54 protein-coding genes and 1 tRNA gene (2 of these 55 cut by a window edge) are annotated in these 55,780 nt (G+C 72.6%); 38 read left to right on the forward strand and 17 right to left on the reverse strand.

What is annotated here, in order from left to right; all coding sequences use genetic code 11:
- The 5 genes from LCN96_RS13730 to LCN96_RS13750 all read right to left on the reverse strand — a co-directional run.
- Nucleotides 1-775: the beginning of a phosphoketolase family protein gene (locus LCN96_RS13730; RefSeq protein ID WP_225272990.1), read on the reverse strand. It extends 1,655 nt beyond the left edge of the window; only the first 775 of its 2,430 coding nucleotides appear in the window; its start codon is at nucleotides 773-775; its stop codon lies beyond the left edge, outside the window.
- Between the two features lie 102 nt (nucleotides 776-877).
- Nucleotides 878-2,233 carry a dipeptidase gene (locus tag LCN96_RS13735; RefSeq protein WP_225272991.1) on the reverse strand — a complete coding sequence of 452 codons (1,356 nt, stop codon included), beginning with the start codon at nucleotides 2,231-2,233 and terminating at the stop codon, nucleotides 878-880.
- 3 nt (nucleotides 2,234-2,236) lie between these two features.
- Entirely contained in the window at nucleotides 2,237-2,686 is a 450-nt protein-coding gene (locus tag LCN96_RS13740) for a hypothetical protein (RefSeq protein WP_225272992.1), read from the reverse strand.
- Entirely contained in the window at nucleotides 2,683-4,125 is a 1,443-nt protein-coding gene (locus LCN96_RS13745; protein ID WP_225272993.1) for an APC family permease, read from the reverse strand. Before LCN96_RS13745 ends, LCN96_RS13740 begins: the two co-directional genes overlap by 4 nt.
- Before the next feature lie 123 nt (nucleotides 4,126-4,248).
- Nucleotides 4,249-5,004 carry a SpoIIE family protein phosphatase gene (locus LCN96_RS13750; protein ID WP_225272994.1) on the reverse strand — a complete coding sequence of 252 codons (756 nt, stop codon included), beginning with the start codon at nucleotides 5,002-5,004 and terminating at the stop codon, nucleotides 4,249-4,251.
- A 313-nt stretch (nucleotides 5,005-5,317) separates the two neighbouring features.
- Between LCN96_RS13750 and LCN96_RS13755 the strand changes: the two genes are divergently transcribed.
- The 3 genes from LCN96_RS13755 to LCN96_RS13765 are packed head-to-tail and all read left to right on the forward strand — an operon-like array spanning nucleotide 5,318 to nucleotide 8,294.
- Nucleotides 5,318-6,508, forward strand: coding sequence for a sensor histidine kinase (locus tag LCN96_RS13755; RefSeq protein ID WP_225272995.1), 1,191 nt, complete (start codon nucleotides 5,318-5,320; stop codon nucleotides 6,506-6,508).
- On the forward strand, nucleotides 6,505-7,623 hold the full coding sequence (locus tag LCN96_RS13760) for a hypothetical protein (RefSeq protein WP_225272996.1): 1,119 nt from the start codon (nucleotides 6,505-6,507) through the stop codon (nucleotides 7,621-7,623). Before LCN96_RS13755 ends, LCN96_RS13760 begins: the two co-directional genes overlap by 4 nt.
- Nucleotides 7,620-8,294 carry a response regulator gene (locus LCN96_RS13765; RefSeq protein ID WP_225272997.1) on the forward strand — a complete coding sequence of 225 codons (675 nt, stop codon included), beginning with the start codon at nucleotides 7,620-7,622 and terminating at the stop codon, nucleotides 8,292-8,294. Before LCN96_RS13760 ends, LCN96_RS13765 begins: the two co-directional genes overlap by 4 nt.
- 57 nt (nucleotides 8,295-8,351) lie before the next feature.
- On the opposite strand, the gene LCN96_RS13770 is transcribed toward LCN96_RS13765, so the two are convergent.
- Nucleotides 8,352-8,927, reverse strand: a complete 576-nt coding sequence (locus LCN96_RS13770) for a Uma2 family endonuclease (RefSeq protein ID WP_225272998.1) — start codon at nucleotides 8,925-8,927, stop codon at nucleotides 8,352-8,354.
- Nucleotides 8,928-9,229: 302 nt separating this feature from the next.
- On the opposite strand from LCN96_RS13770, the gene LCN96_RS13775 reads away from it, so the two are divergent.
- Nucleotides 9,230-9,892, forward strand: coding sequence for a lytic polysaccharide monooxygenase auxiliary activity family 9 protein (locus LCN96_RS13775; protein WP_225272999.1), 663 nt, complete (start codon nucleotides 9,230-9,232; stop codon nucleotides 9,890-9,892).
- Between the two features lie 66 nt (nucleotides 9,893-9,958).
- On the opposite strand, the gene sigJ is transcribed toward LCN96_RS13775, so the two are convergent.
- Nucleotides 9,959-10,864, reverse strand: a complete 906-nt coding sequence (gene sigJ, locus LCN96_RS13780) for an RNA polymerase sigma factor SigJ (RefSeq protein ID WP_225273000.1) — start codon at nucleotides 10,862-10,864, stop codon at nucleotides 9,959-9,961.
- A 162-nt stretch (nucleotides 10,865-11,026) separates the two neighbouring features.
- On the opposite strand from sigJ, the gene LCN96_RS13785 reads away from it, so the two are divergent.
- A complete protein-coding gene (locus LCN96_RS13785; RefSeq protein WP_225273001.1) occupies nucleotides 11,027-11,404 on the forward strand; it encodes a hypothetical protein in 378 nt (125 codons plus the stop codon).
- 21 nt (nucleotides 11,405-11,425) lie between these two features.
- The gene (locus LCN96_RS13790) at nucleotides 11,426-12,685 is read left to right on the forward strand and encodes an NAD(P)/FAD-dependent oxidoreductase (RefSeq protein WP_225273002.1); all 1,260 of its coding nucleotides are present in this window, start codon (nucleotides 11,426-11,428) and stop codon (nucleotides 12,683-12,685) included.
- Nucleotides 12,686-12,731: 46 nt separating this feature from the next.
- On the opposite strand, the gene LCN96_RS13795 is transcribed toward LCN96_RS13790, so the two are convergent.
- Complete coding sequence (locus tag LCN96_RS13795; protein ID WP_225273003.1) at nucleotides 12,732-13,784, reverse strand: LacI family DNA-binding transcriptional regulator; 1,053 nt, start codon at nucleotides 13,782-13,784, stop codon at nucleotides 12,732-12,734.
- Between the two features lie 156 nt (nucleotides 13,785-13,940).
- Between LCN96_RS13795 and LCN96_RS13800 the strand changes: the two genes are divergently transcribed.
- From LCN96_RS13800 to LCN96_RS13840, 9 genes are read left to right on the forward strand one after another with little or no spacing between them, the layout of a single operon-like run.
- A complete protein-coding gene (locus tag LCN96_RS13800) occupies nucleotides 13,941-15,845 on the forward strand; it encodes a primary-amine oxidase (RefSeq protein ID WP_225273004.1) in 1,905 nt (634 codons plus the stop codon).
- A gap of 14 nt (nucleotides 15,846-15,859) precedes the next feature.
- Nucleotides 15,860-17,476, forward strand: coding sequence for an ABC transporter substrate-binding protein (locus tag LCN96_RS13805; protein WP_225273005.1), 1,617 nt, complete (start codon nucleotides 15,860-15,862; stop codon nucleotides 17,474-17,476).
- 2 nt (nucleotides 17,477-17,478) lie between these two features.
- Nucleotides 17,479-18,447 carry an ABC transporter permease gene (locus LCN96_RS13810; protein ID WP_225273006.1) on the forward strand — a complete coding sequence of 323 codons (969 nt, stop codon included), beginning with the start codon at nucleotides 17,479-17,481 and terminating at the stop codon, nucleotides 18,445-18,447.
- Complete coding sequence (locus LCN96_RS13815; RefSeq protein WP_225273007.1) at nucleotides 18,444-19,262, forward strand: ABC transporter permease; 819 nt, start codon at nucleotides 18,444-18,446, stop codon at nucleotides 19,260-19,262. Before LCN96_RS13810 ends, LCN96_RS13815 begins: the two co-directional genes overlap by 4 nt.
- Complete coding sequence (locus LCN96_RS13820) at nucleotides 19,259-20,215, forward strand: ABC transporter ATP-binding protein (protein WP_225273008.1); 957 nt, start codon at nucleotides 19,259-19,261, stop codon at nucleotides 20,213-20,215. The genes LCN96_RS13815 and LCN96_RS13820 overlap by 4 nt, the downstream gene beginning before the upstream one ends.
- Nucleotides 20,212-20,949 (forward strand): ABC transporter ATP-binding protein, encoded by a 738-nt coding sequence (locus LCN96_RS13825; RefSeq protein ID WP_225273009.1) that lies wholly within the window; start codon nucleotides 20,212-20,214, stop codon nucleotides 20,947-20,949. Before LCN96_RS13820 ends, LCN96_RS13825 begins: the two co-directional genes overlap by 4 nt.
- On the forward strand, nucleotides 20,946-21,926 hold the full coding sequence (locus LCN96_RS13830) for a P1 family peptidase (RefSeq protein WP_225273010.1): 981 nt from the start codon (nucleotides 20,946-20,948) through the stop codon (nucleotides 21,924-21,926). The genes LCN96_RS13825 and LCN96_RS13830 overlap by 4 nt, the downstream gene beginning before the upstream one ends.
- 4 nt (nucleotides 21,927-21,930) lie before the next feature.
- Nucleotides 21,931-22,515 (forward strand): FMN-binding negative transcriptional regulator, encoded by a 585-nt coding sequence (locus LCN96_RS13835; protein ID WP_225273011.1) that lies wholly within the window; start codon nucleotides 21,931-21,933, stop codon nucleotides 22,513-22,515.
- Entirely contained in the window at nucleotides 22,512-23,576 is a 1,065-nt protein-coding gene (locus LCN96_RS13840; RefSeq protein WP_225273012.1) for a C45 family autoproteolytic acyltransferase/hydolase, read from the forward strand. Before LCN96_RS13835 ends, LCN96_RS13840 begins: the two co-directional genes overlap by 4 nt.
- Nucleotides 23,577-23,579: 3 nt before the next feature.
- Here LCN96_RS13840 and LCN96_RS13845 read toward each other — a convergent pair whose 3' ends face one another.
- Nucleotides 23,580-24,743, reverse strand: coding sequence for an acyl-CoA dehydrogenase family protein (locus LCN96_RS13845; RefSeq protein WP_225273013.1), 1,164 nt, complete (start codon nucleotides 24,741-24,743; stop codon nucleotides 23,580-23,582).
- Between the two features lie 66 nt (nucleotides 24,744-24,809).
- Here LCN96_RS13845 and LCN96_RS13850 point away from each other — a divergent pair, with 66 nt between their 5' ends.
- The 4 genes from LCN96_RS13850 to LCN96_RS13865 are packed head-to-tail and all read left to right on the forward strand — an operon-like array spanning nucleotide 24,810 to nucleotide 28,597.
- Entirely contained in the window at nucleotides 24,810-26,243 is a 1,434-nt protein-coding gene (locus LCN96_RS13850) for an aldehyde dehydrogenase family protein (RefSeq protein WP_225273014.1), read from the forward strand.
- Entirely contained in the window at nucleotides 26,240-27,364 is a 1,125-nt protein-coding gene (locus LCN96_RS13855; RefSeq protein ID WP_225273015.1) for a CaiB/BaiF CoA transferase family protein, read from the forward strand. Before LCN96_RS13850 ends, LCN96_RS13855 begins: the two co-directional genes overlap by 4 nt.
- Complete coding sequence (locus LCN96_RS13860; RefSeq protein ID WP_225273016.1) at nucleotides 27,361-28,023, forward strand: GntR family transcriptional regulator; 663 nt, start codon at nucleotides 27,361-27,363, stop codon at nucleotides 28,021-28,023. Before LCN96_RS13855 ends, LCN96_RS13860 begins: the two co-directional genes overlap by 4 nt.
- Nucleotides 28,016-28,597, forward strand: coding sequence for a TetR/AcrR family transcriptional regulator (locus LCN96_RS13865; RefSeq protein ID WP_225273017.1), 582 nt, complete (start codon nucleotides 28,016-28,018; stop codon nucleotides 28,595-28,597). Before LCN96_RS13860 ends, LCN96_RS13865 begins: the two co-directional genes overlap by 8 nt.
- A 10-nt stretch (nucleotides 28,598-28,607) precedes the next feature.
- On the opposite strand, the gene LCN96_RS13870 is transcribed toward LCN96_RS13865, so the two are convergent.
- Both LCN96_RS13870 and LCN96_RS13875 read right to left on the reverse strand, forming a co-directional pair.
- Entirely contained in the window at nucleotides 28,608-29,186 is a 579-nt protein-coding gene (locus LCN96_RS13870; protein WP_225273018.1) for a hypothetical protein, read from the reverse strand.
- 19 nt (nucleotides 29,187-29,205) lie between these two features.
- Nucleotides 29,206-29,487 carry a hypothetical protein gene (locus tag LCN96_RS13875; protein WP_225273019.1) on the reverse strand — a complete coding sequence of 94 codons (282 nt, stop codon included), beginning with the start codon at nucleotides 29,485-29,487 and terminating at the stop codon, nucleotides 29,206-29,208.
- A gap of 94 nt (nucleotides 29,488-29,581) precedes the next feature.
- Here LCN96_RS13875 and LCN96_RS13880 point away from each other — a divergent pair, with 94 nt between their 5' ends.
- Nucleotides 29,582-30,292 (forward strand): thioesterase II family protein, encoded by a 711-nt coding sequence (locus LCN96_RS13880; RefSeq protein ID WP_225273020.1) that lies wholly within the window; start codon nucleotides 29,582-29,584, stop codon nucleotides 30,290-30,292.
- On the opposite strand, the gene LCN96_RS13885 is transcribed toward LCN96_RS13880, so the two are convergent.
- On the reverse strand, nucleotides 30,293-31,168 hold the full coding sequence (locus tag LCN96_RS13885) for a MurR/RpiR family transcriptional regulator (RefSeq protein WP_225273021.1): 876 nt from the start codon (nucleotides 31,166-31,168) through the stop codon (nucleotides 30,293-30,295).
- Between the two features lie 145 nt (nucleotides 31,169-31,313).
- Between LCN96_RS13885 and LCN96_RS13890 the strand changes: the two genes are divergently transcribed.
- The 4 genes from LCN96_RS13890 (at nucleotide 31,314) to LCN96_RS13905 (ending at nucleotide 35,229) form a co-directional block, all read left to right on the forward strand.
- Nucleotides 31,314-32,690 carry an MFS transporter gene (locus LCN96_RS13890; protein ID WP_225273022.1) on the forward strand — a complete coding sequence of 459 codons (1,377 nt, stop codon included), beginning with the start codon at nucleotides 31,314-31,316 and terminating at the stop codon, nucleotides 32,688-32,690.
- Nucleotides 32,687-33,109, forward strand: coding sequence for a GAF domain-containing protein (locus tag LCN96_RS13895; protein ID WP_225273023.1), 423 nt, complete (start codon nucleotides 32,687-32,689; stop codon nucleotides 33,107-33,109). The genes LCN96_RS13890 and LCN96_RS13895 overlap by 4 nt, the downstream gene beginning before the upstream one ends.
- A complete protein-coding gene (locus LCN96_RS13900) occupies nucleotides 33,106-34,311 on the forward strand; it encodes a metal-dependent hydrolase family protein (RefSeq protein ID WP_225273024.1) in 1,206 nt (401 codons plus the stop codon). The genes LCN96_RS13895 and LCN96_RS13900 overlap by 4 nt, the downstream gene beginning before the upstream one ends.
- A 111-nt stretch (nucleotides 34,312-34,422) precedes the next feature.
- Nucleotides 34,423-35,229, forward strand: a complete 807-nt coding sequence (locus LCN96_RS13905) for an alpha/beta hydrolase (protein ID WP_225273025.1) — start codon at nucleotides 34,423-34,425, stop codon at nucleotides 35,227-35,229.
- Nucleotides 35,230-35,281: 52 nt separating this feature from the next.
- Here LCN96_RS13905 and LCN96_RS13910 read toward each other — a convergent pair whose 3' ends face one another.
- The gene (locus LCN96_RS13910) at nucleotides 35,282-35,854 is read right to left on the reverse strand and encodes a hypothetical protein (RefSeq protein WP_225273026.1); all 573 of its coding nucleotides are present in this window, start codon (nucleotides 35,852-35,854) and stop codon (nucleotides 35,282-35,284) included.
- Nucleotides 35,855-35,990: 136 nt separating this feature from the next.
- Between LCN96_RS13910 and LCN96_RS13915 the strand changes: the two genes are divergently transcribed.
- The 7 genes from LCN96_RS13915 (at nucleotide 35,991) to nrfD (ending at nucleotide 44,377) form a co-directional block, all read left to right on the forward strand.
- Nucleotides 35,991-36,084: transfer RNA gene (locus LCN96_RS13915), tRNA-Sec, on the forward strand.
- Nucleotides 36,085-36,140: 56 nt separating this feature from the next.
- Nucleotides 36,141-38,663, forward strand: a complete 2,523-nt coding sequence (locus LCN96_RS56545; protein ID WP_263657479.1) for a SelB domain-containing protein — start codon at nucleotides 36,141-36,143, stop codon at nucleotides 38,661-38,663.
- Nucleotides 38,664-38,732: 69 nt separating this feature from the next.
- Nucleotides 38,733-39,308, forward strand: coding sequence for a dehydrogenase (locus tag LCN96_RS13930; RefSeq protein WP_225273027.1), 576 nt, complete (start codon nucleotides 38,733-38,735; stop codon nucleotides 39,306-39,308).
- Between the two features lie 12 nt (nucleotides 39,309-39,320).
- Entirely contained in the window at nucleotides 39,321-41,744 is a 2,424-nt protein-coding gene (gene fdnG, locus LCN96_RS13935) for a formate dehydrogenase-N subunit alpha (protein ID WP_225273028.1), read from the forward strand.
- On the forward strand, nucleotides 41,744-42,661 hold the full coding sequence (locus tag LCN96_RS13940) for a formate dehydrogenase accessory protein FdhE domain-containing protein (RefSeq protein WP_225273029.1): 918 nt from the start codon (nucleotides 41,744-41,746) through the stop codon (nucleotides 42,659-42,661). Before fdnG ends, LCN96_RS13940 begins: the two co-directional genes overlap by 1 nt.
- A 2-nt stretch (nucleotides 42,662-42,663) precedes the next feature.
- A complete protein-coding gene (locus LCN96_RS13945) occupies nucleotides 42,664-43,482 on the forward strand; it encodes a 4Fe-4S dicluster domain-containing protein (protein ID WP_225273030.1) in 819 nt (272 codons plus the stop codon).
- Complete coding sequence (gene nrfD, locus LCN96_RS13950) at nucleotides 43,475-44,377, forward strand: NrfD/PsrC family molybdoenzyme membrane anchor subunit (RefSeq protein ID WP_225273031.1); 903 nt, start codon at nucleotides 43,475-43,477, stop codon at nucleotides 44,375-44,377. Before LCN96_RS13945 ends, nrfD begins: the two co-directional genes overlap by 8 nt.
- Before the next feature lie 68 nt (nucleotides 44,378-44,445).
- On the opposite strand, the gene LCN96_RS13955 is transcribed toward nrfD, so the two are convergent.
- Together LCN96_RS13955 and LCN96_RS13960 are read right to left on the reverse strand one after the other, a co-directional pair.
- Nucleotides 44,446-45,096 (reverse strand): response regulator, encoded by a 651-nt coding sequence (locus LCN96_RS13955; RefSeq protein WP_225273032.1) that lies wholly within the window; start codon nucleotides 45,094-45,096, stop codon nucleotides 44,446-44,448.
- Complete coding sequence (locus LCN96_RS13960; RefSeq protein ID WP_225273033.1) at nucleotides 45,093-46,139, reverse strand: sensor histidine kinase; 1,047 nt, start codon at nucleotides 46,137-46,139, stop codon at nucleotides 45,093-45,095. Before LCN96_RS13960 ends, LCN96_RS13955 begins: the two co-directional genes overlap by 4 nt.
- Nucleotides 46,140-46,305: 166 nt before the next feature.
- Here LCN96_RS13960 and LCN96_RS13965 point away from each other — a divergent pair, with 166 nt between their 5' ends.
- From LCN96_RS13965 to LCN96_RS13975, 3 genes are all read left to right on the forward strand, one after another.
- Nucleotides 46,306-46,764, forward strand: coding sequence for a CBS domain-containing protein (locus tag LCN96_RS13965; RefSeq protein ID WP_225273034.1), 459 nt, complete (start codon nucleotides 46,306-46,308; stop codon nucleotides 46,762-46,764).
- A 173-nt stretch (nucleotides 46,765-46,937) separates the two neighbouring features.
- Nucleotides 46,938-48,224 carry an ArsB/NhaD family transporter gene (locus LCN96_RS13970; RefSeq protein ID WP_225275980.1) on the forward strand — a complete coding sequence of 429 codons (1,287 nt, stop codon included), beginning with the start codon at nucleotides 46,938-46,940 and terminating at the stop codon, nucleotides 48,222-48,224.
- 83 nt (nucleotides 48,225-48,307) lie between these two features.
- Nucleotides 48,308-48,964, forward strand: a complete 657-nt coding sequence (locus LCN96_RS13975) for a hypothetical protein (protein WP_225273035.1) — start codon at nucleotides 48,308-48,310, stop codon at nucleotides 48,962-48,964.
- Nucleotides 48,965-48,970: 6 nt separating this feature from the next.
- Here the strand turns inward: LCN96_RS13975 and LCN96_RS13980 are convergent, their stop codons facing one another.
- Nucleotides 48,971-52,531, reverse strand: coding sequence for a WD40 repeat domain-containing serine/threonine protein kinase (locus tag LCN96_RS13980; RefSeq protein WP_225273036.1), 3,561 nt, complete (start codon nucleotides 52,529-52,531; stop codon nucleotides 48,971-48,973).
- A gap of 89 nt (nucleotides 52,532-52,620) precedes the next feature.
- Here LCN96_RS13980 and LCN96_RS13985 point away from each other — a divergent pair, with 89 nt between their 5' ends.
- The 4 genes from LCN96_RS13985 to LCN96_RS14000 all read left to right on the forward strand — a co-directional run bounded on the left by LCN96_RS13985 (nucleotide 52,621) and on the right by LCN96_RS14000 (nucleotide 55,258).
- Entirely contained in the window at nucleotides 52,621-52,803 is a 183-nt protein-coding gene (locus LCN96_RS13985; protein WP_225273037.1) for a hypothetical protein, read from the forward strand.
- A gap of 104 nt (nucleotides 52,804-52,907) precedes the next feature.
- Complete coding sequence (locus LCN96_RS13990) at nucleotides 52,908-53,567, forward strand: DUF998 domain-containing protein (RefSeq protein ID WP_225273038.1); 660 nt, start codon at nucleotides 52,908-52,910, stop codon at nucleotides 53,565-53,567.
- A 41-nt stretch (nucleotides 53,568-53,608) separates the two neighbouring features.
- Nucleotides 53,609-53,983 (forward strand): YciI family protein, encoded by a 375-nt coding sequence (locus LCN96_RS13995; protein ID WP_225273039.1) that lies wholly within the window; start codon nucleotides 53,609-53,611, stop codon nucleotides 53,981-53,983.
- Nucleotides 53,984-54,001: 18 nt separating this feature from the next.
- Nucleotides 54,002-55,258, forward strand: a complete 1,257-nt coding sequence (locus LCN96_RS14000; RefSeq protein ID WP_225273040.1) for an RNA polymerase sigma factor — start codon at nucleotides 54,002-54,004, stop codon at nucleotides 55,256-55,258.
- A gap of 30 nt (nucleotides 55,259-55,288) precedes the next feature.
- On the opposite strand, the gene LCN96_RS14005 is transcribed toward LCN96_RS14000, so the two are convergent.
- Nucleotides 55,289-55,780 carry the 3' portion of an RpnC/YadD family protein gene (locus tag LCN96_RS14005; protein ID WP_225273041.1) on the reverse strand. It continues 339 nt past the right edge of the window, so the window shows 492 of its 831 coding nt (coding positions 340-831); the start codon falls outside the window, past its right edge; the stop codon is at nucleotides 55,289-55,291.

The raw sequence follows: 55,780 nt of genomic DNA on the forward strand, positions 1-55,780 counted from the left end.
CGCCCTCGACGAAGTGGGCCTGGTAGCCGTTGCCGCGCAGGAACGCCTCGATGTCGGCGTCGCTGTCGCGGCTGATCACGGCCGGTCCGCTGATCTTGTAGCCGTTCAGGTGCAGGATGGGCAGCACCGCGCCGTCCCTGGCCGGGTTGAGGAAGGCCGTGCTGCGCCAGGCGCCCGCCAGCGGGCCCGACTCGGCCTCGCCGTCGCCCACCACGGCCGCGACGATCAGGTCCGGGTTGTCGAAGGCCGCGCCGAACGCGTGCGACAACACGTACCCCAGCTCGCCGCCCTCGTGGACGGAGCCCGGCGTGGGCACGCTGACGTGGCTGGGGACACCGTCCGGCGTGGAGAACCGGCGGCACAGCAGGCGCAGCCCCGCCGTGTCCGGCGTCACCGCCGGGTAGAACTCCGAGTAGGTGCCCTCCAGGTAGGCCTGGCCGACCAGGGCGGGGCCGCCGTGCCCCGGCCCGGCGAGATAGATGACGTCGGCGTCCCGCTCGGTGATGAGCCGGTTCAGATGGAGGTAGATCAGGTTGAGGCCGGGGGACGTGCCCCAGTGGCCGAGCAGCCGCGGCTTCACGTGCTCGTGCCGGAGCGGCTCCCTGAGCAGGGGGTTGTCCTGCAGGTAGATCTGGGCCACGGTGACGTAGTTGGCGGCTTGCCAGTAGCGCTGCATCCGGTCGAGCAGCTCGGGTGACAGCGGTCCCGCCGTCGCCTTCCGCCGCTGCTCCCGCGCGCTCACCGCGCTGGATATGGTGACATCGAACCCGTACATGGGCGGGCGCCTCCTCGGGACGTGCCGTCATGCCGCTGCACTCGACTGTCGGCCCCCGCCCGGGGCGGGGGCATCACCCGTGACGGGTGACGGGGGCCGCGTTCACCGCGACAGGGCCGCGTACCTGCACAGGAACAGGGCCTCCGTCAGCGCCATCGAGGCGATCTCGGTGGGGTCCACGCTCTCGTTGGGCGCGTGCATCAGCGTCGCCGGCTCCTCGACCCCCATGAGGATCAGCTCCGCGGCGGGATAGGTCTCGGCCAGCACGTTGCACAGCGGGATCGAGCCGCCCTGGCCGAGCAGCGCCATGGGCCTGCCGTACGCCTCCTCCATGGCCCACCCGATCGCCTTGTACGCGGGCCCGTCGAGCCCCGCCCTGAACGGCCGGCCCATCCCCTCGAACCTGGTCGTGACCCGCACCCCCCAGGGGGCGGCGGCGTGCAGGTGGGCGACGAGGGCGTCCCCGGCCTCCTGGGAGTCCATGCCGGGGGGCACCCGGAGGTTGAGGCGCGCGGCGGCCCTGGGCACGATGGCCGACGCGGAGCCCACCACCGGAGGGCAGTCGATGCCGAGCACCGTCACCGCCGGGCGCGCCCACACCATGTCCGCGACGCTGCCGTCACCCAGCAGCGCGACGTCGCCCAGCACGCCCGCGTCGCCGCGGAACTGCTCGGCCGGGTACGGCTCCCCGGTCCACAGCTGCGTCGCGTCCAGCCCCGCGATCGTGGTGTTGCCCCGCTCGTCCCGCAGGCTCGCCAGCATGGCCACCAGCGCGGCCAGGGCGTCCGGTGCGGCGCCGCCGAACATGCCGGAGTGCACCTCCGAGGCCAGCGTCTCGGTCGTCACCACGACGCTGACCAGGCCGCGCAGGGTGACCGTGGTCGCGGGGCGGCCGACCGCCGCGTTGCCGGTGTCGCAGATCAGGATCGCGTCGGCGCGCAGCAGGTCGGGATGGCTCCCGACGAACGCCTCCAGCCCGCCGGTGCCCTGCTCCTCCGACCCCTCGACGACCAGCTTCAGGTTGACGGGCACGTCGTCGCCCAGCGCCCGCAGGGCCAGGAGGTGCATGACGATGTTGCCCTTGCAGTCGGCGGCGCCGCGGCCGTACCAGCGGCCGTCCACCTCGGTGAGCACGAACGGCGGCGTCCGCCACTCCGACTCGGCCAGCGGCGGCTGCACGTCGTAGTGGGCGTAGAGCAGCACGGTCGGCGCGTACGGGTCGGCGCACGGCCGGGACCCGACCACCGCCTGGCTCCCGTCGGCCGTCTCGGCGAGGAACGCGTCGGCGAAGCCGAGCGCCGCGAACCTGCTGAGGACCCAGCGCGCCGCCCGCTCGCACTCCTGCGGCGGGAACTGGCGCGGGTCGGCCACCGACCTGATGGCGACCAGCTCGGCCAGCTCGTCACGCGCGTCCGGCATCAGCTCCGCGACGCGCGCTCGCAGCTTGGACAGGTCCATGGCTCACCCTCCCGCCACGTCGGCCGTCAGCAGGCCCTCGATGAACTCCTGGTAGGCGGCGAGCTGGTCCGGGCAGTAGATCTGCACGATCAGCCTGCCGCCCTGGAGCACCTTGCTGTCGGCGATGACGGGCCGCGTGCCGGGCCCGCCGGAGCCGTTGGAGAGCTGGGCCTGCAACTGCGCCTGGTTCAGCGCCTCGTTGGGGCCCGCGCAGACCGCGCCGCCGTCCTCGCCGAGCACGCCCACGACCTGCTCCTGCGACGGCACGTGCACCGCCCCCGCCTGCTGCAGCGCCGCGATGAACTCATCGGCCTTCTGCTCGGCCTCGTCGGTGGGCGCGGGCGTGGGGACGACGAGCAGGGCGGCGACCATGGAGATGACCAGGACGACGCAGATGACGACGTAGACGGTGGTGCGCTGCCCCCTGGTGGCGGTGCCCATGGTCGTGGTCATGACGCGTCCACCTGCTTCCACGACGGCTTGCGCAGCCGGTGGAACAGGTACGGCACGAGCAGGCCCAGCCCGAGCGCGCCGACCGCCACGAAGACGATGTAGAGCCCCGTGTCGCCCGACTCGAACTGCGACGGCGGCACGAACCCGACCAGCAGCGCCGCCAGCGACGCGGCGAAGCCGACGCCGCAGAGCCCGGTCAGCATGGGGGCGCGGTAGCCGCGCGGATGGTCGGGATGGCTGCGGCGCAGCCGGACCGCGGCCACGAACAGCAGCAGGTACATGATCAGGTAGACCTGCGTGGTGATCACCGAGAAGATCCAGTACGCGCTGGAGACGTCGGGGATGAACGCGTACAGCAACGCGATCACCGTGGTGACCAGGCCCTGCACGACCAGGATGTTCTGCTGGACGCCGTGCTTGTTCAGCCGCTGCAGGTACGGCGGCAGGTACCCCTCCTGCCGCGCGATGAGCAGCAGCCCCTTCGACGGCCCGGCCAGCCAGGTCAGCATGCCGCCGAGCGAGGCGGTGACCAGCATGATGCCGATGACCGGGGTCAGCCACTGCGAGCCGAACTCGGCGAACACCGCGTCGAACGCCTGCATCACGCCCGCCGTCAGCGAGAGCTGCTCGGCCGGGACGACCCAGCTGATGGCCAGCGCGGGCAGGATGAAGATCGCCAGCACCATGGCCATGGCCAGGAAGATCGCCTTCGGGAACTCCTTGCCGGGCTCGCGCAGCGACGACACGTGCACCGCGTTCATCTCCATGCCCGAGTAGGACAGGAAGTTGTTCACGATCAGCACCAGGCTCGCCAGCCCGGCCCAGGCCGGCAGCAGGTTGTCCGTCGTCATCGGCGCGGCCGAGGAGTTGCCCTGCCCGAGGAAGACCACGCCGAGCGCGACCAGCAGGACGCCCGGCACGAGCGTGCCGATGACCAGGCCGCCGCTGGCCAGGCCCGCCACGCCCTTGGTGCCGCGCGCGGAGATCCACACGCCGCTCCAGTAGCAGATCATGATGACCAGGGCGGTCCACACGCCGCTCGCGGCCAGGTCCGGGTTGAAGACGTAGGCGAGCGTGCTGGCCACGTACCCCAGCAGGCTCGGGTAATAGAAGATCGTCATCGCGAACTGGCACCAGACCGCGAGGAAGCCCATCGGCTTGGAGATGCCGAGGCTGACCCAGTTGTAGACGCCGCCCTCCCAGCCGGAGGCCAGCTCCGCCGACACCAGCGAGGTCGGCAGCAGGAACACCAGGGCCGGGATGAGGTACAGGAAGATGCAGGCCAGGCCGTAGACGGCCATGGTGGGTGCGGGGCGCAGGCTGGCCACGGAGCTCGTGGTCATCATCGCCAGGGCCACCCAGGAGATCCACACCATGGCGGGGACCCGGGGCTTGGCCGTCGTCTCCCGCGGGTCGATCGGCAGGTCGGCGGCGCTCACGGCGCGCCCGTTCGCAGCGGAACCGTCATCCTGATTCCCCCTGACATAGTGACAAAGGTGGATTCAGGGTGGGTGATGGTGAGGTGGCCGGATTCACCTCTTACGGGTGAGACCGGCCGCCCGTCACGCCGTCACGTACTCGGCGATGATGACGGTGGCGTCGCCCTTCGGCTCCACCGCGGCCATCTCGTCGTACATCCGGTCCAGGCAGGCCGCCGGCGACGAGCCCCCCGCGAACAGCTCCTTCACCCGCGCCGCTCCCAGCGCCTTGATCGCCCCGTTGGTGACGATCGCCACCCGGTCGCCCGGCCGCAGCACCACCGCGCCGACCTCCGGGTTCAGCCCCGGCGGCAGTCCGATCCCGCGCAGCGGCGGGCCCTCCCCGAACATGTGCGGCGTCGTCAGCCTGCGCGGCTCCCCGCCCTTCGGGCAGTGCCAGATCTCGCCGTCGCCGACGTGCGCGAAGCGCAGCCGCGGGCTCTCCGCCCGCTCCAGCACGACCAGGTCCAGGGTGCTGACCAGCTCCGGCGTGGCCGGGTCGCGCAGCGCCGCGTTCCGCACGGCCCGGTGCGCCGCCTGCGCGCACTCGTCCAGTCCGTCCTCGCTGTGCTGCGGGCGCGCCGCCACCACCGCGCCGAGCGCCAGCGCGGCGGCCGCCTGGGCCGGCTCCCCGCCGCCCACCCCGCGGGCCGCCGCGATCAACCGCTCCTGGACGACGTACGCGTCTGACGGCCGCCCCTGGCCGCCCTCGTACGTGCCCCCCACCGCCACCAGCCGCGGCCGGGCCACCGGCATGCCCGTCGGCCAGTTCCCGTGCCGGCCCCTGACCGTCATCACGGACAGGCAGCCCAGCAGGAATGTGATCACGAAAACTGTCATGAGGTCCCCTCCCACCGCGATCTCCGCGGCACATCGCGTCCTAGTACACGCTCTTGTGAAGGGACGCGGCTGACGGCCGTTCGGCCGTCGTGGCGCTCTGACGGTCGTTCAGCCGTCATGCCGCCGGGCGGCGCGCGGGGAAGGGTTCGGTTGGGGCGGGACCACCGCGACAGACCCGAGGAAGACCACATGAGGCCCACGACGCCACGCGTCACCGCAAAAACCCCGAAATGCGCGGGAGAAACCCTTTCGCGTGCTCAATCAGCCGTTATCGTAAGATCCGTTCGGTGCCCAGATCGCGTGCGGACGGCTCATGGCTCTCACCGGCTCCACGAGACACGACACGAGGTACGACACAAGGTACGACACAAGGTACGACTCGGCCACCGGTCAGCTGACCAAGGCCGTCGCGCGGACCGGAGCCGGCGCGCGCAGTGCGGTGGGCTCGGTGGCGGTCGTGGCCGCGTTGTTCGGCGCGGTGCCGCCGGTGTCCGTCGCGTGGCTGGCGCCCATGCTGCTGGTCCACCTCGTGGTGACGCTGCTGTACGTACGCGTCTTCTGGCGCAAGGACCTGCTGCCGCGCTGGCTGGTGGCCGGTGATGTGGCGATCACTGTCGCGCTCTGCCTCGCGCAGGTCCACCTCGTACCGCCCGAGGCGCTCGTCACGGGGTCGAGCTGGGTCCACGGGCTGGTCACGATGACCATCGTGATGGCAGGGGTGACCTGGCTGCCCAGGGCGGCGATCCCCGTCGGGCTCGCCGTGGCCGCGGGGTTCGCGGCCGGCGTGCGCCTGGCCTCGCCCGCCCACGACGTCTACGGACCCCTCGGGATCCACCTCGTGCAGCTCCTCGCGATCGTGCTGCTCATGACGCTGCTGCGCCGCTCGGCCGCCTCGGCCGACGCCTTCCTGCGCGAGAGCGCCCGCGCCGAGATCTCGCTCATGGTCGAACGGCTGCGCCGCGAGGACGAGCTGCGCCAGGTCGGCAGCATCCACGAGACCTCGCTGCACACGCTCACCATGGTCGGCCTCGGCACGTACGCCGAGCCGTCGCCCACGCTGCGCGACCAGGTGGCCACCGACCTGGCGGCACTGGAGCAGCTGCGCGACCAGCCGCACGCCGGCTCCGTCCCCATCGCACTGGACGCGCTGCTCGACGAGGTGGCCGGGCGGGCCACCGGCCTCGACGTGCGCCGCCGCCTGACCCCCGAGACCGTCCCGGGAGACGTCGCGGAGCGCTTCGCCAGAGCCGTCACCGAGGCTCTGGCGAACATCGCCCTGCACGCCGGCGTCCGCGAGGCCGAGCTGGTCTCCGGCAGGCGCGACGGCGAGATCCGCGTCGAAGTCGCCGACGCCGGCCGCGGCTTCGACCAGCACCGCCTGCCGCCCGACCGGTTCGGCGTGCGCGGCTCCATCCTCGACACGATGCGCTCCCTGCCGAACGGCGGCGCCGAGATCTCCTCCGGCGACCGGGGCACCCGGGTGAGCCTGTGGTGGCGGCCATGACCGAGGAGATCGAGCAGATCGCCCGCCGCTACGCCCGCTACACCGCGCTCGGCGCCGTCGTCATCGCCGGCGTCTGGCACCTGGGCTACGACCTCACCGTCACCGTCACCGGCTGGAGCTCCTTCCGCTGGCCCTGGATCGCCCTCGCCGGCTGGGTGCTCTACTCCGCGATCTTCGTCGTCGGCGCGATCTCGCTGTCGAACACCTCCCGCGGGCCGGACCGCATCCTCGGCCTCGCCCTGGCCACGCTGGCCGTGGACATCGCGGTGATCGCGGCCTCCCGCCCCGAGGAACTGCTCGGCATCAGCGACTGGGGCTGGGGCTCCATCGGCTGGATCGGCGTCATGCTGACCTGGGGGCGGCCGCGCTGGCGTACTGAGATCATCGCCTTCCTGGCCGCGAACGCCGCCATCATGCTGGCCGCCATGGCCCTGCTGGGCTCCTTCGACCGGGTGTCCATCGCCAAGTACCTGGTCGTCATCGCCGGCGGCGTCACCATGCAGCTCGGCTACATGGCGGGCTGCCACCTGCTGCGCACCCGCGCCGAGGAGACCGTGCTGCTGGCCCGCAAGCTCGCCGCCGACGACGCCTGGCGCGAGTCCGCCCAGCGCATCCACGCCGACCGGCTGCGCCGCTACGAGGCCATCCGCGACGTCGCCGAGTCGCTGCTCACCCAGCTCGCCAACGGCGCCGACCCCGGCGACCCGCGCGTCCGCGAGGACTGCACGGCCGGCGCGATGCGCCTGCGGCGGCTCATCACCGAGCGCGAGGACGTCCCGGACGAGCTGGTGTCCGTGCTGCGCGAGCGCATCGACGCCGCCGAACGGCGCCAGGTCCTCGTCACGGCCCCGCCGTTCGGCGAGCACCTGCCCGCCCTGCCGGACGGCGTGCGCGAGGACCTCCTCAGAGCGCCCGTCAGAGCACTGGACGGCGCCAGGACCCGCGCCAGGGTCACCGTGTCCGCCATGTCCACCATGGTGAGCGTCGCGGTCGTGGCCGACAACGACGACCTGCCCATCAGCCCCACGCCCGTCCAGGAGGCGAGCGGGGTCGTCGTCAGCTATCAGCGGCTGGGAGGTGAGGTATGGGTCAACAGCATCTGGCAGGGCCAGTGACGGTCGCCCTGGTCGAGGACCATCAGGTCGTGGTGGACGGCGTACGGTCGTGGTTCGGGCCGCCCAGCCCGATCGAGCTGGTCGCGCAGGGCCCCACCATCGAGTCCGTCCGCGGCCAGGCCGCCGACGTGCTGCTCCTCGACCTCAACCTCAACGGCACCATGGTCGTGGACCGCGTGGCCGAGCTGTGCGCGGGCGGCCAGCGCGTGATCGTCTTCTCCGAGCACGAGGAGCCCGAGATCGTACGCAAGGTCCTGGACGCCGGAGCCTCCGCCTTCATCGGCAAGGGCCGCGCGACCCGGGAGTCCTGTGTGGAGACCATCCTGGAGGTGGCCGCCGACCGGCCCTCCGTCACGCCGCCGATGGCCCAGGCCATCGCGACCGACGAGGGCCCGCACCGGCCACAGCTGTCCGACAAGGAGCGGGCGGCGCTGCTGTACTGGTTCCAGTCCATGTCCAAGGCGTCGGTGGCGGCGCGCATGGGGATCAAGGAACGGACGGTGCGGCAGTACATCGACCGGGCGCGGGTCAAATACGCGGCGGCCGGACGGCCCGCGCCCACCAAGGAGAAGCTGCTCATCTGCGCCATCCAGGACGGGCTGGTCCGGCCCGACGAGGTGACCGTCTACACTTCGTTGGCCGCTCAGGCACCTGCTGACCAGCAGGAATGAGGCTCCTGGGCCTCGGCACTCCCGGCAGGAGGGGGCCGGCAGAGCCGGGGTCCAGGGTTATTCGAGGAGTTGGGCGGGGTCGAGGGCGAGGGGGAACGGCTTCGACAGGGTCGTCTGGGTGCCGGCCTTGTAGGCGGTCGGTGGGCCGTAGGTGTCGCCGTTGAGCTCGTAGACGTACAGGGTCGGGCCTTCGTCCGGCTCGACTCGCCAGTAGAAGGGGATGCCCGCCTTCGCATACGCCTTGACCTTGACGTCCTCGTCACGCAACTTCGTGCTCGGACTGCCCACCTCCACCGCGAGCAGCATGTCCTTCGGGGAGAACATGAGACCATCGCTGTCCGGCAGATCCTTGGGCAGGATGACGAGGTCGGGAATGTAGTAATCCTTCTTGCTCACCAGCATGTTGACGGTCTGCACAGGCTCCATTTCAGGCGGCAGCGCGTCATCGAGAAGACGCTGCAGCCGGTAGATGACGCGCTGGTGCACGCGAGTGGGGGCAGGGCCCACCAGTAGGCTCCCGTTGAAGAGCTCGTATCGATTCCCGTCGTCAGGGAGCTCGAGCAGATCGTCGATCGTGAACGGTCGGCCGCTTGGCAGAAACGGGTCCGTCCTGTGCGGTTCGATCGTTGCCATCGTTGTCACCCACTCAGTATCGGGAGCCTCGCCCTCGCCCTCGCCCACATGCTACTTCCCCGAATTCCGTGACTTTGAGTTTCCGCGCCATCACATAACCGACATGGCACTCGGCAGGCTGAAACTTTCAACTCTGTGAATCATCCACGGAAAGCCCTTTCCGCTGTTCACCGCCCCCTCGCCCGCCCGTACCGCCCGCTGACAGCCACTCCTCACTTGGCCCCGCCGAAACGGTCAGATACCGTCCCCCACCGGGAGCGCTCCCCACCACCGGAACCCCGACCGGAACACGGAGACCGCACATGCCCCACGTAGCACCCCGCCGGGCCAAGCGCGCCCTGATCCTGCTGATGTCCCTGGCGATGATCTTCACCGTCCCGCTGACCGGCACCGCCTCGGCGCACGGCTCGGTCGTCGACCCGGCCTCCCGCAACTACGGTTGCTGGCTGCGCTGGGGCAGCGACTTCCAGAACCCCACCATGCAGCAGTCGGACCCGATGTGCTGGCAGGCGTGGCAGGACAACACCAACGCCATGTGGAACTGGAACGGCCTCTACCGTGACGGCGTCGGCGGCAACCACCAGGGCGTCATCCCCAACGGCCAGCTCTGCAGCGCCGGCCGCACCCAGGACGGCCGCTACCGCTCCATGGACAACCCCGGCGCCTGGAAGACGACGAACCTCGGCAGCACGTTCGACATCCGCCTGACCGACCAGGCCTACCACGGCGCCGACTACATCCTGGTCTACATCACCCGCCAGGGGTACGACGCCCTGACCACGCCGCTCGGCTGGAACCACCTGGAGCTGGTCCGCACCACGCCCAGGTACGCGCCCGCCAACACCTACCCGATCACGGGGCTGAGCAAGGGCTCGCGCACCGGCCGGCACGTGGTCTTCACGGTGTGGAAGGCCTCGCACATGGACCAGACGTACTACTTCTGCAGCGACGTCAACTTCAGCTAGCCGCCCCGCCCACGACCCCGCCCACGACCCCGCCCGGCACCTGCCCGGCGGGGTCGTCCGGTCCTGTCAGGACGTGGTCCACAGACGGAGCTTGTCGGGGTTGCGGACGGCCCAGATGCGCTTGATGCGATCGTCCGCGATCTCGAACGCGCACACCGTCACGGTGACGCCCTCGCGCTGGACGATCAGGCCGGGCAGCCCGTTGACCGTCCGCTCCAGGATGGTCACGTCCCCCAGCACGCCGGCGAGCCTGGTGAACCCGCGGACGATCTGCTCGGCGCCCTCCACCGGCCGGATCAGGGTGCTGACGGCGCCGCCGCCGTCGGCGACCACCGTGGCGCCCGGGTCGAGGAGCGCGAGGAGGGCGTTGATGTCCTTGGCCTCCCAGGCCCGCTTGAAGTCCCGCACGATGTCGGACTGCCGGGCCTGCCTGACCGTGGGCGCCTGCGCGTCGCGGATGCGGCGGCGGGCCGAGGTGGCGAGCTGGCGGCAGGCCGCCGGGCTGCGGCCGACGATCTCGGCGACCTCGGCGAAGGGGTAGCGGAAGACGTCGTGCAGGATGAACGCCACGCGCTCGGCCGGGGTCATCGACTCCAGCACGACGAGGAAGGCCATGTTGACCGACTCGTCGAGGGTCACCCGGTCGGCGGGGTCGCCGTTCGCGCCCTGCGGCAGGTCGGGGAGCGGCTCGGGGATCCACTCGCCGACGTAGGTCTCGCGCCGGACCCGGGCCGAGGAGAGCACGTTCAGGCAGAGGCGGCCGGCCACCTTCGTCAGCCAGGCGCCCGGCGACTCGATGGCCTCCTGCTCCTCGCGGGACATCGCGTACCAGCGCGCGTAGGTCTCCTGGACGACGTCCTCGGCGTCGGCGAGTGAGCCGAGCAGGCGGTAGCCGAGGTTGATCAGGTGCCGCCGCTCGCTCATGATCGCGCTCAGCGTGGGATCGTCGGCCGGCTCGGTTCGCGTGCCCATCGTGTCGCTGACTCCCTTGGTGAGGTCCGGGTTCACCTATTCGACCGGACGGCGCGGCGAACTGTGAGGCCGGCCCCCACCTCACATTGCCGGCCGCAGCCTTGTCGGAGGTTGCGGAGACACCGGTACCAAGGCGCGAGCCGGAGAAGAGCAGACCATCTCATGTCCACACCTACGACGATCAAGCCGGGCAACCGCACGTTCCTGCGGGTCGCGATCGCCCTGCAGACCCTCGCCGTCTTCGCCGCCCCGGTCACCGCCGGGTTGCTGCTGACCACGCCCAACGGGCACGTGCTGCACAGCGCCGCGGCCTACACCGTGTTCGTGGTGGCCCTGGTGCACGTGGCCGCCGCAGTCCTGGCGTGGCGGCCGGGAGGCGGTTCGCCGCAGGCCATCCTGTACGCCGCCGGGTTCCTGGCGGCCACGTCGGCGCAGGTCGCGCTGGGCATCGCACACCTCACGACGCTGCACATCCCCTTGGGCGTGCTGATGTTCGGCATGAGTCTGCTTCAGCTCAGCCGCGTGCTCAAGACCCCGTGATGTGAGAAGGGAACCCGCATCATGTCCAGAGTTCACAAGGTCGTCGTCATCGGCGGTGGCTACGCGGGCACGCTCGCGGCCAACCACCTGCGGATGCGCTCCGACATGCACATCACGCTGGTCAACGCGCGCCCGGAGTTCGTGGACCGCATCAGGCTGCACCAGTACGCGGCCGGCACCGGCGAGGCCGCGATCGACTACGGCACGCTGCTCGGTGAGGGCGTCGAGCTGGTGGTGGACAGCGCCGCGCGCATCGACACCGCAGCCCGCGTGGTACGGCTGGAGTCGGGCCGCGCGCTGGACTACGACTACGTGATCTACGCGGTCGGCAGCGTGGGAGCGACGCCGTCCGCGGTGCCCGGTGCGGCCGAGTTCGCCTACGACATCGCCGAGTACGAGCCCGCGCGGCGGCTGCGCGCCAGGCTGGCGGACCTGGCCCTCGACGCCCGGGTCACCGTGGTGGGCGGCGGGCTGACCGGCATCGAGACGGCCGCCGAGCTGGCCGAGCAGGGGCGCCGGGTCACGCTGGTGTGCGGGCGGAGCCTGGCGCCGACCTTCAGCACCGGGAGCCGCCGGTACCTGGCCGGCTGGCTGGCCCGGCACGGGGTGGAGGTGATCGAGGGAGCTGAGGTGCGCGAGGTCCGGACGGACGCCGTCGTCCTCGATCGTGATCCGGGCGCGGGCGCTCGCCACGGTGGCGCGGACGCGGGTGCTCCCGGCGGTGATCCGGGCGGGGGCGTCCTCGACGGCGGCCGGCCGCGGGCGAGCGCGCTGACCATCTGGGCGGCCGGTTTCGGGGTGCCGCAGCTCGCGGTGGCGAGCGGGCTGCGTACCGACGGGCTCGGCCGGCTGCTCACCGACGAGACGCTGACCAGCATCGACGACGAGCGCATCGTCGCGGCAGGGGACGCCGCCGCGCCGTCCGGGCGGGCGCTGCGGATGAGCTGCTACGCCGCGGGGCCGCTCGGGGCGCAGGCCGCCAACACCGTGCTGAGCCGGATCGAGGGGACCGAGCCGGCGACGCTCACCCTGGGCTTCTCGGGGGCGTGCGTGAGCATCGGGCGGCGTGCCGGCGTCCGGCAGTTCGCCCGCAAGGACGACACGGCGATCAACGTCTATATCAGCGGTCGCGCGGGGGCCGCGATCAAGGAGGCGACCTGCCGGCTCGCGGTGGCCAGGATCCGCCGCGAGGCCCGCAAGCCGGGCTCGGTCGTCTGGGTGAAGGGCGACCCCCGACCTGTGCGGCCCGTCCTCAACGGTGAGGTGGCAGGGTCCCGCTGACCCCCGGCTCCTCCACGGGCGTGGTGCCGCTGATGCCCGGCTCCGCCTACGGACGCGGGGTGGTCGAGGCGCGGATCTCCAGCTCGATGGGGTGCACCCGCTCCGTCCCCGGCTGGGCCGCGCCCGACAGCAGCTCGAACAGCAGCTCCGCGCAGCTCGCCCCCGCCTCGCGCGGGCGCAGGTCGATCGCGGTGATGGGCGGGTCGGCCATCCGGGTGGCGGCGCTGTCCACGCACGAGGCGAGCAGCACCCCGCCGCCCGCCTCCCGCAGCAGCGGCGCCACCTCGGTCGCGGCCCCGGCCGGAGCACACACCAACGCGTCCATCGGCAGCCCATCGCGCGCCCCGAGCGTGCCGCCGCCCGCCGAGAGCGCGTCACCGGCCGTCCGGGGCGTGCCGCCGCCCGTCCCCAGCAGGGCGCGGGCGGCGGCGCGCACCTCCTCGCCCGTCGCGTCGAACGACACCCGCCGCACCAACGGCGGCACCCCGTTCCGGCCGCACCACTCCTGGTACCCCCGGTGCACGCTGGCCGCCCAGTCGCTCTCGTCGCCCGCCACGATGAGCCCCGGCCGCACCGACCCGGCCGAGCGCAGGTGGTCGAGCAGCCGCGCGAGCATCAGCGCGTGCTCCGACCACACCACCCCGTCGGCCTGCCGCGCCCCCGGGAACCGCTCGCACGTGACCGCCGGCAGCCCGGTCGCCATCAGGCTCTCCACCACGGGATCCCCGCCGAGCGGGTCGCCGAGCACCAGCCCGTCCACGCGCGGCGGCCGGGCGCGGCGCTGCCCCGCGGTGATCAGCGTGACGTCGTAGTCGTGCCGCGCCGCCTGCTCCACCACGCCGAAGACGAACGACATGTAGTACGCCGAGCGGGTCAGCACCTCGGGCACGTGCAGCCCGATCGTGCCGGTGCTGGCCTTGCGCAGGTGGCGGGCCGAGCCGTTGGGCACGTAGCCGAGCCGTTCGGCCACCGCCACCACGGTCTCGCGCGTGCGCTCGGACACTCGTCCTGAGCCGCGCAACGCGTCGGAGGCCGTCGTCTTGGACACCCCCGCCTCGCGGGCGACGGTGAGGATCGTGACCGGCTCGTCTGCTTGCACGCCTCGATGGTAGTGGCCCATTCACGCCCTTCTTCGAGCCCGTGTCCCGTAAACGATGTGTTTCGGCTGGGCTCCAGGTCTTGTGCCCTTCGTTGGTCGCCGTTAAGTTAGCGCAAAACTTGCCGGAACGTTCCGGCATCAGAAAGGGGCCGAACGTTGCACCTGTCCACCGGGAAGCATCCCCACCCTCTCGACCCGCTCGCCGCGCAGGAAATCGACGAGGTCAGAAGGGTTCTCAGGGCGGAGGGCCGGCTGGCCGACCCGGTCCGGGTGGCCTATCTCGGGCTGGAGGAGCCGCCGAAGGACCAGGTGCTGGCGTACGAGGGCGGCGCCGCCCGTCCGGCCCGCAAGGCCCGCGCGCTCCTGCTGGACCTGGCCACCGAGGCCGCGCAGGACGTGATCGTGTCGATCACCGACGGCAAGGTCGAGACCAGCACCCCGATCGACCCCCTGACCGACGGCCAGGTGCCGATGCTGGACGAGGAGCACGCCCTGGTCCGCAGGGTGCTCCGCGAGCATCCCGGCTGGGCCAAGGCCCTGGCCGGGCGCGGCATCGACGACCCCGCGCGGGTCTACCTCGCCGCACTCAGCGCCGGCCACTTCGCGCTGCCCGAGGAGGAGGGCAGGCGGGTCGCCAGGGTGCTGGCGCACCTGATGCCGACCCCGGAGAGCCTCCCGTGGGCGCACCCCGTGGACGGCCTGGTCGCCTACGTGGACCTGGTCAAGGGCGAGGTGCTGGAGATCGTGGACACCGGCCCCCAGCCCATCCCGCAGGAGAGCGGCGACTACACCGACGTCGAGCACCGCACCACGCAGAAGCCCATCCACATCACCCAGCCGGAGGGCCCCAGCTTCACGGTCGACGGCCCGCTCGTCACCTGGGAGAAGTGGAGCCTGCGCCTCGGCTACGACATGCGCGAGGGCCTCACCCTGCACCGCATCGGCTTCGAGGACGACGGCCGCACCAGGCCGATCGTCTACCGGGCGTCGGTGGCCGAGATGGTCGTCCCGTACGGCGACCCGAGCCCGATCCGCTTCTGGCAGAACTACTTCGACACCGGCGAGTACCAGCTCGGCAAGCTCGCCAACTCCCTCGAACTCGGCTGCGACTGCCTGGGCGAGATCACCTACTTCGACGCCGTCGTCACCGACGGAGCCGGGATGCCCAAGGTGATCAAGAACGCCATCTGCATGCACGAGGAGGACTACGGCGTGCTGTGGAAGCACACCGACCCCGCCAACGGCTCCAGGGAGACCCGCAGGCAGCGGCGCCTGGTCATCTCCTTCTTCGTGACCGTCGGCAACTACGACTACGGCTTCTACTGGTACCTCTACCTCGACGGCACCATCGAGCTGGAGGTCAAGGCCACCGGCATCGTCTTCACCGGCGCCTACGACGACCGGGCCGCCCCGTACGCGTCGGAGGTCGCCCCCGGGCTGGCGGCGCCGTACCACCAGCACCTGTTCAGCGCCAGGCTCGACATGACCGTGGACGGCGTGGCCAACGCCGTGGACGAGGTCGAGGCCAGGCCGCTGGCCAGCCAGTACGGCAACGCGTTCGGCCGCGCCGTCACCCGGCTGCGTACCGAACGGGAGGCCAGGCGCGACGCCGACCTGAAGGCGGAGCGCACCTGGCACGTCGTTAACCCCGAGGTGCGCAATCGCCTGGGCCGCCCCGTCGGCTACGCGCTGCACGCCGAGGGCAGGCCCACCCTGATGGCCGCCGAGGGATCCAGCATCCACCGCAGGGCCGAGTTCGCGACCAGCCACCTGTGGGTCACCCGCTACCACCCCGCGGAGCGCTATCCCGCCGGCGACCTGGTCAACCAGCATCCCGGCGGCGCGGGCCTGCCCGCCTACACCAGGGCCGACCGCGACCTCGACGGGCAGGACATCGTGCTGTGGCACACGTTCGGCCTGACGCACTTCCCCCGCACCGAGGACTGGCCGATCATGCCGGTCGACACCTGCGGGTTCGTACTCAAGCCGGTCGGCTTCTTCGACCGGAACCCCACGCTCGACGTCCCGCCGAGCGCCTCCCCACGCTCGTCCTGCCACTAGAGGAGAAGAGGCCCATGCGTCCCATACGCCTGGCCTGCGGTGTCGCGGCAGCCCTGCTGGCAACGGCCTGCGCCGCCACCGGAACGACCACCACCCCGACGGCCGCCCCGCAGGAGACCGCGGCCCCCGGCTATCTCGCCGTCGCCGACGAGGCCCTCGCCGAAGGCGGCGCGCTCAACCTTCAGGTGCACATCGACAGCGGCGCAGCCACCGGGTACGACCCGCAGCTCGCCGACGTGGCCACCACCTGGCAGCTCCTGTCGCTGTCGTACGAGACACTCGTCACGGTGGGCCCGGACTTCAGCGTCCAGCCGCTGCTCGCCGAGAAGTGGGACACCCCCGACGACCGGACGTACGTCTTCCACCTGCGCGAGGGCGTCAGGTTCTCCAACGGCAGGGCGATGACGGCCGACGACGTGGTGGGCAGCCTCAAGCGGCTGCTGGCCTCCAAGGGCGTGTGGGCAGGCCAGCTCGGCCCGGTCGGCGAGGTCGTCAAGGACGGCGACGACCGGGTCAAGGTCACGCTGAAGGAGCCGTACACGCCGTTCCTGGCGGCCCTGGCCAACGTGCCCGCCGCGATCCTGCCGATGAAGGAGATCGACGACAAGTCGGTCGACCTGGCCACCACGCTGCTCGGCACCGGCCCGTACGTGGTCGAGAACCACCGCCAGGACGTCTCGTGGACGTTCAAGCGCAACGACAAGTACTGGAACCAGGGCAAGCCCGCCGCCGACACCCTCAACATCACGATCGCCCCCGAGGAGGCCGCCCGCATCGCGGCCCTGCAGAACGGCAGCGCCGCGCTGGCCACCCTGGGCAACGTGGACTCCGAGACCATGCTGGCGGGCGCGAAGGACGTCAAGGCCGTCACCCAGGCCACCACGGACTTCTACTACCTGATGCTCAACAGCCTCAAGCCGGGCTCCAAGCTCGCCGACCCCAAGGTGCGCCAGGCGATCAACATCGCCCTCGACGCCAAGCAGATCGCCGAGGTGGCGCTCGGCGGCAAGGGCAAGCCGACCGCGATCACCCCGGCCGGCCTGCCGGGCGCCTGCGACCCGGCCGCGCTGCCGTCGGCTTCCAAGAGCCTGGACGAGGCCAAGCAGCTGCTGGCCGAGGCGGGGGCGCAGAACCTGTCGTTCACGCTGACCATCTTCAACACCGAGCCCGCCCCCGCCGTCGCCCAGGTCATCCAGCAGAACCTGCAGCAGGCCGGCATCACCGTCAAGATCGAGCAGATGGACGAGGCGAGCTGGTCGGGCAAGGTATACGGCAAGGCGCCCGCCGAGTTCGACGCCGCCCTGTCCTGGTTCGCCGGCTACGCCGACCCCGGCATGGTCACCAAGTGGTGGAACCCGGAGACGGCCGGCTTCAACGCCGGCTTCATGAAGCCGGACCCCGAGCTGAGCAAGCTGATCGACGCGGCCAACAAACAGCCGCAGGACAGGGCCGAGGCGCTGGCCGGCGTCTGCGCCAGGGCGGACGCGGACGCGCAGATGATCCCGCTGGTCACCCGCCCGGCCACGGTCGCCTACCGGGGCGACCAGCTCAGCCCGAGCCTGTACGCCACCGAGGGCTACGGCAACGTGCTGCGCCTGGTCGCCGACGCCCGCGTGAAGAAGACCCGGTAACCATGCGGCTGCTGATGTGGTGGTCCGGCCGGGCGCTCAGCTCGGCCGCCACGCTCCTGGGCGTCTCCGTGCTGATCTTCGCCGCCGTGCGCCTGATGCCGGGCGGCTTCGCGGAGACCGTGCTCGGGCCGTTCGCCACCGCCGGGCAGAAGGCGGAGCTGGCCGCCCGCTACGGGCTGGACCAGCCGGTCTTCATGCAGTACGGGCACTGGCTGGGCGCCGTGGCCGGCGGCGACTTCGGCGTCTCCATGATCAGCCGCCAGCCGGTGGGCGCGGAGCTGCTGGCCCGCCTGCCGGTGACGGCCGAGCTGACCGTGCTGGCGGTGGCCGCGAGCGTGCTGCTCGGGGTGCCGCTGGGCGTGCTGACCGCCGTCCGCGCCCGCCCCACGGGTGGCGGCGCGGTGGGCCGGCTGGTCAGCGGCCTGGGCGTCAGCGTGCCCGAGTTCGTGCTGGGCAGCCTCGTGGTGTTCGTCTTCTCCCGGTACGCGCTCGGACTGGAGGTCGGCGCCTGGACGCCGCTCACCCAGGATCCGGCCGCGAACCTGGCCACGATGATCCTGCCGGCGGCCGTCCTGTCCGTCTTCTCCATCTCGGTGACCGCCAGGACCACCCGCGACGCGGTCATGGGCGTGCTGGTCGAGCCGTACGTGACGGCCGCCGTCGGGCGCGGCGAGTCGCCGTGGTTCATCGTCAGGCACCACATCCTGCGCAACGCCGCCACCCCCGTGGTCACCCTGATCGGCACGACCACCGCGTACCTGCTGGGCGGCGCGCTCATCGTGGAGCACGTGTTCAACCTGCCGGGCGTCGGCTCCTACATCGTGCAGGCCGTCGGCCGCCGCGACTACGCGGTCGTGCAGGCCGGGGTGCTGCTGGCCGCCGGGGTGTTCATCGTCATGAACGTGCTGATCGACCTGCTCGTCGGCGCCATCGACCCCCGGCTGGGAGTCATGGCGGGGAGGCGCTCATGAGGAAGCTGGACCGGCTGTCCATCGGCGGGCTGGTCTGCCTGGCCGTGCTCGTGCTGTTCGCGCTGGGGTCGCTGATCGGTGCCGGGGGAGACCCGGACGCCATCGTCGGCCCGCGCCTGCAGCCCCCGGGCCCCGGCTGGTGGCTGGGCACCGACAACCTGGGCCGCTCGGTGCTGCCCCGGGTGATGGAGGGCGTCGGCACGACCCTGCTGCTCTCGTCCATCGCCGTGCTGGTCACGGCGGTGCTGAGCGCGGCGTTCGGCGTCCTCGCCGGATACCGTGGCGGTTACCTGAACGAGCTGGTGATGCGCCTGGTGGAAGTGCTCTACTCCTTCCCCGCCATCGTGCTGGCCATCCTGGTCGCGGCCGTGCTCGGCCCCGGGCAGACGGCGGCGCTGGCCAGCATCGTGCTGGTGACGATCCCGCTGATGACCCGGCTGGTGCGCGGCGCCGCCGTGGCCGTCTCGCAGCGCGACTACGTCACCTCCGCCGTCATCAGCGGCGCCCGGCTGCCGCGCGTGCTCGTCCGGCACGTGCTGCCGAACGTGGCGGGCACGATCGCCGTGCAGGGCACCTATGCGCTGTCGGTCGGCATCGCGGTCGAGGGCGGGCTGAGCTTCCTCGGCTTCGGGGTGCAGCCGCCGCAGGCCTCGCTCGGGGTGCTCATCCAGCAGGGCGGCACGTACATGATCGCCGCGCCCTGGCTGATCCTCGGCCCCGGCGTGGTGCTGGTGGCCGCGATCCTGGCCATCAACGTGGTCGGCGACGGGCTGCGCGACCGGCTCGAACCCAGAGAGACGAGGTCACTGACATGAGCCTGCTCTCCGTACGGAACCTGGTGATCGACTACGCCCGCACCCGCGCGCTCGACGGCGCCGACCTGGAGGTGGCGCAGGGCGAGACGGTCGGGCTGGTGGGCGAGAGCGGCTCGGGCAAGTCCACGCTCGGCTCCGCCGTCGGCCGGCTGCTGTCCAGCGCGGCGCGGCGCACCGAGGGGGAGGTGACGGTGGCCGGCGAGCCGGTGTTCGACCTGCCGGACGCCAGGCTGCGGCACCTGCGCAGGAAGCACCTCGGGTTCGTCTTCCAGGACCCGATCGGCTCCCTCGACCCGACCATGCGCGTCGGCCACCAGCTCCGCCTGGTGCTCGGGCGCGGCGGCGACGTGCGCTTCCACCTGGGCCGGGTCAGGCTCGACGACCCGCGCGTGCTGCGCGCCTACCCGCACCAGCTCTCCGGCGGCATGGCCCAGCGGGTGGCCATCGCGATGGCCATGGCCACCGCCCCCGAGCTGCTCGTCGCCGACGAGCCGACCGCCGCGCTGGACAGCCAGGTGCGCGAGGAGGTGTCGAACGTGATCTTCTCGCTGGCCGCCGAGGCGGGCACGAGCATCCTGTGGCTCAGCCACGACCTGCCCGCCGTGGCCCGGCGCTGCGACCGGGTGGCGGTCATGTACGGCGGGCGCGTGGTCGAGAGCGGGCCGGCCCGTGAGGTGCTCGGCGATCCCGCCCATCCCTACACGGCGGCGCTGGCCGGGTCGGCGCCCGCCGCCGCCGCGCACGGGGTGCGGCTGGAGCCGGTGCCCGGCCGCCCGCCCGTGCTCACCGGCCCGTCGCCGGGCTGCGCCTTCGCGCCGCGCTGCGCGTTCGCCGAGGAGCGGTGCGAGCACGAGCGCCCGGTGCCGGTGCGCATCCGCGAGCAGGACGTGCTCTGCCACAGAGCGGCTGATCTGCAGGACGGGCTCATGCAGCAGGAGGAGGTGACGGCGTGATCCTCGAACTCGACGACGTCACCGTCACCTTCGCCGCCGGCCCCCCGCTCCGCCGCATCCACCTCGACGCCATGCGGCACGTCTCGCTCCAGGTCGCCGAAGGCGAGACGCTCGGCCTGGTCGGCGAGTCCGGCTCGGGCAAGACGACCACCAGCCGGGTCGCGCTCGGCCTGCGACGACCCACGTCCGGCACGGTCAGGTTCGGCGGCCGCCCGTTCCCGAAGCGGCGGCGCGAGCTGGCCGGCCGCATGCAGGCCGTGCTCCAGCACCCGCACTGGTCGCTGAACCCGCGCATGCGCGTCGGCCAGAGCGTGGCCGAGCCGCTGGACGTGCTGGGCCGTACGGACCCGGGCGCCGTCACCGAGATGCTGGAGCACGTCGGCCTGAGCGCGGGCTTCGCCGACCGGTACCCGCACGAGCTGTCCGGCGGCCAGCGCCAGCGCGTCTCGATCGCCCGTGCCCTGGTCACCAGGCCGGGCTTCATCGTCTTCGACGAGGCCGTCAGCGCGCTGGACGTCTCCGTACAGGTACAGATCCTCAACCTGATCAAGGACCTGCAGGCGGAGTACGGCTTCAGCGCCCTGTTCATCTCGCACGACCTCGGCGCGGTCCGCTACGTCGCCGACCGCATCGCCGTCATGCGCAAGGGCGAGGTCGTCGAGACGGCCGAGACCCGCACCTTCTACACCGCGCCCGCCCACGAGTACTCGAAGCAACTGCTGGAGGCCCTATGACCACCGAGCACCGGCTCGCGACGCCCTCGGCGTTCGCACCCGGCGTCCCCCGCAACGCGGACCTGCCGCTGACCCCGCAGCCCAGCCCGGGGCGCGGCTCGGTCGCGTTCGACCTGCCCGGCGTGCGCGTGGGCACCGCCGAGTACGGCGAGGGCCCCACCGGCTGCACCGTGATCCACCTGCCGAAGGGCGCCCGCACGGCCGTGGACGCGCGCGGCGGCGCGGTCGGCATGAGCGGCGGCTACGACTACAACCACGCCATCTGCCTGGCGGGCGGCTCGGTGTACGGGCTGGCCGCGGCGGCGGGGGTCAGCGACGAGCTGCTCTCCCAGCGGAACAACCTCACCAAGTGGGACGAGCTGCAACTGGTGTCCGGGGCGGTGATCTACGACTTCTCCTGCCGCGACACCGCCGTCTACCCCGACGCCGAGCTGGGCAGGGCCGCGGTGCGGTGGGCGAAGGAGGGCGAGTTCCCCGTGGGCCGGTGCGGCGCGGGGCGCACGGCGAGCGCGGGCAAGGTGGACTTCGGCCGGGCCGAGTTCGCCGGGCAGGGCGCCGCGTTCGGCACGTTCGGCGAGATCAAGGTGCTGGTCGCGACCGTGGTCAACTCCGTGGGCGCGGTGATCGACAGGCAGGGCCGGGTCGTGCGCGGCAACTACCACGCCGAGCTGGGCGAGCGCCGCCACCCGAGCGCCGACTACGCCGAGCTGACCGAGGCGCCGGCCGTCATGGGCAACACGACGCTGACCGTGATGGTCACCAACGTGCGGCTGACGGACGTCGAGCTGCTGCAGGTGGGCCGCCAGGTGCACAGCTCGATGCACCGGGGCATCCAGCCGTTCCACACGCTGACCGACGGCGACACGATGTTCGCGATGACGACCGACGAGGTGGAGCCGGCCGGCGTGAAGCCCACGGGCCTGGGCACGCTGGCCTCCGAGGTCGCCTGGGACGCCATCCTGAGCGCGGCGGAGTAGCGGCATGTGGACAGCTCCGCGGTACGCGGCCGGGGACCCCGCCCACGAGGCCGACCTGATCAGGGAGAACCCGTTCGCCCTGGTCGTCAGCACGGTGGACGGCGTGCCCGTGGCCACGCACACGCCCGTCCTGCTGGGCGAGGAGGGGACGCTGGTCGGGCACATGGCCAGGGCCAACCCGCACTGGCGCTCGTTCGCCTCGGGGCCTGAGGTGCTCGTCGTCTTCTCCGGGCCGCACGGTTACGTCTCGCCCACCGTGTACGGCACCGACCCCGCCGTCCCGACCTGGGACTACGCGGCCGTGCACGTGACCGGCCGGGTGGAGCTGCTGGACGACGCGCTGGAGGTGGTGGAGGCCACCGTGGCGGCGGCCGAGTCGCTGCGCTCGCCGTCGTGGGAGCCGACGCCCGCCTCCCGGGAGAGGTTCCGCGCGCTGCTGCCCGGGGTAGTGGCCTTTCGCGTACATGTTCGTACGCAGCAGAGCGTGTTCAAGCTGAGCCAGGACATCGACGCCGAGCGGTACGCCCGTGTCCGCGCCTCCGCCGCCGCCGAGAACCCGAGGCTCGCCGAGTTGATGGACAGGTCATGACATTTCCCACGTTCACGTCCAGCCAGACCGACCCCCGCGCCCGTGGCAAGGAGCTCGGCACGCACCTGCGCAAGCAGGTGGCGGCCAACCTCGCCGGCTACACCGACCTGTTCACGGTCGCCGGCGCCACCGGCGGGCAGGTGCGCGCGTGGGGGGAGCGGGCGCTGGAGGCCAGTGCCGGCTGGGCGCCGCCGCTGGCGGAGGAGATCGCCGGCATCGCGGCGGGCGCGGGGCTGGAGCCGTGGCAGGTGGCCGTGGTCAACGCCCGCACCGAGATCCTGGCCGCCATCGACATGGTGGGGCACGGCGAGTGCTCGACCTCCGTGGTGCTGCCGCCGGACGGCCCGCCCCGCACGGTGCAGACCTGGGACTGGCACGACCACCTGCGCGACGCGCCGGTGCTGTGGGAGTACGAGCTGGGCTCGGGCCGCGTGGTGCGCACGTTCACCGAGGCGGGCACGCTGGCCAAGATCGGGGTCACCTCGGCGGGCCTGGGCGTGCACTTCAACATCCTGCGCCACGCCGCCGACAGCGCCGACCTGGGCGTGCCCGTGCACCTGATCGCCCGCCGCATCCTCGACGAGGCGTCCTCGGTGGAGGAGGCGGCCGACCTCGCCCGCTCGGCCCGGGTCTCGGCCTCCACGGTCATCACGGTGGTCACCGAGTCGTCGGCCGCCTCCATCGAGATCTCTCCGGCCGGCGTGGCCGTCGTCCCGCCGGGCCCCGACGGCGTCCTGCTGCACTGCAACCACTTCCTCGACACCGGCCTGGCGGCGGGGGAGCGGCACGCCACCGAGCGGCCTGGCACCTACCGCCGGATGCGGCACCTGGAGGAGCACGTCGCGGGCCTGAGCGACGCCGACCTGAACGGCCGGGCGCTGGCCATGCTCAGCCACGAGCCCGACGGCGCGCCCGTCTGCGCCCACCCCGACCTCTCCCAGCCGATCAACCAGCGCTGGGAGACCGTCGCGACGATCGGGCTCGACCTGCCGGCCGGGCGGCTACGGGTGCACCAGGGCGGGCCCTGCCAGGTCACCGAGGCGACCTGGCAGACCTGCTGAGTGTCACTTGAACGCGGGGATGCCGGTCAGCGCCTTGCCGATGACCAGCGAGTGGATCTCGGAGGTCCCCTCGTAGGTCAGCACCGACTCCAGGTTCACGGAGTGCCTGATCACCGGGTACTCCAGGGTGATGCCGCTCGCGCCGAGCAGCGTGCGGCACTTCCTGGCGATCTCCAGGGCCTCGCGCACGTTGTTCAGCTTGCCCAGGCTCACCTGCTCGGGGGTGAGCGTGCCGGCCTCCTTCAGCCGGCCCAGGTGCACGGCCAGCAGCAGGCCCTTGCCCAGCTCCAGCGCCATGTCCGCGAGCTTCTCCTGGGTGAGCTGGTAGGACGACAGCGGCCGGGCGAACACCTCGCGCTCGCCCGCGTACGCGATGGCCGTCTCCAGGCAGTCCAGCGCCGCCCCCATCGCCCCGAACACGATCCCGAATCTGGCCTCGTTCAGGCAGCCGAGCGGCCCGGACAGGCCCTTCGCGCCGGGCAGCACGGCCTCGGCCGGCAGGCGCACGCCGTCGAGCACCAGCTCGCTGGTCACGCTCGCGCGCAGGGAGATCTTGTGCTTGACGTCGTTGACGGTGAAGCCGGGCGTGCCGGCCGGGACCAGGAAGCCCCTGATGCCCTCGTCCGTACGCGCCCAGACCACCGCCACGTCCGACACCGAGCCGTTGGTGATCCACAACTTGGTGCCGTTCAGCACCCAGTCGCCGCCCTCGCGCCTGGCCGTGGTGCGCATGCCGCCCGGGTCGGAGCCGAAGTCGGGCTCGGTCAGGCCGAAGCAGCCGATGCGCTCGCCGGCCGCCATCGCGGGCAGCCACTCCTGCTTCTGCTCCTCGCTGCCGTACTTCCAGATCGCGTACATGGCCAGCGAGCCCTGCACCGAGACCAGGCTGCGCAGGCCGGAGTCGGCGGCCTCCAGCTCCAGGCAGGCCAGGCCGTACGAGACCGCGCCCATCCCGGCGCAGCCGTAGCCGTCGAGGTGCATGCCGAGCACGCCGACCGAGCCGAGCGTGCGGGCCAGCTCGCGGGCGGGCAGCTCGCCGGCCTCGAACCAGCCGGCGATGTGCGGCCGGATCTCCCGGTCGCACACGCGCCTGACCGTGCTCCTGATCTCGCGTTCCTCCTCGGTCAGCAGCGTGTCCAGGGCGAACAGGGCGGTGGGTGCGATCATCGGCGGTCTCCGTATTTTGGATCCAATATTGAAAATCCAATATGGCACAGTTAGGGTGCGTTGACCATGGACGTTCTGAATCTCATCGGTGGTCACTGGGTCGAGGGGGAGGGCGAGGAGTTCGCCGACACCAATCCCGCGCGGCCCGCCGAGGTCGTGGCGCGCGGGCGGTTCGCCTCGGCGCGCGAGGTGGAGCGGGCGATCGTCGCGGCCCGCGAGGCCGCGCCCGGCTGGGCCGCGACGCCGCACCACGCGCGTGCCGCCGTGCTGACCGGGGCGGCCGACCTCGTGGACGCGAGCGCCGAGGAGTGGGGCGCGGAGCTGGCCCGCGAGGAGGGCAAGACGCTCGCCGAGGCGGTCGCCGAGGTCAGGGGCGCGGCCCGCATCCTGCGGTACTACGCCAGCGAGGCCGACAGGGAGAGCGGCGAGGTCTTCGCCTCCCCGCGCCCCGGCGAGAGCGTGCTGGTCGTGCGCAAGCCGATCGGCGTCGCCGGGCTGATCACCCCGTTCAACTTCCCGATCGCCATCCCGGCCTGGAAGCTCGGCCCCGCGCTGACGTACGGCAACACCGTGGTGTGGAAGCCGTCCTCGCTGGTGCCGCTGCTGGCCTACCGGCTGGCGCGGGCGCTGACCGAGGCCGGGCTGCCCGACGGGGTGCTCAACCTCGTGTACGGCGAGGGCGAGGTGGGCTCGGCCGTCGTCGACCACCAGGGCGTGGACGCGGTGTCGTTCACCGGGTCCACGGCCGTCGGGCGGGCCGTCATCGCCCGCTGCGGCGAGCTGGGCAAACCGGTGCAGACCGAGATGGGCGGCAAGAACGCCTCCGTCGTCCTGGCCGACGCCGACCTCGACCACGCCGCCGAGCAGGTCTGCCTGGGCGCGTTCCGGTCCACCGGGCAGAAGTGCACGGCCACCTCGCGGCTCATCGTCGCCTCCCAGGTGGCCGACGAGCTGCTAGAGCGGGTGGCCGAGCGGGCTTCCAGGCTCGTCGTGGGCGACCCGCTGTCGCCGGAGGTGGAGATGGGCCCGCTGGTCAGCTCGGCCGCGCGGGACCGCGTGGCGGCCGGGGTCCGGCTGGCCGTGGACGAGGGGGCCAAGCCGCTGGCCGGCGCCGCGCCGCTGGAGCGCGAGGGCTGGTTCGTCTCGCCGACCGTGCTCGACCTGCCGGGGACCGGGGTGGACTTCTGGCGGACCGAGCTGTTCGGGCCCGTGGTGGGCGCCGTGCGGGCGTCGAGCACGCAGGAGGCGATCGCGCTGGCCAACCTCAGCGAGCACGGCCTGTCGGCGGCCCTGTTCACCCGGGACCTGGGGGTGGCGCTGTCGGCGGTGGACCGGCTGGAGGTGGGCGTGCTGCACGTCAACTCCGAGTCGGCGGGGACGTTCCCGTACGTACCGTTCGGCGGCGCCAAGCAGAGCGGCTTCGGGCCCAAGGAGCAGGGACGGGCGGCCAGGGAGTTCTACACCCGCACGGTCACCGTCTACCTCGGGGCGCCGGCGTGAGCGGAGCGCTCTCCGGGCTGCTGGTGGCCGACTTCAGCCGGGTGCTGGCCGGGCCCTACTGCACGATGTTGCTGGCCGACCTGGGGGCCGAGGTGGTCAAGGTCGAGCGGCCCGGCACCGGGGACGACACCCGCGCGTGGGGGCCGCCGTACGCCTCCTCGGGGGAGGCCACGTACTTCCTCGGCGTGAACCGCAACAAGCGCTCGATCGCGCTGGACCTGCGGGCCGACGCGGAGGTGGCGCGGGCCCTCGCGGCGCGCGCCGACGTGCTCGTGGAGAACTTCAAGCCGGGCACGATGGACCGGCTCGGCCTGGGCTACGAGGCGCTGCGTGCGCTGAACCCCGGGCTGGTGTACTGCTCGATCACCGGCTTCGGGTCGGGAGCGGGGGCCGGGCTGCCCGGCTACGACCTGATCGCGCAGGCGGTCGGCGGGCTGATGAGCGTCACCGGCGAGCCGGACGGGCCCGGCACCAAGGCGGGCGTCGCGCTGGTGGACGTGATCACCGGCCTGCACGCCGCCCTGGGCATCATGGCCGCCCTGCGTCACCGCGACGGTGGCGGTGAGGGGCAGCGGATCGAGGTCTCGCTGCTGTCGTCCCTGCTGTCGGCGCTCACCAACCACGCCTCCGCCTACGCCGCCGCCGGGGTCGTGCCGCAGGCCATGGGCAACCGGCATCCGAGCATCGTGCCGTACGAGGTGTTCCAGGCCGCCGACCGTCCGATCGTCATCGCGGCCGGCAACGACCGCCAGTTCCAGGCGCTGTGCGCGGCCCTGGAGCGGCCGGACCTGGCCGGCGACCCCCGCTACGCCACCAACGCCCAGCGGGTCGGCGCCCGCGAGCCGCTGGTCGCGGAGCTGAACGCGGCCCTCGCCGGGCGCACGGCGGACGAGTGGTTCGAGCGGCTCACGGCGGCCGGGGTGCCGTGCGGGCCGATCAACGACCTGGCCGCCGCCTTCGCCCTGGCCGGGGAGCTGGGCCTGGAGCCCGCCGTCGAGCTGGGCGGCGCCGGCCAGGTCGCCAACCCCATCCGGCTCAGCGCCACCCCGCCCGCCTACCACCGGCCCCCGCCCGCGCTCGGGCAGGACGACGCATGGCTTCGTGAGATATTGGACCGGTGAGTCCGGACGAGGCGCGACGCAGACCGCCGACCGCCCAGCAGTTCGTGCTGGGCGAGCTGCGCCGTGCCATCACCACCGGCCGCCTGCGCCCCGGCACCCCCATCAGGCAGGACGCGCTGGCCGAGGAGCTGCAGGTCAGCCGGGTGCCGCTGCGCGAGGCGCTGAAGACGCTCGAAGCCGAGGGGCTGGTCACCTACAAGCCGCACAAGGGCTACTGCGTCGCCATGCTGTCCCTCGACGACCTGCGCGAGGTCTACCGCATCCGCGAGCTGCTGGAGGAGGAGGCCGTGCGCGCGGCGGTGGCCCGGCTCACCGACGCCGATCTCGGCCGGATCGAGGCGGCGCAGGAGGAGGTCGAGCGGGCCGCCGCGGCGGGCGACGTGGCCGCCATGGCGACGGCGAACCGCACGTTCCACATGACGCTGTTCGACTGCGCGGCGATGCCGCGCCTGGCCCGCCTGATCCGCACGTTGTGGGACACGACCGACGCCTACCGGTCGATGTACTACGGCGACGCGGGCAACAGGGAGCGGGTGGTCAAGGAGCACCGCGCCGCCCTCGACGCGCTGCGCCGCCGCTCCGCCGACGAGGCCGTGAGCACGCTCAACGTCCACCGCGACCGCGCGGTCGCCGAGCTGGAGCCGCTCCTGGATGCCTAAGCTCGTCGATCACCAGGCGCGGCGGCTGCTGATCGCCGACGCCGTGCACCGGATCATCGACGCCAAGGGCCTCGACAGCGTCAGCCTGCGCGAGGTCGCCGCCGAGGCCGGCATCTCCATGGGGGCGGTGCAGCACTACTTCGCCACCAAGGAGGAGATGCTCGCGGTGGCGCTGCAGCAGCTCAACGCGCGGATCTCGGTGCGGGTGGCCGCCACCGGCGAGAGTGACCCGCTGCGGCTGGTGCGGGCGGCGATGCTGGAGATGCTGCCGCTGGACGAGACCCGGCGCTTCGAGGCGCGCATCGGGCTGGCGTTCCTGGCCAGGGCGGCCGTCGCCGACGACCTGGCCGAGCTGTTCCGTACGGGGGTGCCGCACGTCCTGGGGTTCTTCGCCGGCCAGCTCAGGGCGGCGCAGGCGGCGGGGCGGGTGGCGGCCGACCTCGATCCCGACGAGGAGGCGAAGGTGCTGTTCGGGGTGGCGCAGGGGGTGGGGCAGGCGGCCCTGCTGGGGTACTACCCGCCGGAGGCCGCGGCGGCGGCCGTGGACCACCACCTCGCCCGCCTCACGCGCTGATCGCGGTCGGTCAGGGCAGCGCCAGGGCTGACAGATGTTCGCCGCGGTGGCCGAGCAGGCCCGCCGCCGCGTCCTCGCGGCCCGCCCGCCACGCCAGCGCCTGCAGGCCGTGCTCCGGGACCATGATGTCCTGCTCCCCGAGCCGCACCACGCCCACCTCGGCCGACAGCCGCACGATCCCGTAGCCGACCCACCGGTAGGGCCGGCGCAGCCACGGCACCGGGCTGGCGTTGTAGCGCACGCTCTCCCCGGCATGGGCGTACCCGCTGAGCGCGGCGCAGCCCGGGCGCGGGCGCAGCACGTTCTCGTCGGCCGGATCGGCCGCGGCGGTGCCGCCCGTGCGCAGGATCCACCGGCCGCCGCGCTTGAGGGACAGCAGCCACACGTCCAGCCAGAACGACCCCACCCCGTCGAGCCGGGCGAAGGCCGTGGCCGCCAGGCGGTCGCCGACGTACAGGGAGAGCGGGGTGAAGCGGTGCCGGCCGCCGAGCGTCTCCGGCAACTCCTTGGGCAGGCCGTGCGCGATCAGGCGGCGGCTCTCTGTGTCGGGCGTGTACCCCAGGTACTCGGCACGATCCACAGGTCTCATCGGACCTCCTGGCTCGCGGTCAGCCGGCGCAGGCCTGCCTGCACCCGCCGAACCGGGCGGTGTCGGGCGGGGTGAAGGACGTGCCCTCGGTGCCCTCCAGGGCGGCCTTCATGGACTCCTTCCAGACGGGGCCGGGGATGGTGGTGCCCTCGACCTCCGCGTAGCGCTTCCCCCCGATGGTGACGTCCGTCAGCGGATGCGCATAGCCCTTCTCCGGGTGACCCAGGCTGACGGCCGCCGCCAGGTCGGGGGTGCAGCCGGCGTACGTGGCGCTCGCGTTGCGGTCGATGGTGCCGTCCACGCACGCCCGCCGCCGGGAACGAGCTTCCTCGTGATGCGCGAGCTGACCGGTCTGGGCCACTATGGCGGGAGTCGTCGGCCGCCGAGGAGATCGTATGACCTGGTTCCACACGCTCGACCCCCGCCCGGACGCCGCCCTGCGGCTCTTCTGCTTCCCGCACGCAGGCGGCGCCGCGGCCGCCTACCGCGAGTGGCACCGGGCGGTCCCGCCGGGCGTGGAGGTGCGTGCCGTGCAGTATCCCGGCCGCGCCGACCGCATGCGCGAGGCGCCCGTGGCCGACGCGCACGTGCTGGCCGACCAGATCGCCGAGGCCATGCGCCCGCTGCTCGACCGCCCGGCCGTGCTGTTCGGGCACAGCATGGGCGCGGTGCTCGCGTACGAGACGGCGCTGCGCGTGCGACCCGCCCATCTGATCGTCTCCGGCCGCCGGGCCGCGCACGTGCCCCGCCCCGGCCGGGTGCACCTGGGCACCGAGGACGACCTGGCCGCCGAGCTGCGCCGCCTCGGCGGCACCCAGCCCGAGCTGCTGGACGACCCGGAGGTGCGCGCCTACATCCTGCCGATCGTGCGCGCCGACTACCACCTGGCCGAGAGCTACCGCCACCGGCCCGCCGAGCCGCTGGACTGCCCCATCACGGCCGTCATCGGCGACAGCGACCCCGAGGTGGACCCCTCGAACGCCGGCGACTGGGCCGAGCTGACCCGTGGCCGTTTCGAGCTGCACGTCCTGCCCGGCGGCCACTTCTACCTGGCCGAGCGCCCGGCCGAGGTGATCGACCTCGTCGTCGGGGCCGTGAGCCGCTAGTCAGGGGGCGCTGGGGCGGCGGTGGAGCAGGCCGAACCTGGCCCACATCGCCTCCGCCGCCTCGATCGAGGCCCCCGTACGCGCCGGGTCCACGGCGGCGAGCTGGGTGACCAGCGCCTGGGCCACGGCGATGCCGGCCGTCAGCGAGGGGAAGAACGCCTCGCCCTCCGCGGGCACCATCACGACCTCTTCCGCCGCGGCGGCCAGGGCCGGGCTGGCCGCGTCCGTCACGGCGAACACGCGGACCCCGCGCGAGCGCGCCTCGTTGGCGGCCAGCACCGTGCTCTCGTACAGCCGCCAGAAGCTGATCGCGATCAGCACGTCACCCTCGCCGATCGCGGCCATCACGTTCGCCAGCTCCGCGTCGCCGCCCGTGATGGCCTGCACCGGGTAGCCGGCCAGGCGGGCGTTGTGGGCCAGCGCGATCCCGACCGCCGCGTAGCTGCCGTCGGCGACGATCACCGTGCGGCGGGCCGCCGCGATGGCCTCGGCGATCGTGAGCAGCACGCCCTCGTCCAGGCGCCGGTTGAGCTGGGCCAGGCTGTCGAGGTCGCGGCGCAGCGAGCGGGAGCTGGGCGAGCCGGTGCCTCGGTGCTCGGCCGCGACCTGGCCGGCGCTGAGCGAGGACAGGTAGCGGGCGCGCAACTCCTGTTGCAGGGCGGGCCAGCCGGCGAAGCCGAGCGCCTGCGCCGTACGGGTGACGGTGGCGACGTTGACGCCCGCGAGCTGCGCCAGCTCTCCCGCCGACCCGAACGCGGCCCGGCGCGGCTGCGAGAGCAGCACCTCCAGCACGGCGGCCGACTTGCCGCGCAGCCCGCGCACCGGCATCCGCTCACGCAGCCAGCCCTGGAAGCTGTCGGTCGCGCGCTCCGTCACGTGATCCCTTTCCGAGTCGGACCCCGACATGCTACGCGCTCGCAACAAAGCTAACTTGCAAAGACCATTGCAATTTTACCAATTTGCACTATATGTTGCTGCGCAATCGACTTGCAGGGCCACGACCTGGGGAAAGGTGTGTCTGATGACCTTGTTGGCCCGTCTGGACCGGCTCCCGCTGAGCCGTCCGCACTACGTCCTGCTCCTGATCGGCGGCCTCGGCTACACCTTCGACGGCATGGACTCGGCCGTCGTCGCCTTCCTGCTGCCGAGCGCGCAGGAGGCCTGGGGCCTGTCCAACGGCCAGCTCGGCTTCATCGGGTCCGCGACGCCGTTCGGGTTCCTGTTCGGCGCGACCGTGGCGGGGCTGCTCGGCGACCGCATCGGCCGCAAGAAGGTCATGATGTACGCGCTCGCCTTCTACGCGGTCTTCTCCGTGGTGGCGGCGTTCGCGCCGAACTACGAGGTGTTCCTGGGGGCCCGGGTGCTCGCCGGGGCCGGGGCGGGGGCGGAGAGCGCGATCATCGCGCCGTTCCTGTCGGAGTTCGTGCCCGCCAAGCGGCGTGGGTGGTTCATCGGGGCGCTGGCCGGGTTCTTCTCGTTCGGGTTCGTGATGGCCGCGCTCATCGGGCGGTTCGTCGTGCCGACGTTCGACGACGGCTGGCGGATCGCGCAGGTGATCACCGCGCTGCCGATCGTGATGCTGCTGTGGTGGCGCCGCTCGCTGCCCGAGTCGCCGCGCTTCCTGCTCCAGCAGGGCCGTACGGACGAGGCCGAGGCGGTGGTCGCCGACCTGGAACGGCGCGTCGAGCGGGCCACGGGGCAGCCGCTGCCGCCGGTGCCCGAGACCGCCGTCGCCCCCGCCACCACCGGCGCGCCGAAGGTGAACCTGCTCAGCGCGCTGCGCTTCCTGTGGAGCCCGGCCATGGCCAAGCGCACGGCGGTGATCTGGCTCGTGTGGTTCGTGATCACATTCTCGTACTACGGGTTCTTCTCGTGGATCCCCACGCTGCTCGTGCAGCGCGGCATCACGGTCACCAAGAGCTTCGAGTTCTCGATCATCATCTATCTGGCGCAGATCCCCGGGTACTTCTCGGCGGCCTGGCTGTCGGAGCGCATGGACCGCAAGAACACGATCGCGCTCTACCTCGCGGGGTCGGCGGTCAGCGCGTTCTGGCTGTCGCAGATGGACTCGCCCGTCATGATCACGCTCGCGGGCGCGGTGCTGTCGTTCTTCCTGAACGGCACCTACGCCGGCGTCTACTCCTACACCCCGGAGGTCTTCCCGACCTGGATCCGCGCCACCGGCACCGGGCTGTCGAGCGCGTTCGGCCGGGTGGGCAGCATCCTCGCGCCGACCATCATCGGGCTGTCGGCCGCGAGCCTGGGCTTCGCCGGTGTGTTCGGGCTGACGACGGCGGTGCTGGTGGCCGGGGTGGTGTGCGTGATCGTGTTCGGGCTGGCCACGGCAGGGCGATCACTGGAAGAGCTGACGGAGACGACTGAGGAGGCGACCCGATGATCGAGCTGGAGGAGAAGGTACGCCAGGAGGTGGGCGTGCGGCTGTTCACCGTGCTGGCCTGGGTGCCGGAGCGGCGGGCGCTGCGCCGCGTGCACACCAGCCACCCCGAGCAGTACCCGGTGGGCGGCGAGAAGACCGTCGAGGTGGCCCAGGGCTGGCTGGCCACCTGCATCGAGGGGCGGCAGCCGTACTTCGGCAGGGACAGGGCCGCCGTACGCGAGATCTTCGCCGACCACGAGCTGATCGAGAGCCTCGGCTGCGGCTCCATCATCAACGTGCCCGTGCTCGGCGACGACGGCGAGGTCCTCGGCGTGCTGAACATCCTCGACGCCGAGGGCAGCTACGACGACACCTCCGTGGCGGCCGCCCAGGCCATCGCCGAGGACGCCGCCGCCTACCTCAAGGGCGGTGCGGCATGAGCCTGCTGCTGAAGAACGCGCTGCTGCTCGACGTGGCGACCGGCGAGTACACCGAGGCCGACCTGCGCTGCGCCGAGGGCCGCATCGCCGAGACCGGCACCGGGCTCACCGCCCCCGACGGCACCCGGGTGCTCGACCTGGCGGGCGCCCGCGTCGTGCCCGGCCTGATCGACGCGCACGTGCACGTCACCGCCTCCACCGCGAACCTCGGCACCATCGGCTCCATGTCGCCCTCCTACGTGACCGCCCACAGCGCCCGCATCATGGGCGACATGCTGAGCCGCGGCTTCACCACGGTCCGTGACGCGTCCGGCGCCGACTTCGGCCTCGCCGACGCGCAGGCCGAAGGTCTCGTACGCGGGCCGCGCCTGCTGTTCTGCGGCAAGGGCCTGAGCCAGACCGGCGGCCACGCCGACTTCCGCGGCCGGGGCGAGCACCTCAAGGACGACCACCCGTGCTGCGCCGGCGTCGGCCGGGTGGCCGACGGCGTGGACGCCGTGCGCGCCGCCGCCCGCGACGAGCTGCGCAAGGGCGCCCACCACATCAAGGTGATGGCCTCCGGCGGCGTCGCCTCGCCGACCGACCGCATCGACTCCACCCAGTACTCCATGGACGAGCTGCGCGCCATCGTCGAGGAGGCCGAGGCCGCCAACCGGTACGTCGCCGCCCACGCCTACACCGCCCGCGCCGTCAACCGGGCCCTGGAGGCGGGCGTGCGCTCCATCGAGCACGGCAACCTGATCGACGACACGAGCGTGGAGCTGTTCCTGCGCCACGACGCGTTCCTGGTGCCGACGCTCGTGACGTACTGGGCGCTCAAGGAGGAGGGCCGCGAGTTCGGCCTGCCGGAGCGGAGCTGGCGCAAGGTGGACGAGGTGCTCGACGCCGGCCTCGTCGCGCTGGAGCGGGCCGCCGGGGGCGGGGTGCGGATCGCGTACGGGACCGACCTGCTCGGCGGCATGCACCGGCACCAGAACCAGGAGTTCCGGCTCAGGGCCGAGGTGCAGCAGCCGATCGACGTGCTGCGGGCGGCCACCACGGGGGCGGCGGAGCTGGTCGGGCTGACGGGCGAGATCGGCACGCTCGACGTGGGGGCGCACGCCGACCTGGTCGTGCTCGACGGGGACCCGCTGGCGGACATCGGGGTGCTGGCCGATCCGAAGCACGTGCGGCACGTCGTTCAGGCGGGCGCCCTGGTCTGACCGCAGGGCGGGGCGCGTGGCCCAGGCGGGCGCGCTGGTCTGACCGCAGGGCGGGGCGCGTGGCGCGTCGGCGCTGGGCGATCGGGTGCTCCCGTGCGTACCGTGGTCGTCGTGACGACGCTCGCGCGCACCGCCCTGGTCGTCGCCGCGGTGCTCATCCTGCTGCTCGGGCTGCTGTGGGTGTTCCAGCGGCGGCTCATCTACCTGCCCGACAGCGCCCCCGTGCCCCCGGCCGCCACGGTGCTCCCGGGGGCCCGCGACCTCACCCTCACCACCCGCGACGGGCTGCGGCTCACCGCCTGGTACGTGCCCGCCGCAGGTGACGAGCACGAGGTGACGGTCCTGGTCACGGGCGGCAACGCGGGCAACCGGCTGCACCGCGCGCCGCTGGCCGGAGCCCTGGCCGCACAGGGGCTCCCGGTCCTGCTCCTGGACTACCGCGGCTACGGCGGCAACCCCGGCAGCCCCACCGAGGAGGGCCTCTTCCTCGACGCGCTGGCCGCCCGCGACGCCATCCGGACCCCGCGCGTCATCTACTTCGGCGAGAGCCTCGGCGCGGCGGTGGCCACCAGGCTGGCCCTGGAACACCCGCCCGACGGCCTGGTGCTCCGCTCCCCGTTCACCGACCTGGCCGCCGCCGGCCAGGTCAACTACCCGTTCCTGCCGGTGCGGGCGCTGCTGCGCGACCGCTTCCCCGTCGCGGCCGGCATCGGCTCGGTACGGGCCCCGGTCGTGGTCGTGTACGGCACCGGCGACACGATCGTCCCTCCTGACCTGAGCCGCGCTGTGGCCGGTGCCGCCCGGGCGACGACCGTCGAGGTGGCCGGGGCGGGGCACAACGATCTCGTCCTGCTGAACGGCCGGGAGCTGGTCGGCGCGGTCGTCGAGCTGGCCGAACGCATCCGTAAGGGAGGCTGACACCGGCCCGCCGGGAACGGCGGGCCGGTGATCAGGGTCAGCACAGCCTCGCCTACAACCAGCTCGCCCGCACGCTCGTGGCCGACTCGGCGCCGTCCGGAGCGCTCGGATGGGTGGCCCGGACGGTCTCCAGCAGGCGGGCGACCGTCTCGACGATCTCCGGAGCCCGCTCGCGCAGCCCCGCCACGTCGTCCGGGCCGGCCTCGTCGCGCCCCACCCCGCACTCGTCCAGCACCCCCTCCAGGTCGGCCAGCCGCTCGCCGAGCCACTTCAGCGGCTCCGCCGACAACTGCTCGTCGAACACCCGCCGCCCCGGCTCCCACCCCTTCAGCCCGGGGTGGTGATGGGTGCGGTCGAAGCTTCCGGGGGCGCCGGTGACCGACTCCAGCAGGTCGACGCGCCAGATCGGCCGGTCGATGCCGATCGGGCGGGAGGAGTAGATCGAGCCCTTCAGCTCTCCGGACTCCAGCCGGCGCAGCTCCAGCCGGACTCCGCGCTCGGCGCCCTCCTGGCCCTTGAGCGGGTTGGGGTCGACGAAGTAGATGTCGCTCACGGCGACGCCGATCCGATCGAAGCCGAAGAGGTAGAGCACGGTGACCACGTCCTTCGCGCAGGTGTCGGGCACGCCTGGCTTTCAACGTAACACCGGGGTGCCCGGGACGATCAAGGCCGCATCGCCGACGGGCGTCGAGCCGCGCCGGTCACCGGCGCCGCGGGGAGGCGTCGCGACGATGACCGTCGTATCGTGAAATATCGGCCTTGGAGGCGCGTGTGTTCTGGTGGGCACCCCGGTCTTCAACATCGGTGGGCGGCGCGCGGCGTCGCCGGCGGGTTCGATCCCCGTGCGCCTCCGCACGTCGAGCAGGCGACCCGCGCCGGCGCACCCACCGCGTCGTGGAGGCGGTGCCGGCATGTACGTGATCGCCACCGCCGGGCACGTGGACCACGGCAAGTCCACGCTGGTACGCGCCCTGACCGGGATCGAGCCCGACCGCTGGGCCGAGGAGCGCCGCCGTGGCATGACCATCGACCTCGGCTTCGCCTGGACCACGCTGCCCTCGGGGCGGCGGCTGGCGTTCGTGGACGTGCCGGGGCATGAGCGTTTCGTCACCAACATGCTGGCGGGGCTGGGGCCGGTGCCGGCGGTGATGTTCGTGCTGGCGGCGGATCAGGGGTGGCAGGCGCAGTCGCAGGAGCACTGGGAGGCGATCGAGGCGCTCGGGGTCGAGCGCGGGCTGCTGGTGGTGACCCGGTGCGACCTGATGGATCCGACACTGGCGGTGGAGGAGGCCAGGGAACGGGTGCCGTGGCCGGTCGTCGCGGTGAGCGGGAGCACGGGGGCAGGGCTGGAGGAGTTGCGGCTGGCGCTCGACGGGCTGGTTTCGGTGTTGCCCGCGCCCGACGTCCGGGCTCCGGTGCGGTTGTGGATCGATCGGGCCTTCACCGTCAAGGGCGCAGGGACCGTGGTCACCGGGACGCTGGCCGCTGGGCGGCTGCGGGTGGGTGACGTGCTCACGCTGGAGGGGGAGCGGGTGCGGGTGAAGGGGCTGCAGGTGACGGGGGAGGGGGTGGAGTCGGTACGGGCGGCGGCCCGGGTGGCGGTCAACCTGCGCGGGGTGGAGCTGGAGAGGGTGTCACGGGGGAAGGCGTTGCTGGCGCCCGGTGGCTGGGTGGAGACGTCCGTGGTGGATGTCCGGCTGGATCAGGGGCCGGGGGAGCCGCCGCGTAAGGCTGTGCTGCACATCGGGGCGGCCTCGGTGCCGGTCCGGGTACGTCCCTTCTGGCCCGCCGGTGGTGGTACCGCGGGCTCGGGTGCTGGTGCGGGCATGGGCGCGGGCACAGGCGCGGGCACAGGCGCGGGTGCGGCTCGGCTGGCCTTGGCGCTGCCGCTGCCGCTGCGGGTCGGTGATCGGGCGTTGTTGCGCTGCTCGGGGCGGCCCATCGCCGGTGTGCTGGTGCTCGATGTGCTGCCGCCGTCGCTGCGCGGTCGTGGCGCGGGCGGCAGGCGGGCCGCGGAGCTGGCGCCGTTCGTGCTCACGGACCGTGGGACGTCCAGGGTGCCGGATGCGGTGACCGTGCTGGGCTGGCGGGGGGTGGCGCGGCGGGGAGAGCTGGTCGCCATGGGGCTGGATCCGCGCCCGCTGGACGTGCCCGGCGCGGGGGACTGGCTGGTGGACGCCGGGCGGTGGAAGGAGCTGGGCGAGCGGCTCGGAGCGATGGTGGCGAAGCAGCCGGGCATCCCCGTGGACGCCGCACGCACCGCGCTCGGGCTGCCCGCGCGCGAGCTGGTCGAGGCGCTGGTCCGAGCGCGACCGCCGTTGCGGGTCGGGGACGGGCGGATCGACGGGGAAGGAGTGCCGGACGCGGTGGCCGAGGCGGTGGGGCGGCTGCGGGCCGAGCTGGCCGCGGCACCGTACCTGGCGCCGGAGGCGGCGCGGCTGCTGGAGCTGGGCCTGACCCGGCACGTGGTGGCGCTGGCCGCGCGGGCCGGGCTGGTGCTGCGGCTGGCCGATGGGGTGGTGCTGCTTCCTGGGTCGGAGGTCGCGGCGGTGCGGATCCTCGCACGGTTGCCGCAGCCGTTCACGGCGGGGGACGCGCGGGCCGCGCTCGGTACCAACCGGCGGGTCGTGATCCCGCTGCTGGAGCACCTCGACCGGCTCCGTCTCACCCGCCGCCTCGACGACCGGCTGCGGGTGGTCACCGGCCAGGAAACCGGGGGGACGGGTGAGGAGGGGGGGCGGAGCATGAGCGGCGCGACCGAAGGTGACGTGGGCCGGGAAGGCGTGGCCGGGCAGGCGGATGGGGTCACGGTGGATGGGGTCACGGTGGATGGGGTCACGGCGGAGAGGCGGGTCAGGGTGGGGATCGTGCTGCCCCGGCCGTCGGGCGATCCGGGGGCGTGGCTGACCGACGCGGTGGCGTTCGAGGCGGCGGGGGCCGACGCGCTGTGGGTCGAGCACGGTGCCGCGCCCGAGCTGGACCCGCTCACCCTGACCGCCGCCCTGGCCGCCGTCACGTACCGGTCGTCGCTGGTCGTGGCCGCCGTTCCGGATCCTGGACGGTCGCACGCGCTCGCCACGGTGGAGCGGCTGAGCCGCGGCCGGCTCGTCCTCATCGGCGACGCCGGCGAGGGGACTACGGGGCGGACCATCGTCCGGCTGGAGGACGGCGGCTATCAGGAGCTGCTGGTGGAGCGCGAGGGCGGGGGCGAGGGCGGGGGCGAGGGCGGGGGCGGGGGCGGGGGCGAGGTGGTGGGGCGGTGGGTGCCGGTGGCGGTGCCGGCGGGCAGGGCCGCATGGCGGGAGGTGATGGGGGCCGCGCAGGAGCGCGGCGACGCCGGCGTGCTGGTGTCCGCCGACCCCCGCCTGCTGGACCTCCTGCGCAACCCGGAGGACCCCGGCGGCCGTCACGACCTCCAGCTGGCCCAGGGGTAGACGAGCCCAGCCTCGGATCATACGGTGAGAAAACGGTACCCAGCGGCCCTCAGCTGAGGGGAGGCCGAGATGGAGGTCAGCCGGCGGCGGTTCCTGAGCATCGGCCCGATGGGCGTGCTCGGCGGCTCGGCCCTCGGGTTCGACCTGACCGAGTCGATCGCGATCAAGCAGCGCCTGCGCATCGAAGGGGCCACGCTGTCCCGCTCGCTCTGCCCGTACTGTGCGGTCGGCTGCGCGCTCATCGCCTACACGAAGAAGGCCCCGAACGGCAGGACGGAGCTGCTGCAGATCGAGGGCGACCCCGACAGCCCGGTCAACGAGGGCACGCTGTGCCCCAAGGGCGCGACGTCGCTGCAACTGGCCGTCTCGGGCAGGCGGGTGCCGCACCCGCTCTACCGCGCGCCGGGCGCGGCCGAGTGGACGCAGGTCTCCTGGGAGTTCACGCTCGACCGCCTGGCCAGGAACATCAAGGACTCGCGTGACGCCACGTTCGTCACGCAGGACGCCGAGGGCAACGTCGTCAACCGCTGCGAGGGCATCGCCTTCGCCGGCGGGGCGGCGTTCAGCTCGGAAGAGGGCTATCTCGCGACGAAGCTGATGAGGGGGTTGGGCCTGGTTCACCTCGAACAACAGGCCCGTGTTTGACACGGTCCCACGGTGGTCAGTCTGGCTGCCACGTTCGGCCGAGGGGCCATGACCAACCATTGGCGTGACATCAGGCACGCCGACCTCATCCTGGTCAACGGGGCCAACCCGGCCGAGGCCCACCCGGTGGGCTTCCGCTGGCTCATGCGCGCCAAGCTCGACAGGGGCGCCAGGATCATCCACGCGGATCCGCGGTTCACCAGGACGTCTGCGGTGGCCGACACCTACGTGCGCATCCGCACCGGGACGGACGTCGCCTACTTCGGCGGTCTCATCAACCACGTGCTGAGCAACCGGCTCTACCACGACGACTACGTACGCTGGGCGACCAACGCCGGCTTCGTGGTCAAGGAGGGGTACGCCTTCCAGGACGGCATGTTCAACGGCTTCGACCGCGAGCAGGGCGTCTACAACACCAAGCTCTGGGCGTACGAGACGGATGGGGACGGCCACGCCAGGATCGACCTCGACCACCCGCGCTCGGTGCTCAACCTGCTGGCCGCCCACTACCGCCGCTACGACCCCGACACGGTGTCCCGGATCACCGGAATCCCGCGCGAGCAGTTCGTCAAGGTGGCCCAGCAGGTCGGTGAGATGGGCCGGCCCGACAAGGTCATGACCATCGTGTACGCCGTCGGCCTGACCCACCACACCACCGGCGTGCAGCTCATCCGCTCGGGCGCCATCCTGCAACTGCTGCTCGGCAACATGGGCCGCCCCGGCGGGGGCATGAACGCCGAGCGCGGCCACGCCAACATCCAGGGCAACACCGACCACGCCATCTCCTGGGACATCCTGCCCGGCTACCTGCGCATCCCCGCCCCCGGGCAGAAGGGCATCGCCGCGTACCTGGACGAGAGCGCCAGCGTCAGGCAGCACCCGCGCGCGGTGAACTTCTTCGGCGAGAACTACCGCCGCTACCTGGTCAGCCTGCTCAAGACCTGGTACGGCGACGCCGCCACGAAGGACAACGAGTTCGCCTTCGACTACCTGCCCAAGCCGGCCGCCAACGCCTCCTGGATCTCCATCTTCGACCAGGCGCTGCGCGGCAGGATGCAGGGCGTCATGTTGTCCGGGATGACCGCGACCAGCATCGGCCCCGACTCCAACCAGGTCATGCAGGCCCTGGCGAACCTCAAGTGGCTGTGCGTCATGGACCCGTTCAACACCACCAGCTCGGAGTTCTGGCGGGCGCCGGGCACGGACCCGGCGAAGGTGCAGACCGAGGTGTTCATGCTCCCGGCCACGCACTGGATCGAGAAGGACGGCTCGTTCACCAACAGCGGCCGGTGGGCGCAGTGGAAGGAGCAGGTGCTGCCGCCGGAGGGCGAGGCCAGGCACGACCACTGGATCCTGGCCGAGCTGTTCCTGCGGGTGCGCGAGCTGTACCAGACGCAGGGCGGCCGGTTCCCCGACCCGGTGCTGAAGCTGGCGATGCCGTACCGGAACCCCAGGAAACCCGAGCTGGACGAGATCGCGCAGGAGATCAACGGCCGGGACCTGCGGACCGGCAAGCGGCTGGCGACGTTCGTGGACCTGAAGGACGACGGCACCACCACCGCCGGCGACTGGATCTACACCGGCCACTACCCCGAGGAGGGCAACCTGACCAAACGGCGCGACGGCGTCCAGAACCCCGCCAGGAACGACCCCAGCGGGATGGGCCTCTACCCGGGCTGGGCGTGGAGCTGGCCCGCGAACCGCCGCATCCTCTACAACCGCGCCTCCGCCGACGAGAACGGCCGCCCCTGGGACCCCGAACGGCCCGGCATCGCCTGGGTGGGCGGCAAGTGGGTGGGCGACGTGCCCGACTACCCGCCGACGACGGGGCCGGGGCCCGACGCGCCGCTGCCGTTCATCATGACGGGGGAGGGCGTGGCCCGCCTGTTCAGCAACGCCGTCGCGGACGGGCCGTTCCCCGAGCACTACGAGCCGATCGAGTCGCCGGTCGCCAACCCGCTGCACCCGCAGCAGTCGGCCACGCCGGTGGCGTTCCTGTACGACGAGCGCGCCGGGCGCGCGTCCCGCTTCGGCACCCCCGCCGACTATCCGTACGTGGCCACCTCCTACCGGCTGACCGAGCACGAGCACTACGTCACCCAGAACGTCGAGCACCTGGTCCAGCTCCAGCCGGAGGCGTTCGTGGAGGTGCCGGCGGGGCTGGCGCGGGAGAAGGGCATCGAGACGGGCGACCTGGTGCGGGTGTCGTCGCGGCGGGGCAAGCTGGAGGTGCGGGCCGTGGTGACCAAGCGGCTGGGGGCGTTGCAGGTGGACGGGCGGCAGGTGTATCAGATCGGGATCCCGATCCACTGGGGGTTCGTCGGGATCAACACCGGGCAGCACTGGCTGGCCAACGCCCTGACGCCGTTCGTGGGTGATGCCAGTGCGCGGACGCCGGAGTACAAGGCGTTCCTGGTCGACATCGAGAAGATCTGATGTACGGGCGGGAGCGGGGGCGGGCCGTGGCGTTGCGGGAGCGGTATCCGCATGCTCGGGAGGTGCTGGGGCTCTATCTGGCGTTGGTGGACGTCTGGGAGGCGGCTGATTCCGGTGGGGAGGCGGGCCGGACGGATGGCGAGCTGCCTCCGGGGGACGGTGAGGTGTCCCCGGTGGCTGGCGCCTGGCTGGCGTGGGCTGCGGCGGAGGTGTTGCCGCAGGTGATGGCGGCGACGGTGGCCGCTGGGCCCCGCCCGCTCGCCGAGGCGGTCGCCGCAACCGGCCATCCCGCCGCTGCCGGTGTCGCCGGCGGCTCGGGTGCGGCTGCTGGGGCCGGTGCTGCTGCCGGCGCCGGCGTGGAGTTGCTGGCCGCGTGGGTGGCGGGCGAGGAGCTGACGCCGGTCGAGCGTTTCCTGGCCCGCGCCACGATGCGCGTGGTCCCACTCGGCCGTAGTAGCCCGGGGAACGCGGCGGGGCGCTGCCCAGCGTGTGGCGGGCCGCCGCAGGTCAGCTACCGGGCCGAGAGCGAGGACCCGCTCGTCAGCGGACGACGCCTGCTCGCCTGCGCCGGCTGCCCGCACGAGTGGAGCTTCTCCGCCACCACCTGCCCGAACTGCGGCGAAACCGGCAAACGCACTGTCCACGCCGAGACCGGGCAGACCACGGCACCTTCACCGCCGAAACCATCCAGGGCCGCAGCCCCGTCCGTGGGCCGCGGTGACCCCGCCCCCGAGGCGCTGTTCCCGCAGTTGCGGGCCGAGTCGTGCGAGAGCTGCCACCGCTACCTCATCGACGTCGACCTGACCCGCGACCCCCGGGCGGTGCCGAGGGTGGACGAGCTGACGGCGATCCCCCTCGACCTGCACCTGGCCGAGCAGGGCTACACCAAGATCACGCCCAACCTGATGGGGTTCTAGAGATGCCGCACATCACACCGGGCCAGGCGTACGGGTTCTTCACCGACACCAGCGTGTGCATCGGCTGCAAGGCCTGTGAGGTGGCCTGCAAGCAGTGGAACCAGCTGGAGGGCCACGCGCCGTCGTTCCTGGACGGCTTCGACAACACCGGCAGGCTCGACGCCGAGACCTGGCGGCACGTGCAGTTCCACGACAACGTCCCCGACGAGGCGGTCACCCCGGGCAACGGCACGGCGTGGCTGATGATGTCGGACGTCTGCAAGCACTGCAAGCAGGCGAGCTGCATGGAGGTCTGCCCGACGAACGCGATCGTCAGGACCGAGTTCGACAGCGTCTTCATCCAGCCCGACGTCTGCAACGGCTGCCGCGACTGCATCGCCGCCTGCCCGTACGACGTGATCGGGGCCAGCGAGACGACCGGCATCGCGCAGAAGTGCACGCTGTGCTACGACCGCCTCCAGAACGACCTGACCCCCGCCTGCGCCAAGGCCTGCCCCACCGAGTCGATCACATTCGGGCCGGTCGCGGAGCTGCGGCGGACGGCGGTCACGCGGCTGGAGATCCTGCGCGGGCAGGGCGTCACGCAGGCCAGGCTGTACGGGCACGACGAGCAGGTGTACGGCGGGCTGAACGCGTTCTTCCTGCTGATGGACGAGCCGGAGAAGTACGGGCTGCCCGACGAGCGCAACGCCGTGCTGCCCAGCCGCAACAACGCGGGCGGCTACCTGACCGCCGCCGTCACGGCCGTGCTGGGCGTGCTCGGCGGCCTGATCGCGCTGCGCCGCCGCAAGGAGCAGGTCAAGGAGTCGGCCGATGGATGAGGTGCAGCACTTCGCCGGCCCGCCGGACTGGCTGTGGTACATCCTGTTCTACTTCTTCCTCGCGGGCCTGTCCGGCGGCTCGTACGTGCTGGCCACCCTGCTCAGGTTCCGTGCCGCGCCGGGCGACGAGCCGATGGCCAGGATCGGCTACTACCTCGCGTTCCCGCCGATGCTCGTCTCGCCGCTGCTGCTGGCGCTGGATCTCGGGCAGCCGCTGCGGTTCTGGCACATGCTGGTCAACACCACCCCCGGCCACTTGGGGCTGAACTTCAAGCACTGGTCGCCGATGTCGATCGGGTCGTGGGCGCTGGTCGTGTTCGGGGCGATCACCACCGTGTCGTTCGCGGCGGCGCTGGTCCGGGACGGCAAGGTGCGGCTGCCACTCGTCGTGCGGCTGGACGGCCGGGTGTTCAACGTGGTCGGGTCGCTGTTCGGGCTGTTCGTCGCCGGGTACACGGGCGTGCTGCTGTCGGTGTCGAACCAGCCGGTGTGGAGCGACACGTTCGCGCTCGGCGGGCTCTTCCTGGCCTCCGGGCTGGCGGGGGCGGCCGCGCTGATGGTGCTGCTGGCCCGCTACCGGCCGGAGGCGCGGCCGAGCACGCCCATGCTGTCGGTCTCCGAGCGGCTGTACTCGCTGCTGGAGCTGGCGCTGATCGTGGTGTTCGCGCTGACGCTGATCGCCGCGGGCACCCAGGAGATCGTCTTCGGGCTGCCGTGGCTGCTGCTGTGGGTGGTGGCGCTCGCCGGGCTGCTGCCCGGTCTGTACGGGCTGGCCACCGAGCGCCTGTCGGCCGGCACGGCGGTGGCGATGCGGTACTCGGTGGTGCTGCCGCTGCTGGTGCTGGCCGGGGTGCTCGCCCTGCGGGCGGCGATCATCTTCAGCGTGCAGGTGTGATCAGCGGGCGCGACGAGGCCGGCGGGCGGAGGCGATCAGGGCTCGACGAAGCCAGGATGCGGAGGCGATCAGGGCTCGACGAGGCCGGCGCGGATGGCGTACCTGGTCAGCTCCAGGCGGTCGCGCATGCCGAGCTTCTGCAGGATGTTGGCCCGGTGGCGATCGACGGTCTTGACGCTGATGACGAGCGTCTCGGCGATCTCCTTGGCCGAGTTGCCCTCGGCGATCAGCTTGACGATCTCCTCCTCGCGCGGCGTCAGTATGCTCTCCGGCATGCGCTCGCCCTCCCGGTCCCGCTGCAGGTAGTCGCGGATGAGCGCGGTGACCGCGCCGGGGTAGAGGAACGGCTCGCCGCGCATGGTGGCCCGGCACGCCTCCAGCAGGTCCTGGTCGGCGACGGACTTGAGCACGTAGCCGGACGCGCCGACCTTGAGTGACTCGAAGAAGTACTGCTCGTTGTCGTACATCGACAGGATCAGGATGCGGATGCCCGGCGCCCGCCTGGAGATCTCCCTGGCCGCCTGGAGGCCGGTCATGCGGGGCATCGCGATGTCGAGGATGGCCAGGTCCACGTCGTCCTCGCAGGCCGCGGCCACGGCCTGCGCGCCGTCGGCTGCCTCGGCGACCACCTGGAGGTCGGGCTCGGCGTCGAGGATCAGCCGCAGGCCCTGGCGGACCAGCGCGTGGTCGTCGGCCAGCAGGATCCGGGTCTTGTTCACGTGTCCGTCCTTGGCTGCGATGGGATGACGAGGCTGACGCGGGTGCCCTCGCCCGGCGGTGAGTCCACGCTCAGACGGGCGCCGATGAGCAGCGCGCGCTCGCGCATGCCGCGGATCCCCGCGCCGTCCTGGAGCGCGCCGCCCCGGCCGTCGTCGGTGATGCGCAGGACCAGGTGGCCGTCCTCGGCCGCCAGCGACAGCTCGGCGCGGGCGGCCCCGGCGTGCCTGGCGATGTTGGTCAGGCTCTCCTGCGCGATCCGGTAGAGGACGAGCTCGACGTCGGCGCCCAGGGCCGGCAGGTCGTGCTGGAGGTCGCGGGTCACCTTGACGCCGCTCATCCGGGAGACGTCCGTGGCCAGGGCGCTGAGTGCGGCGTGCAGCCCGAGGTCCTCCAGCACGCCGGGGCGCAGGCGGCGGGCGACCTGGCGTACCTCGTCGAGGCTGGCCCGTACGGTCTCCTGCACGCCGTGCAGGTCCTCCTTGAGGTCGGCGGGGGCGCGGTCCACCACCCGCTTGAGACCCAGCAGCACCACGGTCAGGCTCTGGCCGATCTCGTCGTGCAGCTCGCGGGCGATGCGCTGCCGCTCGCCCTCCTGCGCGGCCAGCGCGTGCGCGCTGCTGGCGCTGCGCTCGGCCTCCAGCCGGTCCAGCATCGCGTTGAACGTGCCGATCAGGTGGGTCAGGTCGCTGTTGCCGCTGTCGGCCAGGCGGTCGCCGGTGCGCAGCAGGTCCACCCGCTGCATCAGGGTGGTCAGCGCGTCCAGCGGCGCCAGGCTGCGGCGCAGCAGCAGCGCGTTGGCGGCCAGCATCACGGCCAGCCCCACCAGCAGGACCGGCACCTCGGCCCACACGACAGGGGCGGAGACGGTGGCGGGGGAGACGGCGAGCACGAGCGTGCCGGTCGCGAACACCAGCCCGTTGATCGTGACCAGCCGCCGGAACAGGCCGTGAGCCGCCGGCCGGGACGCGCCGCGCGGCGCGCCCGCGCGACGCGTCCCGGCCGGCGGCGCACTGCCCGTACCGGCCTTCGCCCGATCGTTCATCGCCTCTAGCCTCTTGGTCCGAAGGTGCGATTGTCCATGCGGTTTGACCCCCATTGAGAAACACGTCCCTACATGTTCTATCCCCGCCCAGATGGGTGTTCGACCCGATAGCCGCCGAGTGGTGCCTCCCCGGAGGATGGACGGGAGCCGGAGGGGAGACAGCGACGTGGAAGCCAGCAACATCGCCGTGAACCTGCCGACCGTGACCGCGCACGATCCCGTCACCAAGGCCGTGCGCATCATGGCGCTGGGCCGGATGCCCGGCCTGATCGTCGTGGACGGCAGGGGGCGGCCCTCGACCGTGCTCCCGGGCACGCAGGTGCTGCGGCTGGCGGTGCCGGGGGCGTACCAGGAGGACCCGGCGCTCTGCCGGACGATCGACGAGGCGCACGCCGACCTGTTCTGGGGTGAGCTGGGCGACCTGACGGTGGGCGACTGCCTGCCACGCAGGCCCGACCCGCCGGCGACCGTGCCGCTCGACGCGACCCTGCTGGAGGTGGCCGCGCTCATGGCCAGGCTGCGCAGCCCGATCGTCGCGGTCGTCGGCCGCGACGGCGCGCTCGCCGGGGCGATCACCCTGGAGCGGCTGCTGACCTGCCTGGCGCTCTCCGGTCAGGACGACTGACCCACCCCCGGCTGCGAGGGCCGGGACGACCGACACCCATCCCTTGACCGGGCGGGCCTCAGGCCCGCCCGGGCCGAAGCATGCCCACCCACGGAGGTCATCATGATCCGCTGTTGTCCCGTCACGCGCTCATCCGGCCCGGCAGCCCGGTCCGGACCGCCGGGGCAGGCGGGATGAGCGCCTTCGCCGCACTGGCGATCTTCCTGGTGGCCTTCTACTTCATCGCGACGGAGAAGGCCGACAAGGTCAAGGTGGTGCTGATCGCGGCCGGGCTGATGGCCGTGCTCGGCCTGATCCCCGGCGCCGGGGTGTTCTTCTCCGAGCACGAGGGCATCGACTGGAACGTCATCTTCCTGCTGTTCGGCATGATGGTCATCGTCGGCGTCATCAAGCAGACGGGCGTCTTCGACTACCTGGCCATCTGGGCCGCCAAGAAGTCGAAGGGGCGCCCGTACCGGCTGATGGTGATGCTGATGGCGATCACCGCCATCGCCTCGCCGTTCCTCGATAACGTCACCACGATCATGCTGGTCGCGCCCGTCACGATCGTGGTGTGCAACCGGCTGCGGATCGCCGCGCAGCCGTACCTGATCGCGGAGGTCCTCGCCTCGAACATCGGCGGCGCGGCCACCCTCATCGGCGACCCGCCCAACATCATTATCGGCAGCCGCGCCGGCCTGACCTTCAACGACTTCCTGATGCACATGGCGCCGATCGTGGTGGTCATCTTCGCCGTCTTCGTGCTGGGCGCCCGGTGGCTGTTCGCGAGCTCGTTCCAGTACAACGCCGAGCACGTGGCCGAGGTCATGGCACTGCAGGAGCGGCGGGCGATCACCGACCCGCGGCTGCTCGCGCGCTGCCTGGTGGTGCTGGCCGCGGTGGTGGCCGGGTTCGGGCTGCACGCGGTGGTGCACGTCGAGCCGTCGATCGTGGCGCTGGTGGGCGCGGGCGTGATGCTGCTGGTCTCCCGCTCGAACGTCTCCGAGGTGCTGCGCGAGGTCGAGTGGCCCACGCTGGTGTTCTTCATGGGCCTGTTCGTCATGGTCGCGGGGCTGGTGCACACCGGCGTGATCGCGGCGATCGGCACGTGGGCGCTGGACACGCTGGGCGACAACTACTTCGTGGCCGCGACGGCGCTGCTGTTCGGCTCCGGCGCGCTGGGCGCCTTCTTCGACAACATCCCGTACGTCGCCACGACCGCCCCCATCGTCGAGGGCGTGGTCGCCGCGGCCCCCGACCCGCAGACCGGGCAGGCGCTGTGGTGGGCCTTCGCCCTGGGCGCCGACTTCGGCGGCAACGGCACCGCGGTCGCGGCCAGCGCCAACGTGGTGGCCCTGGGCATCGCCGCGCGCAACGGCCACAAGATCAGCTTCTGGCAGTTCACCAGGTACGGGATCGTGGTCACCGTCCTGAGCACGGTGCTGGCCTGGCTGTACGTCTGGATGCGGTACTTCACCTGAGAACGTCCCTGACCTCGGGCCAGGGGTAAATCAGGGACGATCACCGATGAGCCGGGCGGGCTCCGCGAGGCATCGTGGCCTGTATGAACCCCGCGCACCGTCTGGCTCAGCTCTCCTTCACCGCCGGACCGGCCGCCCTGCTGGCCGGCTGGTTCCTCATGCGCCCCATCCACGGCGGCCTCGAACCGGGGCCCTGGTGGACGGCCGCGCACGTGGTCTGGCTGGCGGGCTTCCTGATGATCGGCGTGATGACCCTGGCCCTGCGCGGCCTGGCCGGGCCGGTCACGGGCCGGTCGCGGGTGGCCGTGGAGGTGGTGTCGGGCCTGGCGCTGTTCGGCGTGGCGGCCAACGTCGTCCAGCTCGTCATCGACCTCTACACGGGGCTCGCCGCGGCGGACGGCGAGGCGATGCGCGGCCTGCTGGACGCGGTCAGGGACTATCCCGGCGTCGAGCAGGTCGTGTACGGCCCGGGGGCGCAGCTCTACTACGCCGCGCTGCTCGCGCAGGCGGTCGTCCTGGCCGCGCTGCGCCGCGTCACCCCCGTCAGCGCCGCCGTCACCGCCGGTGGGGTGGTGCTGCTGGCGGTGGCCACGTTCGCGGAGGGCAGGGGATCGGCCCTGGTCGCCCTCGGCATGGCCGTGATGTGGCTGGGCACGCTGCTGATGGGCCGGGGCACGCCCGGCACGCGCGCTCAGGACGCGGCGATGACCTCCCGGACGTCCACGAAGCTTCTGACGTAGCCGTGCTCAGCCACGGAACGCGGCGGCGGTCGGGCAGCTCCGCTCGAAGGGGCGGCCCGGCAGGTAGCGGCGCCATTCCGCCTCCGTGAGGGCGCGGCCCGCCCGCGCGCACGCCGTCTCCGCCAGCCGCTCGACGGTCGTCGGCAGGCTGGTCCGCACCCCGTCCCTGCCGATGGCCAGCAGCTCGGCGGAGCCGGCGGTGAAGGTGAGCGACCTGGCGCTGTCGGAGAGCCCGACCACCGGCCCGACACGCCGGCCCTGCGCCACGTCCCACAGGCTGAGCGTGTTGTCCTGCGAGGCGAACGCGAACAGTCTCCCGTCGGGGGAGAACACCCCGTCCCACGCGGCGCCGTCCACCCGCAGCCAGTCGCCGGCCTGCGCGCCCGTGGCGGTGTCCCAGACGCCGGCCTTGCCGGAGAAGAGCACCGCGACCCGCTTCAGGTCGGGGCTGAACCAGACGTTCTGCGGCTGCGCGGGCAGCGTCATCGCGGCCCCGACCGGCCGGCCGGTCTCCAGATCCACCACGCGCAGCCGGTCCGCGTCCAGCCCGACGAGCCGCCCGTCGGCGCCGGCGGCCCAGCCGAGCAGGCGCGGCCTGGGCACCTGCTTGAGCCGCTGACCGCCGGGCAGCGACCAGAGCGTGAAGGTCTTCTCCCCGGCCGTCCAGAGGCCCTTGGCCGTCGGCAGGGCGGTGTCCGGCTCGCTGACGGCGGAGAAGCCCGGCGTGAGGCTCGCCAGCTCGCGCCAGGTGGCAGTGTCGCGGACGGACACCTGGTCGCCGCGCCTGATGGCCAGCCTGCGGCCGTCGCGGCTGAAGGTGAACTCGGCGTCGTAGGCCTCGAACGAGCCGGCTTCGAGCTGCTTGCCGTTGAGCGTGACCTTCGTGGAGCCGAGCGCATGGGTGAGCGTCGAGCCGCCGCCCTCGCTCAGCCGTACGCCGTCCAGCTCCTTGGCGGCGGGCGGGGCGGGCTTGAGCGTGACGACCGTGCCCTCGCTCAGGTAGCGCAGCCCGCCGGGGGCGAACGCGGCGGCGCTCGGCCGGTCGTCCGGCTCGCGTCCGAGCTGCAGCGGCTCGTCGTCACCCAGCCGCCAGACGGTGACCCGCTCCCCGACGCCCGCGATCAGGCGGCCGTCCGGGCTGAAGACCGGCACCGCGCCCGGCTCCCAGCCGGCGATCCCGTCGATCTCCTCGCGGGTCCGCGTGTCGTACACGGTCAGGCCGGCGTCGTCGCTGACGGCCAGGCGCCTGCCGTCCCTGCTGAAGGCGGGGAAGCTGGCGCAGTCGGCGCAGACGCCGCGGAAGCCCGCGCGCCCCTTGCCCGAGGGCAGCGACCAGATCGTGGGCCCGGCCACGGCGTACGTGCCGTCCGGGTGCACGGCGACCCCCGCCATCGTGGGCAGCGAGACCGCCTTGCCGGTACGCCAGTCGTAGACGTACACGCCCTGCCCGATCGTCACCAGCAGCCGCCCCCCGCTGAAGGCCACGGTGAGGTCCACCTCCTGCGGGGCCTCCAGGCGCTTGCCGACCGCACGGCCCGTGGCCAGCTCCCTGACGCCCACGCCCTGGTCGTCGGCGATGGCCAGCAGCCGCCCGTCCGCGCTGGCCGCGACCTGGCGGAGCTGCCTGCCGGGCAGGCCGGTGAAGCCGCCGGTGCGCCGCCCGGTGCCGACGTCCCACACCTTGACCTCGCCGGGGTCGGCGCTGATCAGCGAGCGGCCGTCGGGGGTGAGCGCGCGCACCACGTCGGGCCTGGTGGCCGGGTCGTGGAAGACGGCGACCGCCGGGTCCGTGACGGAGGCGACCAGGCTCGACCGGGCCTCGTCCGTGGGCGACAGCCGCCCGGCCGCGGCGCTGAGCAGCATGCCGAGCACCGGGTCCTGGCCGCGGGCGGCGTCTGCGGCGGCGGCCAGCCGGGCCGACTCGGCGGCGTCGCGCTGCTGGGCCAGCTTGTCGCCCTGCTCGGCCAGCGTCAGGCTCTGCCACCCGGCCAGCGCCCCCGCCGCCAGGGCCAGGACCAGCAGCACGGCCAGCCCCATGGCGGCCAGCCTCGTACGGCGGGAGCGGCGCCGGGTGAGCGCGGCAGCGGCGGCCAGGAAATCCCGCTCCGCCGGGGTCAGCGTGATGTTGCGCCGCCCGGCGGCGGCCCAGCTCAGCGCGTGGTCCAGGGTGCTGCCGGAGAACAGGTCGGCGTCCTTGCGGCCGTGCTCCTGCCAGCGGCCCGCCGCCGTGCTGATCCTGCGGTGCACGGCCAGGCCGTCCCTGTCGGCCTCGATCCAGGCGCGCAGCCGGGGCCAGGCCAGGGGGAGGGCGGGGCGCAGCAGGCGTACGGGGTCGGTGTCGGAGACGAGGTAGGGGAACGCGGCCAGCACCCGATCCACGCCGTCCGGCAGCTCCGACCTGCGAGGGCGGCGCAGCGCCAGCTCGCCCTCGTCGGTCACCGTGACCAGGCGGAGGAACAGCTCGGGTGCCAGCTCCTTGTCCTCGGGCGCGAGCGTCGCGTAGGCGTCCTCGGCCAGCACACCGAGCGCGGGGTCGTCGGCGGGGGCGCCGATCCGGCGGCCGTCCCCGGCACCCAGGGCGAGCAGGCGCGGGAGGTCGAGGGCGCCGTCGCGGGTGAGCAGGCGTGAGGTGTCGAGACCGCTGTCACCATCGCCGGTGAGCAGGCGCGGCGTGTCCAGGCTGCCGTCGCCGCTGATCAGGGCGAGCAGCAGCTCGCGGGCCGATGGCCGCTGGACGGGCTCCTTGGACAGGGCCGCCCGCACCGGCCCGCGCAGGGACTCCGGCAGCACGTCGAGGTCGGGGTCGTGGGAGAGCACGCGGTGCATGACCGCGCCGAGCGCCTCGCCGGTGAACGGGTCCCGCCCCGTGGCGGCGAACCAGACGACCGCACCCCAAGCGAACACGTCGGCGGCCGGTCCCGCCCGCTCGCCCGAGAACACCTCGGGCGCCATGTACCCGGGAGTGCCCTTGACCAGGCCGGTCGAGGTGAGCGACATCTCCACGGTGCGGGCGATCCCGAAGTCGATCACGCGGGGGCCGTCGGGGCCGAGCAGCACGTTGTCGGGCTTGAGGTCGCGGTGCACCACGCCGGCGTCGTGGATGGCGGTCAGCGCCGTCGCGATCGCCGTGGCCAGCCGGTGCAGCTCGCCGCCCTCGAAGGTGCGACCGGCCGAGCGCAGGCTGGGGCCCTCGACGTACTCGCTGACGAGGTACGGCCGCGGCCCCTCCAGATCGGCGTCCAGCACCCGGGCCGTGCAGAACGAGGCCACCCGCTGCGCCGAGACCGCCTCCTTCACCATCCCGTCGCGCAGCCCGGGATCCCTGACGGGGTCGCCGCTCAGTACCTTGATCGCGACCCGGGTCCCGGCAGGGTCGTAACCTTCGTACACGACACCCTGGCCGCCCGCCCCCAGGCGGCCGGCCAGCCAGTAGTCGCCGAGCCGCTGCGGATCCCCGTCGATGAGCGCATTCCCCATGACAGGTTGGATGACGGCGACGGCCATCTGGTTGGGGGTCTGTACGCGGCGGCCGTCCACCGACGCGTTGCGCAGCTCGAACCCGCTCACCGCGAGGTCCTTGACGTACAGGTCCCGGACGTAGCCGCCGCGTTCCGGGTTCGTCTTGATCCGGATCGCGCTCCAGGCGGGCGGTGCTCATGGTGCAGTTCCACGCGAACACCCGGCTCGCTCCACAGGTCGTCACGCTCCCGACCGTCACGCTCCCGACCGTCACGCCGCCGATCGTCTCGCTGCCGATCGTCTCGCTGCCGATCGTCACGCCGCCGTTGCCGTCGCGCATCACGCACGAGTCGACCAGCACGTTCGTGGACGGCGCGTAAAATCCCGGAAGAAATCCGCGGGCTGTGTCGAAATCGGCCCGGCTCGTTCGCCGCCAGGTCAGAGGGCCGGACGAGCCGGCCCCGAAGACCAGAGGCGGATCACCATGACGCACCTCGCCCACTCCTCCGCACGGCCGCTCTCCCGCCCGCGCCTCCTGCTCGCCTGCGGCGTCATGGCAGGCCCGATGTACGTCACCGTCGCCCTGGCCCAGGCGTTCACCAGGGAGGGCTTCGACCTGGCCCGCCACCCCTGGAGCTTCCTGGCCAACGGCGACCTCGGCTGGATCCAGACCCTGAACTTCGTCCTCACCGCCCTGGCCGTCATCGCCGCCGCCGCCGGCCTGCGCCACGCCCTGGCCCGGGGACGCGGCGGCCGGTGGGCCCCGATCCTCGTCGGCACGTTCGGCGCCAGCATGATCGGTGCCGCCCTCTTCCCCGCCGACCCCGCCATGGGCTTCCCTGCCGGAACCCCCGAAGGCCCCGGCGCCATCACCCTCTCGGGCATGCTGCACCTGGCCGTCGGCGGCGTGGGCTTCCTGTGCGCGAGCGCGGCCTGCTACGTCATCGCCTCCCGCTACGCCCGTGACGGCCGCAAGGGCTGGGCCTGGTACTCCAGGGCCACCGGCACCCTCTTCCTGGGCTCGTTCGTCGGCATCGCCAGCGGCGGCGGGGTCGCCTGGGCGAACCTCGCCTTCATCGCGGGCATCCTCGCCCTCTGGACCTGGATGTCGCTAATGTCGCTGAACCTGTCCCGCTCCGCCTGAAGCCGTCCCCCTCGCTAGCGAACCAGAAAGGCGTCACGACCATGCGCTACCTCGTCACCCTCAAAGTCACCGCCCAGCCCGACGGCCCGCCCCCGGCCGACCTCATGGAGGCCATCATGAAGCTCGGCCAGGAGGCCACCGAGTCAGGAGCCCTGCTGGACACCAGCGGCCTGGCCCCCAGCTCCGAGGGCGCCCGGGTCGAGATCAGCGGCGGCCGGCTGATCGTCAGCGACGGCCCGTTCGCCGAGGCCAAGGAGATGATCAGCTACGCCCTGTACGAGGTCAGGACCAAGGAGGAGGCCGTGGAATGGGCTTCCCGCTTCGTCAGGCTGCACCGCGACCTGTGGCCCGGCTGGGAGGGCGAGGCGGACGTGCTGCGCCTGTTCGGCCCCGCGGACTTCGCCCCGCCCGCCTGATCGCGATATTCAGGACCTATGACGCGAGCCGATTCCCATCGGGCGGTCGAGGCGGTCTGGCGCATCGAGTCCGCCCGGGTCATCGCCACGCTGGCCCGCATGGTGGGCGACGTCGGGCTGGCCGAGGAGCTGGCCCAGGACGCCCTGGTCGCGGCGCTCGAAGAGTGGCCGCGCAAGGGCGTGCCGGACAATCCGGGTGCCTGGCTGACCATGACCGCCAGGCACCGCGCCATCGACCAGTTCCGGCGGCGCGACACCTACCAGCGCAAGCTGCAACAGATCGGCCGTGACATGGAGCTCCGCCAGGAGTCGGCAGCAGCCGAGCTCGACGACGCCCTCGACGACCACATCGGCGACGACCTGCTTCGCCTGATCTTCACCGCCTGCCACCCCGAGCTGCCGGTCGAGGGGCGGCTGGCGCTCACCCTCCGGCTGCTCGGCGGCCTGTCCACCGCCGAGATCGCCCGCGCCTTCCTCGCCCCGGAGCCCACCGTCGGCCAGCGCATCTCCCGTGCCAAGCGGACGCTCGCCGACAAGAAGATCCCCATCGAGCTGCCCCCACCCGCCGAACTGCCCGCCCGCCTGGCGTCGGTGCTGGAGGTCATCTACCTCATCTTCAACGAGGGATACGCGGCCAGCTCCGGCGACGACTGGGCCCGCCCGTCCCTCTGCCAGGAGGCGATGCGCCTCGGCCGGGTGCTGGCCGGGCTCATGCCGGCCGAGCCCGAGGTGCACGGCCTGCTGGCCCTCATGGAGATCCAGGCGTCCCGCATCCCGGCCAGAACCGCCCCCGACGGCACCCCGATCCTCCTGCCCGACCAGGATCGCAGCCGCTGGGACCGCCTGCTCGTCCGCCGCGGCCTGGCCGGCCTCCACCGCGCCGAGCAACTGGGCACGCTCGGCCCGTACGGACTCCAGGCCGCCATCGCCGCCTGCCACGCCCGCGCCCGCACCCCGCAGGCCACCGACTGGGCCAGGATCGCCGCCCTCTACCGGCTGCTGTCGCACCTCACGCCCTCACCCGTCGTCGAGCTGAACCGCGCGGTCGCGGTCGGCATGGCCCACGGCGCTGAGCGCGGGCTGGAGATCGCCGACGCCCTCCTGGACTCACGTGCGTTACGCGACTACGCGCATCTGCCCGCCGTCCGCGGTGACCTGCTGGCCAGGCTCGGCCGGGCGGACGAGGCCGCCGCCGAGTTCCGCCGCGCGGCGGAGCTGACCCGCAACGCCCGTGAACGCGAGCTGTTTCTGCGGCGTGCCGCCGGCCTCGACTGATTCGCGTACAGCAGTCGGGCGGTGAGAGGGTTACTGTTCGCTGAACAGGTCCTGGGAGGTGTGGGCGGTGGTCGCGCGGATGAGCCAGGTGTGGAGTTGTGCGAGGTCCGTGCAAGCGGTGATCCTGGTACGGGTGTCGTCCGGGATGTCGAGGCCGCGGGTCCGCAACACCAGGAGCACCGACTCGGCGGCCTCCTTGGCCTGGCCCTCGGCCATGCCTTCCGCCTTGCCTTCCTCCCGGCCGCGGCCGAAGTGCTCGCGGGCGAAGGGACTGTAGACGGGCCAGGCGGTGGACGCCATGATTTCCTCCAGGAGCCGCTGGATGTCGGGCATGGACATGCTGTACGCGTATTCATAGTACTTCGTAGCGTGTTCGCCGGGAGCGTTGTTCAGCGCGGTAGCGAACGCCTCCACGACCTTGCGGTCGCGGCCGTGAGTCATGACGGACATGACGGCGAGCGGCAGGTCAGCCGCTGCCTCCAGGGGGTCGATGACGGCCGGAATGTCCCTCGGTCCCACCAC

Origin of the sequence: Nonomuraea gerenzanensis, from assembly GCF_020215645.1 — a bacterium.
Taxonomy (GTDB): Bacteria; Actinomycetota; Actinomycetes; order Streptosporangiales; family Streptosporangiaceae; genus Nonomuraea; species Nonomuraea gerenzanensis.

Coding starts and splice junctions, on each gene's coding strand:
- LCN96_RS13735 (WP_225272991.1), bottom strand. CDS start 2,233: ATGGACCTGTCCAAGCTGCGAGCGCGCGTCGCGGAGCTGATGCCGGAC.
- LCN96_RS13740 (WP_225272992.1), bottom strand. CDS start 2,686: ATGACCACGACCATGGGCACCGCCACCAGGGGGCAGCGCACCACCGTC.
- LCN96_RS13750 (WP_225272994.1), bottom strand. CDS start 5,004: ATGACAGTTTTCGTGATCACATTCCTGCTGGGCTGCCTGTCCGTGATG.
- LCN96_RS13755 (WP_225272995.1), top strand. CDS start 5,318: ATGGCTCTCACCGGCTCCACGAGACACGACACGAGGTACGACACAAGG.
- LCN96_RS13760 (WP_225272996.1), top strand. CDS start 6,505: ATGACCGAGGAGATCGAGCAGATCGCCCGCCGCTACGCCCGCTACACC.
- LCN96_RS13770 (WP_225272998.1), bottom strand. CDS start 8,927: ATGGCAACGATCGAACCGCACAGGACGGACCCGTTTCTGCCAAGCGGC.
- LCN96_RS13775 (WP_225272999.1), top strand. CDS start 9,230: ATGCCCCACGTAGCACCCCGCCGGGCCAAGCGCGCCCTGATCCTGCTG.
- sigJ (WP_225273000.1), bottom strand. CDS start 10,864: ATGGGCACGCGAACCGAGCCGGCCGACGATCCCACGCTGAGCGCGATC.
- LCN96_RS13785 (WP_225273001.1), top strand. CDS start 11,027: ATGTCCACACCTACGACGATCAAGCCGGGCAACCGCACGTTCCTGCGG.
- LCN96_RS13790 (WP_225273002.1), top strand. CDS start 11,426: ATGTCCAGAGTTCACAAGGTCGTCGTCATCGGCGGTGGCTACGCGGGC.
- LCN96_RS13805 (WP_225273005.1), top strand. CDS start 15,860: ATGCGTCCCATACGCCTGGCCTGCGGTGTCGCGGCAGCCCTGCTGGCA.
- LCN96_RS13810 (WP_225273006.1), top strand. CDS start 17,479: ATGCGGCTGCTGATGTGGTGGTCCGGCCGGGCGCTCAGCTCGGCCGCC.
- LCN96_RS13815 (WP_225273007.1), top strand. CDS start 18,444: ATGAGGAAGCTGGACCGGCTGTCCATCGGCGGGCTGGTCTGCCTGGCC.
- LCN96_RS13820 (WP_225273008.1), top strand. CDS start 19,259: ATGAGCCTGCTCTCCGTACGGAACCTGGTGATCGACTACGCCCGCACC.
- LCN96_RS13830 (WP_225273010.1), top strand. CDS start 20,946: ATGACCACCGAGCACCGGCTCGCGACGCCCTCGGCGTTCGCACCCGGC.
- LCN96_RS13835 (WP_225273011.1), top strand. CDS start 21,931: ATGTGGACAGCTCCGCGGTACGCGGCCGGGGACCCCGCCCACGAGGCC.
- LCN96_RS13840 (WP_225273012.1), top strand. CDS start 22,512: ATGACATTTCCCACGTTCACGTCCAGCCAGACCGACCCCCGCGCCCGT.
- LCN96_RS13845 (WP_225273013.1), bottom strand. CDS start 24,743: ATGATCGCACCCACCGCCCTGTTCGCCCTGGACACGCTGCTGACCGAG.
- LCN96_RS13850 (WP_225273014.1), top strand. CDS start 24,810: ATGGACGTTCTGAATCTCATCGGTGGTCACTGGGTCGAGGGGGAGGGC.
- LCN96_RS13865 (WP_225273017.1), top strand. CDS start 28,016: ATGCCTAAGCTCGTCGATCACCAGGCGCGGCGGCTGCTGATCGCCGAC.
- LCN96_RS13870 (WP_225273018.1), bottom strand. CDS start 29,186: ATGAGACCTGTGGATCGTGCCGAGTACCTGGGGTACACGCCCGACACA.
- LCN96_RS13880 (WP_225273020.1), top strand. CDS start 29,582: ATGACCTGGTTCCACACGCTCGACCCCCGCCCGGACGCCGCCCTGCGG.
- LCN96_RS13890 (WP_225273022.1), top strand. CDS start 31,314: ATGACCTTGTTGGCCCGTCTGGACCGGCTCCCGCTGAGCCGTCCGCAC.
- LCN96_RS13895 (WP_225273023.1), top strand. CDS start 32,687: ATGATCGAGCTGGAGGAGAAGGTACGCCAGGAGGTGGGCGTGCGGCTG.
- LCN96_RS13900 (WP_225273024.1), top strand. CDS start 33,106: ATGAGCCTGCTGCTGAAGAACGCGCTGCTGCTCGACGTGGCGACCGGC.
- LCN96_RS56545 (WP_263657479.1), top strand. CDS start 36,141: ATGTACGTGATCGCCACCGCCGGGCACGTGGACCACGGCAAGTCCACG.
- LCN96_RS13930 (WP_225273027.1), top strand. CDS start 38,733: ATGGAGGTCAGCCGGCGGCGGTTCCTGAGCATCGGCCCGATGGGCGTG.
- LCN96_RS13940 (WP_225273029.1), top strand. CDS start 41,744: ATGTACGGGCGGGAGCGGGGGCGGGCCGTGGCGTTGCGGGAGCGGTAT.
- LCN96_RS13945 (WP_225273030.1), top strand. CDS start 42,664: ATGCCGCACATCACACCGGGCCAGGCGTACGGGTTCTTCACCGACACC.
- nrfD (WP_225273031.1), top strand. CDS start 43,475: ATGGATGAGGTGCAGCACTTCGCCGGCCCGCCGGACTGGCTGTGGTAC.
- LCN96_RS13960 (WP_225273033.1), bottom strand. CDS start 46,139: ATGAACGATCGGGCGAAGGCCGGTACGGGCAGTGCGCCGCCGGCCGGG.
- LCN96_RS13970 (WP_225275980.1), top strand. CDS start 46,938: ATGAGCGCCTTCGCCGCACTGGCGATCTTCCTGGTGGCCTTCTACTTC.
- LCN96_RS13975 (WP_225273035.1), top strand. CDS start 48,308: ATGAACCCCGCGCACCGTCTGGCTCAGCTCTCCTTCACCGCCGGACCG.
- LCN96_RS13985 (WP_225273037.1), top strand. CDS start 52,621: ATGGTGCAGTTCCACGCGAACACCCGGCTCGCTCCACAGGTCGTCACG.
- LCN96_RS13990 (WP_225273038.1), top strand. CDS start 52,908: ATGACGCACCTCGCCCACTCCTCCGCACGGCCGCTCTCCCGCCCGCGC.
- LCN96_RS13995 (WP_225273039.1), top strand. CDS start 53,609: ATGCGCTACCTCGTCACCCTCAAAGTCACCGCCCAGCCCGACGGCCCG.
- LCN96_RS14000 (WP_225273040.1), top strand. CDS start 54,002: ATGACGCGAGCCGATTCCCATCGGGCGGTCGAGGCGGTCTGGCGCATC.